Annotated in this window: 47 protein-coding genes and 2 pseudogenes (1 of these 49 running past the window's edge); 25 read left to right on the forward strand and 24 right to left on the reverse strand. The window is 64.5% G+C overall.

Going from position 1 to position 57,671, the window contains the following annotated elements:
• A protein-coding gene (locus BGRAMDRAFT_RS09860) for a LacI family DNA-binding transcriptional regulator (protein ID WP_044020760.1) crosses the window boundary here: on the reverse strand, nt 1–717 show its 5' portion. The gene continues 345 nt to the left of window position 1, outside the view; 717 of the gene's 1,062 nt are visible here — the first part of the coding sequence; it begins with the start codon at nt 715–717; its stop codon lies beyond the left edge, outside the window.
• 310 nt (nt 718–1,027) lie between these two features.
• Here BGRAMDRAFT_RS09860 and BGRAMDRAFT_RS09865 point away from each other — a divergent pair, with 310 nt between their 5' ends.
• Together BGRAMDRAFT_RS09865 and BGRAMDRAFT_RS09870 are read left to right on the forward strand one after the other, a co-directional pair.
• The gene (locus BGRAMDRAFT_RS09865; protein WP_006048573.1) at nt 1,028–1,681 is read left to right on the forward strand and encodes a protein-L-isoaspartate O-methyltransferase family protein; all 654 of its coding nucleotides are present in this window, start codon (nt 1,028–1,030) and stop codon (nt 1,679–1,681) included.
• Between the two features lie 61 nt (nt 1,682–1,742).
• Nucleotides 1,743–2,066 (forward strand): rhodanese-like domain-containing protein, encoded by a 324-nt coding sequence (locus tag BGRAMDRAFT_RS09870; RefSeq protein WP_006048574.1) that lies wholly within the window; start codon nt 1,743–1,745, stop codon nt 2,064–2,066.
• 82 nt (nt 2,067–2,148) lie between these two features.
• Here BGRAMDRAFT_RS09870 and BGRAMDRAFT_RS09875 read toward each other — a convergent pair whose 3' ends face one another.
• On the reverse strand, nt 2,149–2,985 hold the full coding sequence (locus BGRAMDRAFT_RS09875) for an alpha/beta fold hydrolase (protein WP_006048575.1): 837 nt from the start codon (nt 2,983–2,985) through the stop codon (nt 2,149–2,151).
• A 242-nt stretch (nt 2,986–3,227) separates the two neighbouring features.
• Between BGRAMDRAFT_RS09875 and BGRAMDRAFT_RS09880 the strand changes: the two genes are divergently transcribed.
• The 3 genes from BGRAMDRAFT_RS09880 to BGRAMDRAFT_RS09890 all read left to right on the forward strand — a co-directional run bounded on the left by BGRAMDRAFT_RS09880 (nt 3,228) and on the right by BGRAMDRAFT_RS09890 (nt 5,671).
• Nucleotides 3,228–3,731, forward strand: coding sequence for a DUF2844 domain-containing protein (locus BGRAMDRAFT_RS09880; RefSeq protein WP_006048576.1), 504 nt, complete (start codon nt 3,228–3,230; stop codon nt 3,729–3,731).
• Between the two features lie 28 nt (nt 3,732–3,759).
• The gene (locus BGRAMDRAFT_RS09885; RefSeq protein WP_006048577.1) at nt 3,760–5,067 is read left to right on the forward strand and encodes a DUF3443 domain-containing protein; all 1,308 of its coding nucleotides are present in this window, start codon (nt 3,760–3,762) and stop codon (nt 5,065–5,067) included.
• Between the two features lie 148 nt (nt 5,068–5,215).
• Entirely contained in the window at nt 5,216–5,671 is a 456-nt protein-coding gene (locus BGRAMDRAFT_RS09890; RefSeq protein ID WP_006048578.1) for a DUF2844 domain-containing protein, read from the forward strand.
• A gap of 281 nt (nt 5,672–5,952) precedes the next feature.
• Here the strand turns inward: BGRAMDRAFT_RS09890 and BGRAMDRAFT_RS35305 are convergent, their stop codons facing one another.
• Nucleotides 5,953–6,141: a hypothetical protein gene (locus tag BGRAMDRAFT_RS35305; protein ID WP_232292252.1), complete on the reverse strand. Its 189-nt coding sequence runs from the start codon at nt 6,139–6,141 to the stop codon at nt 5,953–5,955.
• A gap of 95 nt (nt 6,142–6,236) precedes the next feature.
• On the opposite strand from BGRAMDRAFT_RS35305, the pseudogene BGRAMDRAFT_RS33600 reads away from it, so the two are divergent.
• The 14 genes and pseudogenes from BGRAMDRAFT_RS33600 to ureG form a co-directional block, all read left to right on the forward strand.
• Nucleotides 6,237–7,343, forward strand: a pseudogene (locus tag BGRAMDRAFT_RS33600) (DUF3443 domain-containing protein); the annotation flags it as partial.
• Nucleotides 7,344–8,015: 672 nt separating this feature from the next.
• Nucleotides 8,016–9,320 carry an urea ABC transporter substrate-binding protein gene (urtA, locus tag BGRAMDRAFT_RS09910; RefSeq protein WP_006048581.1) on the forward strand — a complete coding sequence of 435 codons (1,305 nt, stop codon included), beginning with the start codon at nt 8,016–8,018 and terminating at the stop codon, nt 9,318–9,320.
• Nucleotides 9,321–9,722: 402 nt separating this feature from the next.
• Nucleotides 9,723–11,369, forward strand: coding sequence for an urea ABC transporter permease subunit UrtB (gene urtB / locus BGRAMDRAFT_RS09915; protein WP_006048582.1), 1,647 nt, complete (start codon nt 9,723–9,725; stop codon nt 11,367–11,369).
• 1 nt (nt 11,370) lies between these two features.
• Complete coding sequence (urtC, locus tag BGRAMDRAFT_RS09920; RefSeq protein WP_006048583.1) at nt 11,371–12,567, forward strand: urea ABC transporter permease subunit UrtC; 1,197 nt, start codon at nt 11,371–11,373, stop codon at nt 12,565–12,567.
• Nucleotides 12,564–13,427 (forward strand): urea ABC transporter ATP-binding protein UrtD, encoded by an 864-nt coding sequence (gene urtD / locus BGRAMDRAFT_RS09925; RefSeq protein WP_006048584.1) that lies wholly within the window; start codon nt 12,564–12,566, stop codon nt 13,425–13,427. The genes urtC and urtD overlap by 4 nt, the downstream gene beginning before the upstream one ends.
• 56 nt (nt 13,428–13,483) lie before the next feature.
• On the forward strand, nt 13,484–14,176 hold the full coding sequence (gene urtE / locus BGRAMDRAFT_RS09930) for an urea ABC transporter ATP-binding subunit UrtE (RefSeq protein WP_006048585.1): 693 nt from the start codon (nt 13,484–13,486) through the stop codon (nt 14,174–14,176).
• Between the two features lie 146 nt (nt 14,177–14,322).
• Nucleotides 14,323–15,216: an urease accessory protein UreD gene (locus BGRAMDRAFT_RS09935; protein ID WP_006048586.1), complete on the forward strand. Its 894-nt coding sequence runs from the start codon at nt 14,323–14,325 to the stop codon at nt 15,214–15,216.
• A gap of 252 nt (nt 15,217–15,468) precedes the next feature.
• Nucleotides 15,469–16,269: a transporter substrate-binding domain-containing protein gene (locus BGRAMDRAFT_RS09940; protein ID WP_029971092.1), complete on the forward strand. Its 801-nt coding sequence runs from the start codon at nt 15,469–15,471 to the stop codon at nt 16,267–16,269.
• A 133-nt stretch (nt 16,270–16,402) separates the two neighbouring features.
• The gene (gene ureA, locus BGRAMDRAFT_RS09945; RefSeq protein WP_006048588.1) at nt 16,403–16,705 is read left to right on the forward strand and encodes an urease subunit gamma; all 303 of its coding nucleotides are present in this window, start codon (nt 16,403–16,405) and stop codon (nt 16,703–16,705) included.
• A 25-nt stretch (nt 16,706–16,730) separates the two neighbouring features.
• Nucleotides 16,731–17,036, forward strand: coding sequence for an urease subunit beta (locus BGRAMDRAFT_RS09950; RefSeq protein WP_006048589.1), 306 nt, complete (start codon nt 16,731–16,733; stop codon nt 17,034–17,036).
• 52 nt (nt 17,037–17,088) lie between these two features.
• Nucleotides 17,089–18,795 carry an urease subunit alpha gene (gene ureC, locus BGRAMDRAFT_RS09955; protein WP_006048590.1) on the forward strand — a complete coding sequence of 569 codons (1,707 nt, stop codon included), beginning with the start codon at nt 17,089–17,091 and terminating at the stop codon, nt 18,793–18,795.
• 2 nt (nt 18,796–18,797) lie between these two features.
• Nucleotides 18,798–19,457, forward strand: coding sequence for an urease accessory protein UreE (ureE, locus tag BGRAMDRAFT_RS09960; RefSeq protein WP_006048591.1), 660 nt, complete (start codon nt 18,798–18,800; stop codon nt 19,455–19,457).
• Nucleotides 19,444–20,124, forward strand: coding sequence for an urease accessory protein UreF (locus BGRAMDRAFT_RS09965; protein ID WP_006048592.1), 681 nt, complete (start codon nt 19,444–19,446; stop codon nt 20,122–20,124). The genes ureE and BGRAMDRAFT_RS09965 overlap by 14 nt, the downstream gene beginning before the upstream one ends.
• A gap of 11 nt (nt 20,125–20,135) precedes the next feature.
• A complete protein-coding gene (gene ureG / locus BGRAMDRAFT_RS09970; RefSeq protein ID WP_006048593.1) occupies nt 20,136–20,789 on the forward strand; it encodes an urease accessory protein UreG in 654 nt (217 codons plus the stop codon).
• 110 nt (nt 20,790–20,899) lie between these two features.
• On the opposite strand, the gene waaA is transcribed toward ureG, so the two are convergent.
• The 4 genes from waaA to BGRAMDRAFT_RS09990 form a co-directional block, all read right to left on the reverse strand.
• Nucleotides 20,900–22,213 carry a lipid IV(A) 3-deoxy-D-manno-octulosonic acid transferase gene (gene waaA / locus BGRAMDRAFT_RS09975; RefSeq protein ID WP_006048594.1) on the reverse strand — a complete coding sequence of 438 codons (1,314 nt, stop codon included), beginning with the start codon at nt 22,211–22,213 and terminating at the stop codon, nt 20,900–20,902.
• 64 nt (nt 22,214–22,277) lie between these two features.
• Nucleotides 22,278–23,162, reverse strand: coding sequence for a Kdo hydroxylase family protein (locus tag BGRAMDRAFT_RS09980; RefSeq protein ID WP_006048595.1), 885 nt, complete (start codon nt 23,160–23,162; stop codon nt 22,278–22,280).
• A 49-nt stretch (nt 23,163–23,211) separates the two neighbouring features.
• A complete protein-coding gene (gene waaC, locus BGRAMDRAFT_RS09985; RefSeq protein WP_044020698.1) occupies nt 23,212–24,213 on the reverse strand; it encodes a lipopolysaccharide heptosyltransferase I in 1,002 nt (333 codons plus the stop codon).
• A 286-nt stretch (nt 24,214–24,499) separates the two neighbouring features.
• Entirely contained in the window at nt 24,500–25,894 is a 1,395-nt protein-coding gene (locus BGRAMDRAFT_RS09990; protein ID WP_006048597.1) for a phosphomannomutase/phosphoglucomutase, read from the reverse strand.
• Nucleotides 25,895–26,138: 244 nt separating this feature from the next.
• Between BGRAMDRAFT_RS09990 and BGRAMDRAFT_RS09995 the strand changes: the two genes are divergently transcribed.
• The 4 genes and pseudogenes from BGRAMDRAFT_RS09995 (at nt 26,139) to galE (ending at nt 30,509) form a co-directional block, all read left to right on the forward strand.
• Nucleotides 26,139–27,401, forward strand: a complete 1,263-nt coding sequence (locus BGRAMDRAFT_RS09995; protein ID WP_044020762.1) for an oligosaccharide flippase family protein — start codon at nt 26,139–26,141, stop codon at nt 27,399–27,401.
• Nucleotides 27,398–28,231: a glycosyltransferase gene (locus BGRAMDRAFT_RS10000; protein ID WP_006048600.1), complete on the forward strand. Its 834-nt coding sequence runs from the start codon at nt 27,398–27,400 to the stop codon at nt 28,229–28,231. The genes BGRAMDRAFT_RS09995 and BGRAMDRAFT_RS10000 overlap by 4 nt, the downstream gene beginning before the upstream one ends.
• 93 nt (nt 28,232–28,324) lie before the next feature.
• Nucleotides 28,325–29,473 (forward strand): glycosyltransferase family 4 protein, encoded by a 1,149-nt coding sequence (locus tag BGRAMDRAFT_RS10005; protein ID WP_006048601.1) that lies wholly within the window; start codon nt 28,325–28,327, stop codon nt 29,471–29,473.
• A gap of 12 nt (nt 29,474–29,485) precedes the next feature.
• Nucleotides 29,486–30,509, forward strand: a pseudogene (galE, locus tag BGRAMDRAFT_RS10010) (UDP-glucose 4-epimerase GalE).
• A gap of 85 nt (nt 30,510–30,594) precedes the next feature.
• Here galE and BGRAMDRAFT_RS10015 read toward each other — a convergent pair.
• Genes BGRAMDRAFT_RS10015 through bcsB form a run of 9 tightly spaced genes read right to left on the reverse strand, consistent with a single transcriptional unit; the run spans nt 30,595 to nt 46,034 of the window.
• The gene (locus BGRAMDRAFT_RS10015; protein WP_006048604.1) at nt 30,595–30,810 is read right to left on the reverse strand and encodes a hypothetical protein; all 216 of its coding nucleotides are present in this window, start codon (nt 30,808–30,810) and stop codon (nt 30,595–30,597) included.
• Nucleotides 30,807–32,369 (reverse strand): cellulose biosynthesis protein BcsG, encoded by a 1,563-nt coding sequence (gene bcsG, locus BGRAMDRAFT_RS10020; protein ID WP_006048605.1) that lies wholly within the window; start codon nt 32,367–32,369, stop codon nt 30,807–30,809. The genes BGRAMDRAFT_RS10015 and bcsG overlap by 4 nt, the downstream gene beginning before the upstream one ends.
• A 55-nt stretch (nt 32,370–32,424) precedes the next feature.
• Nucleotides 32,425–34,992, reverse strand: a complete 2,568-nt coding sequence (bcsA, locus tag BGRAMDRAFT_RS10025) for a UDP-forming cellulose synthase catalytic subunit (RefSeq protein ID WP_006048606.1) — start codon at nt 34,990–34,992, stop codon at nt 32,425–32,427.
• A 1-nt stretch (nt 34,993) separates the two neighbouring features.
• Nucleotides 34,994–35,773 (reverse strand): cellulose biosynthesis protein BcsQ, encoded by a 780-nt coding sequence (gene bcsQ / locus BGRAMDRAFT_RS10030; RefSeq protein WP_006048607.1) that lies wholly within the window; start codon nt 35,771–35,773, stop codon nt 34,994–34,996.
• Nucleotides 35,770–36,009, reverse strand: coding sequence for a hypothetical protein (locus BGRAMDRAFT_RS10035; RefSeq protein ID WP_006048608.1), 240 nt, complete (start codon nt 36,007–36,009; stop codon nt 35,770–35,772). Before BGRAMDRAFT_RS10035 ends, bcsQ begins: the two co-directional genes overlap by 4 nt.
• Nucleotides 36,006–37,994: a cellulose biosynthesis protein BcsE gene (gene bcsE, locus BGRAMDRAFT_RS10040; protein ID WP_006048609.1), complete on the reverse strand. Its 1,989-nt coding sequence runs from the start codon at nt 37,992–37,994 to the stop codon at nt 36,006–36,008. Before bcsE ends, BGRAMDRAFT_RS10035 begins: the two co-directional genes overlap by 4 nt.
• A gap of 11 nt (nt 37,995–38,005) precedes the next feature.
• Nucleotides 38,006–42,214: a cellulose synthase subunit BcsC-related outer membrane protein gene (locus BGRAMDRAFT_RS10045; protein ID WP_006048610.1), complete on the reverse strand. Its 4,209-nt coding sequence runs from the start codon at nt 42,212–42,214 to the stop codon at nt 38,006–38,008.
• On the reverse strand, nt 42,193–43,623 hold the full coding sequence (gene bcsZ, locus BGRAMDRAFT_RS10050) for a cellulose synthase complex periplasmic endoglucanase BcsZ (RefSeq protein ID WP_006048611.1): 1,431 nt from the start codon (nt 43,621–43,623) through the stop codon (nt 42,193–42,195). The genes BGRAMDRAFT_RS10045 and bcsZ overlap by 22 nt, the downstream gene beginning before the upstream one ends.
• Nucleotides 43,623–46,034: a cellulose biosynthesis cyclic di-GMP-binding regulatory protein BcsB gene (bcsB, locus tag BGRAMDRAFT_RS10055; protein ID WP_006048612.1), complete on the reverse strand. Its 2,412-nt coding sequence runs from the start codon at nt 46,032–46,034 to the stop codon at nt 43,623–43,625. Before bcsB ends, bcsZ begins: the two co-directional genes overlap by 1 nt.
• A gap of 276 nt (nt 46,035–46,310) precedes the next feature.
• Here bcsB and BGRAMDRAFT_RS10060 point away from each other — a divergent pair, with 276 nt between their 5' ends.
• On the forward strand, nt 46,311–46,745 hold the full coding sequence (locus tag BGRAMDRAFT_RS10060) for a diacylglycerol kinase (RefSeq protein ID WP_374709762.1): 435 nt from the start codon (nt 46,311–46,313) through the stop codon (nt 46,743–46,745).
• Nucleotides 46,746–46,820: 75 nt separating this feature from the next.
• Here BGRAMDRAFT_RS10060 and BGRAMDRAFT_RS10065 read toward each other — a convergent pair whose 3' ends face one another.
• A complete protein-coding gene (locus BGRAMDRAFT_RS10065; RefSeq protein ID WP_006048614.1) occupies nt 46,821–48,470 on the reverse strand; it encodes a methyl-accepting chemotaxis protein in 1,650 nt (549 codons plus the stop codon).
• Nucleotides 48,471–48,722: 252 nt separating this feature from the next.
• Here BGRAMDRAFT_RS10065 and BGRAMDRAFT_RS10070 point away from each other — a divergent pair, with 252 nt between their 5' ends.
• The gene (locus BGRAMDRAFT_RS10070; protein WP_006048615.1) at nt 48,723–49,823 is read left to right on the forward strand and encodes an MraY family glycosyltransferase; all 1,101 of its coding nucleotides are present in this window, start codon (nt 48,723–48,725) and stop codon (nt 49,821–49,823) included.
• 262 nt (nt 49,824–50,085) lie between these two features.
• Here BGRAMDRAFT_RS10070 and BGRAMDRAFT_RS36080 read toward each other — a convergent pair whose 3' ends face one another.
• The 7 genes from BGRAMDRAFT_RS36080 to istA all read right to left on the reverse strand — a co-directional run bounded on the left by BGRAMDRAFT_RS36080 (nt 50,086) and on the right by istA (nt 57,075).
• Nucleotides 50,086–50,232, reverse strand: a complete 147-nt coding sequence (locus BGRAMDRAFT_RS36080; RefSeq protein WP_409372887.1) for a FitA-like ribbon-helix-helix domain-containing protein — start codon at nt 50,230–50,232, stop codon at nt 50,086–50,088.
• A gap of 715 nt (nt 50,233–50,947) precedes the next feature.
• The gene (locus tag BGRAMDRAFT_RS10080; RefSeq protein ID WP_006048616.1) at nt 50,948–51,595 is read right to left on the reverse strand and encodes a hypothetical protein; all 648 of its coding nucleotides are present in this window, start codon (nt 51,593–51,595) and stop codon (nt 50,948–50,950) included.
• Between the two features lie 234 nt (nt 51,596–51,829).
• Complete coding sequence (locus BGRAMDRAFT_RS10085) at nt 51,830–52,213, reverse strand: hypothetical protein (RefSeq protein WP_006048617.1); 384 nt, start codon at nt 52,211–52,213, stop codon at nt 51,830–51,832.
• Between the two features lie 9 nt (nt 52,214–52,222).
• A complete protein-coding gene (locus tag BGRAMDRAFT_RS10090; RefSeq protein WP_006048618.1) occupies nt 52,223–53,320 on the reverse strand; it encodes an integrase domain-containing protein in 1,098 nt (365 codons plus the stop codon).
• A gap of 704 nt (nt 53,321–54,024) precedes the next feature.
• Nucleotides 54,025–54,495: a hypothetical protein gene (locus tag BGRAMDRAFT_RS34475; protein WP_153067608.1), complete on the reverse strand. Its 471-nt coding sequence runs from the start codon at nt 54,493–54,495 to the stop codon at nt 54,025–54,027.
• 287 nt (nt 54,496–54,782) lie between these two features.
• Nucleotides 54,783–55,559 (reverse strand): IS21-like element helper ATPase IstB, encoded by a 777-nt coding sequence (gene istB / locus BGRAMDRAFT_RS10095; protein ID WP_006046815.1) that lies wholly within the window; start codon nt 55,557–55,559, stop codon nt 54,783–54,785.
• A complete protein-coding gene (gene istA / locus BGRAMDRAFT_RS10100; protein WP_044020054.1) occupies nt 55,549–57,075 on the reverse strand; it encodes an IS21 family transposase in 1,527 nt (508 codons plus the stop codon). The genes istB and istA overlap by 11 nt, the downstream gene beginning before the upstream one ends.
• Between the last annotated feature and the right edge of the window lie 596 nt (nt 57,076–57,671).

The following is a 57,671-nucleotide window of genomic DNA, read 5'->3' on the forward strand; positions in this document are numbered from 1 at the left end:
CGCCTCGTAGTCGAGACTGTTCAGATTCATGCGCCAGCCGTCGAGCGGCTCGATGCCCGCCTCGGTCAGCGCATCGAGATAACCTTGCTGACGCTGCCGCGCGTACAGGTAGTCGACGTCCGAATTGATGAGGCCGATGCGCCGGTGGCCGCGCGCGAGCAGATGCCGCACGGCGTCGCCCGCGGCCCGATAGTTGTCGATGCCCACATACGGCACGCCCATCGCCGGATCGAACTCGCAGCACGCGACCCACGGCAGCGCGCTCGACGCTTCGCCGAGCGCCTGCTGGATCGTCGCGGGATCGAGGCAGATTGCGCCGTCCGCGCGGCGGCGGCGCAGCAGATCGAAGTAGCTGCGCTCGCGGCCGGGGTCGGCGCCGGTATCGCACAGAAGCATGAAGTAGCCGTGCTGACGCGCGATGCTGTCGATGCCGCGCACGATCTCCGCGTAAAACGGATTGCCGAAGTCGGGGACCATCGTCAGCAGCAGGCGGCTTTCCGCGGTTCGCAGATTGCGCGCGAGTTCGTTGACGCGGTAGCCGCTTGCGTCGATGGCGGCCAGCACCTTGTCGCGGGTCGCGGGCCGCACGTTCTCGTGCGCGTTCAGCACCCGCGACACCGTGGCGACGGAAACGCCCGCCTGCCGCGCGACGCCGGCGATCGACAAACCTTCGGGCGCGGGCGTGACTGCGGCTGCGCGTGTGGCAGCGCTTTCCACAGGCTTCGCTTTCGACGTCGGTCTCGACACGGACGCGGCTCCAGAATGTAATCGATTACATTTTTGAGCGATGATAGCCCGAAGTGCAAGGCCAGATTGCTAGGGATTAACACGGGGGCAACGGGGGGCAACGCGGACAAAAGCAGCCGCGCCGCGCTGCGCGCCCTGGCCCGGAACCCCGGCGCCATTTGGTACAATCCCGCAGTTACCCTGCCGTGCCTGCCTGCCGGCTTCAATGCCGAGGCTCATGCCCAGGCGCCCGCGCAGCGGATAAATCGCAAAACTCGCAAACCAGAACCGCCAATCCACCATGAACATCGAGCAAGCGCGTTTCAACATGATCGAACAGCAGATCCGCCCCTGGGAAGTGCTCGACCAGGACGTGCTGAATCTGCTGTCGATCGTCAAGCGTGAAAACTTCGTCCCCGCCGCGTACCACGAACTGGCCTTCGTCGACTTCGAAGTGCCGCTGCCGGCCGGCCAGCACATGCTGGCGCCGCGCGTCGAAGCGCGCACGCTGCAGGAACTGGCGGTGAAGAAGCACGAAAGCGTGCTGGAAATCGGCGCCGGCTCGGGTTATATGGCGGCACTGCTCGCGCATCGCGCGCAACATGTGCTGACGGTGGACATCGAACCTGAACTCGCCGAACTCGCGAGAACCAACCTGATCGCCAACGGCGTGCTCAACGCGGAAGTGGCGACCGGCGACGCCGCGCGCGGCTGGTCCGCCGCCGCGCCGTACGACGTGATCTGCGTGTCGGGCGGACTGCCCGTGCTGCCGCAGGAAATCCTCGAACAACTGAAGGTGGGCGGCCGTCTGGCGGCATTCGTCGGCACGGCGCCGGTCATGAAGGCGCAGATCATCACGCGCATCGACGAAAAGCAGTACCGCATTGCCGACGTGTTCGAGACGTATGTCGAGCCGCTCGTCAACGCCGTGCAGCCGCCGCGCTTCAAGTTCTGATTCGCCTGTTTTTCACGGACGGCCGGCGCGCGCCGCCGTCCTTTGAACGGAAGTCCCGCTGATGCAAAACCTGACCGCTCCCGCACTCGCCGAATGGCTCGCCGACACGTCGCGCCCCGCCCCCGTGTTGCTCGACGTGCGTGAACCGTGGGAAATTCAAACGGCGGCGATGCCGGGCATCGTGTCGATTCCGATGCGCGAGATTCCCGCGCGCAGCGAGGAACTCGACGACGACGCGCAGATCGTCTGCATCTGCCATCACGGCGCGCGCAGCGCCCAGGTCGCCATGTTCCTCGAATCGCGCGGCCACGCCAACGTCTTCAATCTGCAAGGCGGGATCGACGCCTGGTCGCGTCAGGTCGATCCGTCGGTTCCGACGTACTGATCGCGTACTGATCGTGTAGAGGCGGTTCGTTTCCGCCAGCTCGAGCGTGAGCCCGCGAAACGCGGACTCACGTCAATCGCTACTACGCCTGCACGAACGCCAGAAGATCCGCGTTCAACACATCCGCATTCACCGTCAACATGCCGTGCGGGAAGCCCGGATACGTTTTCAGCGTGCCGTTCTTCAGCAGCTTGATCGACTTCAGCGCCGCGTCCGCATACGGCACGATCTGATCGTCCTCACCGTGCAGCACGAGCGTGGGCACCGAGATCGCGCGCAGGTCCCCGCTCTGGTCCGTTTCCGAAAAAGCCTTGATGCCCTCATAGTGGGCCTTCGCGCTGCCCATCATCCCCTGACGCCACCAGTTCTGAATCACGCCTTGATGGACTGTCGCGCCCGCACGGTTGAAGCCGTAGAACGGGCCCGCCGGAACATCGACAAAGAATTGCGCGCGATTGGCTGCAAGCGCCGCGCGAAAGCCGTCGAAAACCTCGAGCGGCAAGCCTTCGGGATTCGCCTCGGTCTTGAGCATGAGCGGCGGCACGGCGCTCACCAGCACCGCCTTCGCCACGCGGCCGGAAGGCTCGCCATGCTTCGCCACGTAACGCGCCACCTCGCCGCCGCCCGTCGAATGGCCGATGTGCACCGCGTTGCGCAAGTCGAGCGCTTCGACCACCGCGAAAGCATCCGCGGCGTAGTGGTCCATGTCGTGTCCTTCCGACACTTGCGACGAGCGGCCGTGGCCGCGCCGGTCATGGGCGATCACGCGATAGCCCTTCTGGACGAAGAACAGCATCTGCGTATCCCAGTCGTCGGAAGACAATGGCCAGCCATGATGGAAGACGATCGGCTGCGCGTCTTTCGGGCCCCAGTCCTTGTAGAAAATTTCGACGTTGTCCTTCGTTGTCACATACGGCATGGTCGTTTCTCCGGTTGAGATTTTTGGCGATAGCCGGCTACATGATCCGGCTGCCGTGTTACGAAAGCCACCACGGTGGCGGCGACTGCACAAGCAACTGCAAACGCATCGAATGGAGAATACGGACGCGCTCCGCGTTATGGAAGAGATTTGCACCGCTTCGCCGCATTGATTGCGAAATTTCACAGGTTTTTCGGAATGCCACACAGGCACCATGCTCTGTTCATTCTGGGAGCCGTGTGATGAGACTAATAAAGATCGCGATGCTGGCCGCAACGTTGTTGCCGCTGTCGTCGTTTGCGGCGCTTGGCGGCGCCCCCGTCGCGAACGCCTCCGCGCCGCTCGTGCTGCGCGCCGCGGCGTCGCAGTCGGTTTTGGATTCCGCTTCGGGGTCCCCTGCCGCGGGCAGCCAGCCGGCCAGCGCCGTCACCGCCACGGCGCCCTACACGATGCGCCAGTCCGTCGACGCGAACGGCGTCACGATCCGCGAATACCTGCTGCCGGCCAACGTCGTGTTCGCCGTCACCTGGCAAGGGCCGATCCGCCCGAACATGCGCGCGCTGCTCGGCAGCTACTTCACGAACTACGTTGCCGCCGGACAGACCGGCGTGCGCGGCTCCGGCCCGCTGATAGAAGGCAACGACGATTTCCGCATCGAGTCCGCAGGCCGCCTGGGGAACTTCTCCGGCATGGCCTGGCTGCCGCGTCTGTTGCCCGCGGGCGTGCGTCCCGGCGACCTCGAATAACCGCCGCTCGGCACGAAGAGAACAAGACATGAATACATTGAAGAAGACGCTTTCGCTCGCGGCCGCCATTGGCGTGTTCGCGCTTTCGGCATGTGGAGGCGGCGGCAGCAGTGGCGGCAGCAACAATCAGGGCAGCAATTCGGTTGGCTGGAATGCGACGCCGGACTGGACGCCGCACGGCTCAGGCACGGACTCGGGGAATTCATCGCTGCCCGCAACCGGCGACAACACGGCGACGATCACCGTCGACAAGTCGATGGGCAGCATCAACATGCCGAAGGTGTCCATCAAGATCTGCGTGCCGGGCACGCAGAGCACGCCGCAATGCGTGACCGTGGACAACATGCTGGTCGACACCGGCTCCACGGGCGTGCGCATCGCCGCGCGCGCGATTCCCACGCTGGCCCCGTTGCTGCTCACGCAGGTCGGCGCTGCGGACGACACGAGCGGCTCGGCGCCTATTGTCGAATGCATGCCGTTCGCGTCGGGCTACACGTGGGGCTCGGTCAAGCGCGCCGACATCACGATCGGCAGCAAGACGGCGAGCAATCTTCCCATTCAGGTGTATTCGGACAACGCCTATCCGGTGCCGGACGACTGCTCGAACTCCGGTGCCGACATTGGCGGCGCCGACTTCTCGAACATGAACGGCATTGTCGGTGTGGACAGTTTCACAAGCGATTCGGCGGACGCACTGACCACCGCGGTTCCCGGCCTTTACTACTATTGCCCGTCGCAGAACTCGTGCGTCAGCACGCGCATGCTGGCCGGCAAGCAGGTCAGGAATCCGATCGCATCATTCGCCACCGACAACAACGGCGCGATCATCCGTCTGCCCGCCGTGCCGGCCGGCGGCAAGACGAGCGTGACGGGGCAACTGGTGTTCGGCATCGGTACGCAGCAGAACAACCAGATGCCGTCCACCGCGACGATTCTTGCCGTCGACAAATACGGCAGTTTCACCACGCAGTACAAAGGCCGGGCCTTCACCCACAGCCTGATAGACAGCGGCACGAATGCCTATGCCTTTCCGGACGACACCATTCCGACCGCGCTCGGCGACTGGTACACGCCCGCTGCGCCGCTCAGCGTGAGCGCAACAATGGAGTCGACCAACGGCTCCGGCAAGCCGCTCGATGTGCCGTTCTCGATCGCCAATCCGGGCGGCCGAAGCTCAGCGGGTTACTACGCGCTGAGCGACGCCGGCACCAACTTCTCGCAGCACAAGAACAGCATGTTCTTGTGGGGACTGCCGTTTTTCTATGGGCGCGACGTTTATACGGCCATGGGTAACGCGAAGGTAGGCACTCAGACCGGACCGTTCATCGCGTTCTAACCATTTCGCGCGGCACTGAAGGCGCGGCGTTACCGCTGTTACCGCTGCGCCTTCTTGCGCCATTTCCCAGGACACATTCAGCTTTGTCGGCATATTCCGGTACGGCTGCGCTGGCAACATGCTCCGACCTGTTTTCTGGAGCATTGCGATGAATCTTGTGAAGGCCGCGCTCGCCGCTGCGGTGATGTTACCGCTGGCTTCCTATGCGGCGTTGGGCGGCGCGCCGACGATCAGCGCAGCGTCGCAGTCACGGCTGCGGTCCGCCGCCGTTGCCGCGCCCACCGCTTTGGCTTCCGCCTCGTACACCGTGCGTGAAGCGCGCGACGCGGACGGCGTCACGATTCGCGAATACGTGCTGCCCAATAACGTCGTGTTTGCCGTCGCGTGGCAGGGGCCGGTGCGCCCCGACATGAATGCGCTGCTAGGCAATTATTTTCATCGCGCGGCGTCGGCGGGTGCGGGTAAGCCTCGCGGCACCGGTCCGTTAATCGACCGTAGCGACGACTTCCAGATCGAGTCGGTCGGCCGGCCTGGCAATTTCTTCGGCAAAGCGATTTTGCCGCGGCTGCTGCCGGCGAATGTCCGTGCAGAAGATGTCCGGTAACGGCCCGCGTCGATTTACGAAGAAGAAAATAATGAAGACTTTCAGCAAGACAGTTTGCTTCGCTTTGCTCACGGCTAGCGTCGGGCTTTCCGGTTGCGGCGGCGGTGGCGGCGACGATGCATCGGGCGCGGCGGTGCAGAATAACGATAAAGCGGACGGTGTGAGTCCGACTTCGAGTCCGCGTCCTTCGCCGGCTCCGGCACCTGCACCGACTCCGGCTCCGACGCCCGCTCCAGCTCCGACGCCTGTGCCGACTCCGACTCCGACACCTGTTCCGACGCCTACGCCCTCGCCAAGGCCGACACCGACACCATCCCCGGCTCCGACACCGACGCCAACTCCGACTCCGACTCCGGCACCGGCACCGGCACCGGCACCGGCACCGGCACCGACACCAACGCCGACGCCAACCCCGAAACCAACACCAACACCGACTCCGACACCGACTCCGACACCGACTCCGACACCAACTCCGACTCCGACTCCGACTCCGACTCCGACACCAACTCCGACTCCGACTCCAACTCCGACACCGACACCAACGCCCACACCAACGCAAAACACAGCCCCCATCACAATAGAACGATGGACAGGCGGCTACGCGAACACGCCCTACGTCGCGGTCACGATCTGCATTCCGGGCGTGCAAGGCGCGAATCAATGCGCGACCATCGATCACATGTTGCTCGATACCGGCTCGGCGGGCGTGCGTGTGATGGCAAGCGCGCTCGGGCCGGCGCTGGCGGGCAGCTTGCCGGCGCAGACAGGCGCGACCGACGACCCCACGCACAACGCGTCCATCTCCCAGTGCGCGATCTTTGCGTCGGGTTACACGTGGGGCTCGGTCAAGCGCGCGGACGTGAGCATCGGCGGAAAACTGGCGGGCAGTCTGCCGGTGCAGATCGTCAGCGACGGCGCGAATCCGACGCCGACCGATTGCGCGTCGCGCGGCGTCGTCGATATTGGTAGCGTCGCGCAGCTCGGCGCCAACGGCGTGGTCGGCATCGGCTCGGCGGTCCGCGACTTTCCGCTCGCCGCGCAATATGTGTTGCCGGCAACGTACTATTACTGTCCGTCGTCGGGTCCGTGCGCGAACACGCGCGTGCCGCTCGATACGCAGGTCATGAATCCGGTTGCGGACTTCACGACCGACAACAACGGCACGATCATCCGTCTTCCTTCGTTGCAGCCGGGCGGCCAGGCGAGCGCGACGGGCGAGCTCGTGTTCGGCATCGGCACGCAGCAGAACAACGCGCTGCCGTCGACCGCGAACATCATCCCGCTCGACAGCAACGGCTTTTTCACGACGACGTACAAAGGAAGCGCGTTCGGCAACGGCGTGATCGACAGCGGCTCGAACATCACCATCTTCGGCGACACGGCCATTCCGTTCGATGCATGGGGCCGCTATACGCCATCGACCACGTTGAGCCTGTCCGCCGTGCTCAAGCCGACGAGCGGCGCGCTCAAGTCCGCGACCGTGCCCTTCCAGGTCGCCAACACCGCGAGCCTCCTCGCCGGCACGTATGCCGCGTTCGACAACATCGCCGCGTACACGTCGGTCTCGGGCTATTTCATCTGGGGCTTGCCGTTCTTCTTCGGCCGCAGTGTTTATACGGCGCTTAGCGGCTCACAAGCCGGACCGCAGAGCGGGCCCTTCGTTGCGTTCTAAGAAAGCCGACGCATAACGCGGGTAATACGCGAGGCTGGCAAAGGCAACAGCCGGCCTCGTGCAAGACCATTCACACGCGTTCATTAGCTCACATTGGACACGCCGGCGGCGGCCGCGAATATCGCCGCGATCTTGCGGTTTCGATCACCTCGGAAAAGCCGCCGAGGCCGACGAACCACGCGGCGATAGCCGCGCTCGCACCCGATCGAGCGCGTGCGCTGTCTTCGCCAAGCCGGCGGTGAAACGCGAGCGCTATCGAACAGTACGCTGCCCCTCTCACGCCGGCCGTGAGAGGCGAGCGCAATCTCAGCGGCGCGTTGCGTTCACCACAACCACCGCCATACGCGAGCGCCACCCCAAGCGCCGCATCCCCATGCACAACGCCGCTGCGCATGTGCACCGTCAAAGCCCGCTTGCCGATTCTCACGCCTCGTCGCGGCGCGTCCCGCACCCGAACGAGGCGCATCCCATCTGCATGCACCACATTCGTACGCCAGCACGCATAAGCCCGCTTGCTCCGGGCCGCGCCACAGCGCGCGACGCTGCCATCCCGCGCGTTTCATCAACATGGCATATGCCTTGCAGTACAGGAGCGGCAAATCATGCAGGGCACGCCCCTGTGGCTGAGATCGACGCCCATAAACATTCATCATCAATGGCAAGGGGATACACATGAAACGTCGCAGTCTGTTGAAGTTCGGCTCCATGTCCGGCGCGCTCGCGCTTGCAGGCCGCGTGCCGTTCGCGCACGCGCAGTCCTCAAGCGGCCCGATCAAGGTAGGCATCCTGCATTCGCTGTCGGGCACGATGGCGATCTCCGAGACATCGCTGAAAGACACCGCGCTGATGACGATCGCGGACATCAACAAGAACGGTGGCGTGATGGGCCGTCAGCTTCAGCCGGTGGTCGTCGACCCGGCATCGAACTGGCCGCTCTTCGCAGAAAAAGCGCGTCAACTGATCACGCAGGAAAAATGCGCGGTGGTGTTCGGCTGCTGGACTTCCGTGTCGCGCAAGTCGGTGCTGCCGGTCTTCGAGGAACTCAACGGCCTGCTGTTCTACCCCGTGCAGTACGAAGGCGAAGAGATGTCGCGCAACGTGTTTTACACGGGCGCGGCGCCGAACCAGCAGGCGATTCCCGCAACCGAATATCTGATGAGCGCGGAAGGCGGCGGCGCGAAGCGCTTCTTCCTGCTCGGCACCGACTATGTGTATCCGCGCACGACGAACAAGATCCTGCGCGCGTTCCTGAAGTCGAAGGGCGTGCAGGACGCCGACATCCAGGAGGTCTACACGCCGTTCGGCCATAGCGACTACCAGACCATCGTCGCGAACATCAAGACCTTCTCGCAAGGCGGCAAGACGGCCGTGATCTCGACGGTGAACGGCGACTCGAATGTGCCCTTCTACAAGGAACTCGGCAACCAGGGGCTGAAGGCGTCGGACGTGCCGGTCGTCGCGTTCTCGGTCGGCGAGGAAGAACTGCGCGGCATCGACACGAAGCCGCTCGTCGGCAATCTCGCGGCATGGAACTACTTCATGTCGGTGCGCAATCCGGCCAACGAGAAGTTCAAGAAGCAATGGGCCGCGTGGGTCAAGGAAAACAACCTGCCGGGCGGCACGAAGCGCGTGACGAACGATCCGATGGAAGCGACTTTCGTCGGCATTCACATGTGGAAGCAGGCGGTCGAAAAGGCCAAGAGCACGGACGTCGACAAGGTACGCGTGGCGATGGTCGGCCAGCAGTTCGCGGCGCCGTCGGGCTTCACGCTCGAGATGGACGGCAACCACCATCTGCATAAGCCGGTGATGATCGGCGAAGTGCGCGCGGACGGTCAGTTCAATGTCGTATGGCGCACCAAGACCGCGGTTCGCGCGCAGCCGTGGAGTCCGTTTATCGCGGGCAATGCGGGCAAGCCGGATGTGGTGAGTTCGATTCCGGCGTTTCTGAAGCGCTCGCGGTCGCGGGTCGCCTGATTGGGTGGTGCGGCGTGTCGCGGCGGCTTGTGTTGCCGTTGCGATGCGTTGGTTTTGTGGTTGCGGCGCGCGTGCGGGGAGTCGCTTTGCGGCGCATGGCTTCGGGTTGAATTGCGTGGCCGTGCGTTGCTCGAATCGCGTGGATCGCGTAGTGCGTGGGTTGTACTGCGTCGCCGTGTTGCGTGGTCGTACTCCGTGGTCGCGTCGTGTGTCGTACTGCGCTGTCGCACTGCTGGTCGTCCTGCGCCGTCGTACTGCACCGCCGCACTACGCCGCATCGCGCCGCCAGCACCTCGCCACAACAAGCGGCCGGCCACAAGCATCCGCAGCGCTCCCGCAACCCATCGCGCGAAACGCTGCCTTGCATCGCGCCGCGTCGCTAGTCATTCTTCAAAGGCCATCATGGCGTTTTCATTTCTCACTTCTGCGCAGCGGTTCGCTCGACGCGGCACCGCATCTGCACTGCTCGCGTTAGCAACATTAGCCACGCTAACGCCACACGCCGCGTTCGCGCTGACCACCGCCGATGTCGCGCCGCTCGCCGCCGACGACTTCGACGCCAAGTCCGCAGCCATCGACAAACTCATCGCGAACCACGACAAGGAATCGCTGACGGTGTTAAAGGCGCTGTCCGAAGACACAGTGCTCGCCACCGACTCCGGCGCCGTCCTGCTACAAGACGGCGACACGCTGCACGATGCAGTCACCGGCAAGACAGTGGAAGCCAGCGACGCCCAGCCCGTCACGCTAAACAACCTGCTGCGCTCAAAAGTATCAGGCGCGCTCTCCGGCCTGCAACTCGACTCCGCCGACAAAACGACGCGCGAAGAAGCCATCAATGCGCTGCTGAAAAACCCGGACCCGTCGATCAAACCACTCGTCGACGCGGCCCGCGCAAAGGAAACCGACCCGGCGCTCAAGAAGCGCCTCGATACGCTTTGGGCCATGACCGCGCTGCATGACGCGGACGCGACGAAACGCCTCGAAGCGGTGCAACTCGTCGCCGCTCGCCACGACCTCGACATGAACGAACTGCTGCGTCCGCTCGTCGCGAAGAAGCCCGACGGCACGTTCGCCGAAACGGACGCTCGCGTGCGGGCCGCGGCACAAACGGGCATCGACGAACTCGATGCAATCCAGCGCCGCAGCGCGATTGCCGGCACGCTGTTCGCGGGTCTGTCGCTCGGCAGCGTGCTGCTGCTCGCCGCGCTCGGCCTCGCGATCACGTATGGCCTGATCGGCGTCATCAACATGGCGCACGGTGAATTTTTGATGATCGGCGCTTACGCCACCTATGTCGTGCAGAACCTCTTTCAACGCTTCGCGCCCGGCGCGTTCGACTGGTATCCGCTGCTCGCGGTGCCTGCGTCGTTCGTCGCGGCGGCGCTTGTCGGCATCGTCATCGAGCGGCTTGTGCTGAAGCATCTGTATGGCCGTCCGCTCGAAACGCTGCTGACCACGTTCGGCATCAGCCTGATTCTGATCCAGGCAACGCGCATGCTGTTCGGCGCGCAGAACGTGCAAGTCGTGAACCCTTCGTGGATGAGCGGCGGCGTAACCGTGTTGCCGAATCTGATCCTGCCGTATAACCGCCTCGTGATCCTCGCGTTTGCGCTCTTTGTCGTCGGCATTGCATGGGCCGTGTTGACGAAGACGCGCCTGGGTCTGTTCGTGCGCGCCGTCACGCAAAACCGTCGCATGGCCGCTTGCGTCGGCGTGAAAACCGCGCGCGTCGATTCGTATGCGTTCGCGTTCGGCGCGGGCATCGCGGGACTCGGCGGCTGCGCGCTCTCGCAGATCGGCAACGTCGGCCCTGACCTCGGTCAGAGCTACATCATCGATTCGTTCATGGCGGTCGTGCTGGGCGGCGTCGGTCAACTGGCGGGCACGGTGATCGGCGGCTTCGGGCTCGGACTCGTCAGCAAGGCGATCGAACCGTTCTGGGGCGCGGTGCTCGCGAAGATCGCGGTGCTCGTGCTGATCGTGCTGTTCATCCAGAAGCGTCCGCAGGGCATGTTCGCCCTCAAGGGCCGCAGCGCGGAGGCATGACATGACATCTGCGACTTCTTCTTCGAACGCGCCGGCTCACGTCGGCACGCACGGCACAAGCGGCGCCGAAACGCGCGCCGCGCAATCCGGCTTCGCGCTCGGCTTGCCGCCGCGTCCCGCGCTGCTGTCGCGGCGCGCGTGGCTCGCGCTGATCGCGTTGATCATCGTGTTCGGGCTCGGCGTGCCATTCGCCACGCTCGTCGTGCCGGAGACGAGCCCGCTGCATCTGTCCGCCTACGCGATGACGATCACCGGCAAGTTCATGTGCTACGCGATCGCCGCGCTGGCGCTCGATCTCGTGTGGGGCTACTGCGGCATTCTGAGCCTCGGTCATGCGCTGTTCTTCGCGCTCGGCGGCTACGCAATCGGCATGTACCTGATGCGCGCCATCGGTCACGACGGCAAGTACGGCAGCGACCTGCCCGACTTCATGGTGTTCCTCGACTGGCATCAACTGCCTTGGTACTGGGAAGGCACGCAACATCTCGGCTATGCGCTGCTGCTGGTCGTGCTGGTGCCGGCCGTGGTCGCGTGGGTGTTCGGCTTCTTCACGTTCCGCTCGCGCGTGAAAGGCGTGTATCTGTCGATCATCACGCAGGCCATGACCTTCGCCGCGATGCTGCTGTTCTATCGCAACGAAACGGGCTTCGGCGGCAATAACGGCTTTACGGATTTCAAGCGCATCGGCGGCTTCGCGATCACGCACCCGGGTACGCGCACCGCGTTGCTGCTGATTACGTTTGCCGTGCTGATTCTCGCGTTCATCGGCGCGCGCGCGATCGTCACGTCGAAGCTAGGCCGCGTCGTCACCGCCGTGCGCGACGGCGAGACGCGTCTCATGTTCCTCGGCTATAGCCCGCTCGCCTACAAGCTGTTCGTGTGGACCGTCTCCGCGGTGCTGTGCGGCATTGCCGGCGCGTTGTATGTGCCGCAAGTCGGCATCATCAATCCGGGCGAAATGTCGCCGGGCAATTCGATTGAAATGGCGATCTGGGTCGCCGTGGGCGGACGCGGCACGCTGATCGGGCCGATTGTCGGCGCATTCGCGGTGAACGGCGCGAAGAGCTTTTTCACGGCGAATTTCCCTGAATACTGGCTGTTCTTTCTCGGTCTGATTTTCGTGCTGGTCCCGCTGCTCTTGCCGAACGGCATCATGGGACTCATCGAACTCGTGACCCGCAAGAGGAACCGCTCATGAACGAAAATCCGATGGTTCCCGATCTCGCGTTGCCCGAACAACCTTCCGAGCATGCGCTAAGCGGCGTCGCCAGCATGGGGCACGCGGTCGTGCCGGGCGAGATCGACGTGTCGCACGGCACGATCCTGTATCTCGACGACGTGACCGTGAGCTTCGACGGCTTTCGCGCGTTGAACGCGCTGACGCTTTCCATCGACGCCGGCGAATTGCGCTGCATCATCGGCCCGAACGGCGCGGGCAAGACGACGATGATGGATGTGATCACCGGCAAGACCGCGCCCGATTCCGGCAAGGTGTTTCTCGGCCAGTCGATCGACCTGACGCGGATGAACGAGCCATCCATCGCGCGCGCCGGCATCGGACGCAAGTTTCAGAAGCCGACGGTTTTCGAGCAGCATCCCGTGTGGGAAAACCTCGAACTGGCGATGAAAACCGACAAGGGCTGGCTCGCTTCATTGCGTGCGCGGCTCGATCGCGAGGCGCAAGCGCGCATCGAAGAAACGCTGGCGTTGATCGGTCTCGAAAGCGAGGCGCGGCGTTTGGCCGGCGAGTTGTCGCATGGACAAAAGCAGCGGCTCGAGATCGGCATGTTGCTGATGCAACAACCCGCGCTGCTGCTGCTCGACGAACCCGCCGCCGGCATGACCGACGACGAAACCATGCAGCTCGCCGAACTGCTCAACCATCTGCGCGGCACCTGCTCGATGATGGTGGTCGAGCACGATATGGAGTTCGTCGCGGCACTGTCGGGCAAGACCGGCAAGGTCACGGTGATGGCCGAAGGACGCGTGCTCGCGCACGGCACGCTCGACGACGTCAAACGCGACGAGACCGTGATCGAATCGTATCTCGGCCGCTGAGTTAGCTCTATTAGTTAGCCCGATCAGCGCGCAGAGAATCACAGGACCGGACCACCATGCTAGAAGTACAAAACCTCAACCAGTACTACGGCGGCAGCCACATTCTTCGCGATGTGAAGCTGACCGTGCCCGACGGCAAGCTCACTGTGCTGCTGGGCCGCAACGGCGTCGGCAAGACCACGCTGCTGCGCTGCCTGATGGGCGTCGTGCAGACGAAGAGCGGCTCCATCGCGTGGCGCGGCGCGCCGATCACGAAGCTGCCCACGTATTCGCGCGTCGAGCATGGCCTCGCTTATGTGCCGCAAGGGCGCGATATTTTTCCGCGGCTCACCGTCGAAGAAAATCTGCTGGTGGGCGCGGCCAGCAAGAAAGCGCCGAAGAAAGTCCCCGAGCGCATCTACGAATTGTTTCCGGTGCTGAAGGACATGCGCGGGCGCCGCGGCGGCGATCTGTCGGGCGGTCAGCAGCAACAGCTCGCGATTGGCCGCGCGCTGATGAGCGAGCCGCAACTGCTGATTCTCGATGAACCGACGGAAGGCATTCAGCCGTCGATCATTCAGGATATTGGCCGCACGCTGCGTCAACTGGTCGAGGAAATGGGCATGACGGTGCTGCTTGTGGAGCAGTACTACGACTTCGCGAAGGAGATCGCCGACCGCTATTGGGTGATGAGCCGTGGCGAGATCGTCGCGGGCGGAGAAGGCGCGAATATGGATGCGGACGGCGTGCGTGCGCTGATCGCGGTGTGACTTGTGCGCGTTGGTTCGCGTGCTATGCTCGGCGCGTCTTGTTCGTGTTGCGCGGGCCTCGCGTTAGCTCCGGCTCGCGCCTGTAGGTCCTGTACTCACACATCGATCGCACGCTCATTAGCACGTTCATTAGCACGTCCACTTGCATGTCGCTTCACGAAAACCACCTCACGTTGGCCAATGCGCAAAGCGAAGCGCATGCGCAATGGCGCGCGCGTCTCGAACTCGGCTTCGTCAGGCGAGCTCAGCGCACGGCGCTTGAACACCGGCTCCACGATGGACCGTTGCGCGTGCAGCGGCCGCTTTATCCCGAGGGCGAGTCCATCTGTCATGCGGTGATCGTGCATCCGCCCGGCGGGATTGCGGGCGGCGATCAGCTCGACATCAGCGTGAATGTCGGCGCCGCCGCGCATGCCGTTATCACGACGCCAGGCGCGACCAAGTGGTACAAATCCAATGGACGCGCCGCGCGGCAAAACATCGCCGTGCACGTCGGCGAGAACGCGAAGCTCGACTGGCTGCCGCAGAACAACATCGTGTTCGATCATGCGAATGCGGCGCTGGATTTTTCGCTGACACTCGACGAAGGCGCGACGGCGATCGGCTGGGACGCGACGCAGTTGGGCCGGCAAGCGGCCGGCGAGCGGTGGTCGGAGGGAAGTCTGCGGGCGGTGTCGCGGATCGTGCGGGCAAAGAACGACATGAACGGCGACTTGCTGTGGTTCGAGCGCGCGAGCCTCGTCGCCGACGATCCGTTGCGCGATGCGGCTCAAGGACTCGGCGGCTTTCCCGCGTACGGTACGCTGTGGGCGATCGGCGCTGCTTGCGACGACGCGCTCGCCGAGGCGCTGACCGCTCAGCTTCCATTCGACAGCACGATACGCGCAGCGGCCACTTGCGTGACGAGCGGCGTGTTGCTGGTTCGAGTCGTCTCGCGTTCAATGGAGACCTTGCAACGCGCGTTGACGCAATGCTGGATGCAGTTGCGCCCCATCGTGCACGGCGTCGATGCCATGCCGCTAAGAATCTGGACCACCTGATCTGGGCCACCTAATCTGGACCACCTAGCGCGCCGCCGCGCTTTCACCGCCGTAAGACAGCCCCGCACCACACTGGCGCAACGGCGAGCCCCCACATGGTGCGCCGCGCTGAAAACTCCCCGCTCGCGCCCGCCGCACCACGATGGCACACACCTTGCGTTGTTAGCGCGCGATGCTGCCGCGCCTCGCGCGTCGACATCGCGCCCGAACGCGCACACCGACCACACCACGCCTGGACCACGCCTACATCACATGAACCGACCCACGCTTCGTTCCATGCGCCGCACGCTGCTCGCCGCACTGCTCGCCTCGCCTGTCCTCGCCGTCACCGTGCCCGCCCACGCGGACACGCTCGACAACATCGCCAAGGCGGGCGTGCTGAAAGTCGCCGTGCCCGAGGACTATCCGCCATTCGGCTCGGTCGGCCCGGACATGAAGCCGCAAGGCTACGACATCGAGACGGCCGCGCTGCTCGCGAAGTCGATGAACGTGAAGCTCGAACTCGTGCCCGTCAACAGCGCGAACCGCATTCCGTATCTGCAAACGAACAAGGTCGACCTCGTGATCTCGTCGCTCGGCAAGACGCCGGATCGCGAGAAAGTGATCGACTTCTCGACCGCGTACGCGCCGTACTACCAGGGCGTGTTCGGTCCCGCCGACGTCAAGGTGAGCGGCCCCGCCGACCTCACCGGCAAGACGGTCGGCGCGACGCGCGGCGCGCTCGAGGAACTCGGCCTCACGCAAATGGCGCCGAACGCGACGATCAAGCGCTTCGAGGACAACAACGCGACCATCGCCGCATTTCTGTCGGGCCAGGTTCAACTGATCGCGGCGGGCAACATCGTCGCGGCCGCGATCCTCGCGAAGAATCCGCCGCGCCGTCCGGAGCCGAAGTTCGTCATCAAGAACTCGCCGTGCTTCGTCGGCATGAACAAGAACGAGCCGCGCCTGCAGCAGAAGGTCAACGCCGCGATCGCGCAGGCGAAGCAGGACGGCACGTTCAACACGATGTCGAAGAAGTGGTTCGGCGCGGCGCTGCCTGCCGATCTGTAAGCGCGCCGTTAGCCGGACTTGATAGCGTCGCTGTTTGGTCCGGCATTGCACGGGTCGCATCCGCGACCCGCAACGCATATCATTGTCGCGACCCGATCCACTTGGACCGGGCGCCACTCACCGCACTCATTCGATGAAGCTGACACCTCGCGAGAAGGACAAGCTGCTGATTTTCACCGCTGCGCTGCTTGCCGAACGGCGCCGCGCGCGCGGCCTCAAACTGAACTATCCGGAAGCGGTCGCCTTCATCACCGCCGCGCTGATGGAAGCGGCGCGCGACGGCAAGACCGTCGCCGAGGTCATGCACTACGGCACGACGCTGCTCACACGCGACGACGTGATGGAAGGCGTGCCCGAGATGATCCCCGACATTCAGGTCGAGGCGACCTTCCCTGACGGCACGAAGCTCGTCACCGTTCATCATCCGATCCCTTGATCCGCTGAACCACAAAGGCACGCCCATGATTCCCGGCGAACTCCTCACCGACGACGGCGAGCACGAACTCAACGCGGGCCGCGCCACCGTCACGGTCGTCGTGTCGAATACCGGCGACCGGCCGGTGCAGATCGGCTCGCACTACCATTTCTACGAAGTGAACGACGCGCTCGCGTTCGACCGCGAAGCCGCGCGCGGCTTTCGCCTGAACATCGCGGCGGGCACGGCCGTGCGCTTCGAGCCAGGCCAGGAGCGCACCGTCGAACTCGTCGAACTGGCGGGCGAGCGCATCGTCTACGGCTTTAACGGCAAGGTGATGGGCAAGCTGTGATGCCCTTGCGGGCACTCGCCCCGAACGACCTGCTCATTTCCGGACCCACACCATGACCTTACGCATTGGCCGCCGCGCATACGCGGAAATGTTCGGCCCCACCACCGGCGACCGCGTGCGTCTCGCCGACACCGAGTTGCTGATCGAAGTCGAGCGCGACTTCACGACTTATGGCGAGGAAGTGAAATTCGGCGGCGGCAAAGTGATTCGCGACGGCATGGGCCAGTCGCAGCGCGTGCATGCCGAGGTTGTCGATACTGTCGTGACGAATGCGGTGATTCTCGATCACTGGGGCATCGTGAAGGCCGACATCGGCATCAAGGACGGCCGCATTGCCGCGATCGGCAAAGCGGGCAATCCCGACATTCAGCCGAACGTGACGATTGCGATTGGCGCATCCACCGAAGTGATCGCCGGCGAAGGACTGATCGTGACGGCGGGCGGCATCGACACGCATATTCACTTCATCAGCCCGCAGCAGATTGAAGAAGCGCTCGCAAGCGGCGTGACGACGATGCTCGGCGGCGGCACTGGCCCCGCAACGGGCACGAATGCGACCACTTGCACGCCGGGTCCGTGGCATCTCGAACGCATGCTGCAAGCCGCCGACGGTTATCCGATGAACCTCGGCTTTCTCGGCAAGGGCAACGTGAGCCAGCCGCAGCCCGCGCTCGAACAGATCGCGGCGGGCGCGATCGGTCTGAAGCTGCACGAGGACTGGGGCACGACGCCGGCCGCGATCGACAACTGTCTCTCCGTTGCCGATGACACCGACACGCAGGTCGCGATTCACACGGACACGCTGAACGAAGCGGGTTTCGTCGAAGCGACCGTGGCCGCGTTCAAGGGCCGCACGATCCACACGTACCACACTGAAGGCGCGGGCGGCGGCCACGCGCCGGACATCATCAAGGTATGCGGCGAGGCGAACGTGCTGCCTTCGTCGACGAATCCGACGCGCCCTTACACCGTCAACACGCTCGAAGAGCATCTCGACATGCTGATGGTGTGCCATCACCTGGACCCGTCGATTGCGGAAGATATTGCGTTTGCCGAGTCGCGCATACGCCGCGAGACGATTGCCGCCGAAGACATCCTGCATGATCTCGGCGCGCTCTCGATGCTGTCGTCCGATTCGCAGGCGATGGGCCGCGTGGGCGAAGTGATCATCCGCACATGGCAGACCGCGCACAAGATGAAGGTGCAGCGCGGCGCGCTGCCCGAAGACGGCGCGCGTCACGACAACTTTCGCGCGAAGCGTTACGTCGCCAAGTACACGATCAACCCCGCGATCACGCACGGCATCGCGCATGAAGTCGGGTCCATCGAGCCGGGCAAATGGGCCGACCTCGTGTTCTGGGAGCCGGCGTTCTTCGGCATCAAGCCTTCGCTGATTCTTAAGGGCGGCATGATCGCGATGGCGCAGATGGGCGACCCCAACGCGTCGATTCCCACGCCGCAGCCGGTGCATTATCGTGAGATGTTCGCGACGCGCGGCGGTGCGTTGGGGCGCACGTCGCTGACTTTCGTTTCGCAACTCGCCGCCGAGGCTGGCGTTGCCGAGCGTTATGGTTTGAACAAGCGTATCGTGGCCGTGAAGAACTGCCGCAACATCACGAAGGCCGACATGATTCACAACGCGTGGCGTCCGTCGATCAGCGTCGATCCCGAAACCTATCAGGTGATCGCCGATGGTCAACTGCTCACGTGCGAACCGGCCACCGTCTTGCCGATGGCGCAACGCTATTTCCTGTTCTGATCATGCGCACACTCGACAAACTGCTTGCACCTCATCTGAAGCTCGCGCCCGTGCTGGTCAAGCGCGCGCCGACCTTGACACTCGCTTTCGATGACCGTCGCAAGAGCCGCCTCGCGGCCACGCTCGATAACGGCGAGGAAGTGGCGATGCTGCTGCCGCGCGGCACTGTTCTGCGCGACGGCGATGTGCTGGTCGCCGACGACGGCGGCCTCGTGCGCGTGGTCGCCGCGGCGGAAACCGTGCTCGTGGTCCGCGCGAAAGATACGCTGACGCTCACGCGCGCCGCGTATCACCTCGGCAATCGTCATACGCCGGTTGAAGTCGGCGCGGATTATCTGAAGCTCGAGTACGATCCCGTTCTCGCCGATATGTTGAAGCGCATCGGAGCAACCGTCGATCAGGTGTCGATGCCGTTTCAGCCCGAGTCGGGCGCGTATGGCGGCGGTCACAAGCATGGCCACGACGAGACTTTCGCCGAAGACTATGCGTTGGCGCAGCAGGTGTTCGGCGAGCATCATGGGCATGGGCATTCGCACGATCATGATCACGGCCACGAAGGTCACGGCCACTCGCACGAGCACGGCCATTCGCACGATCACGAAGGCCACGTACACGACGAATCCTGCGGCCACGCGCATCACGCTCACCATGCGCATCGCTGAACTCACCGCGCTATTGCATCTCGCGTCGCCGGCATTGCCGATCGGCGCATTCAGTTATTCGCAGGGTCTCGAAGCGGCGATCGAAGCGCAACTGATCACCGACGCCGACTCGGCCCGCGACTGGATTGCGAGCGGACTGACCGACGTCCTCGCGCATGGCGAACTGCCGTTCCTCGCGCATCAAATGGAACGCTGGCGCACGCACGACGCCGACGGCCTCGCGCAAGCGAATCGCGAATTCCTCGCGAGCCGCGAGTCGGCCGAGTTGCGTCGCGAGACCGAGCAAATGGGGTGGTCGCTGCGGCAATTGTGCGTGTCGCTCGAATGGAGCGATGCAGCGCGGCGCGCGACGCTTACTGCGATCACGCCGCTCGCTCAGCCCACGGCATTCGCTTTCGCCGCCTATGCGCACGATGCAGCGGTCGATGCCGCTCTCGCCGCGTACGCATTCAGTTGGGTGGAGAACCAGGCCGCTGCCGCATTGAAGGCGGTGCCGCTCGGGCAACTCGCGGGGCAGCGCATTATCGTCGCGTTGCGCGGACCGATCGACGCAGCGGTGACGCGCGCGCTCGCGACATCGCCGGAACATATCAACACTTTCGCGCCGCAGCTCGGCATTCTGTCGGCGCGTCACGAGTCGCAGTATTCGCGGCTCTTTCGCTCATAAATCGATCCATCATGAACGCACCTCAACATTCCGCTCACTCGTCCGTTCGCACGAAGAAACTGCCGCCGCTGCGCGTGGGCGTCGGCGGTCCGGTCGGCTCGGGCAAGACCACGCTGCTCGAAATGCTCTGCAAGGCGATGCGCGAACAATACGATCTTGTCGCGATCACCAACGACATCTATACGAAAGAAGATCAGCGCCTGCTGACGGTGGCGGGCGCGTTGCCGGCCGAGCGCATCATGGGCGTCGAGACGGGCGGCTGCCCGCATACGGCGATTCGCGAGGACGCGTCGATCAACCTCGAAGCCGTCGACCGCATGCTCACGCGCTTCCCGGACGCGGACATCGTTTTCATCGAATCGGGCGGCGATAACCTCGCGGCAACCTTCAGCCCGGAACTGTCGGACCTGACGATCTACGTGATCGACGTGGCGGGTGGCGAGAAGATTCCGCGCAAGGGCGGCCCCGGCATAACAAAGTCGGACCTGCTTGTGATCAACAAGACGGACCTCGCGCCGATGGTCGGCGCGAACCTCGACGTGATGGCTTCGGACGCGAAGAAAATGCGCGGCGAGCGGCCTTTCGTGATGACCAATCTGAAGGCGCTCGACGGGTTGGATCAGGTGGTGCGGTTTATCGAGCGGAAGGGGTTGTTGAGGGTTTGAGGGCGGAGCGTGATGCTCGGCGTCTCACTCGCCCGGATGAGGGTGATCGGTGCGAAACGCAGTTGTCTTCAGGATATACGAGTTAATTAGCAAGAAGCGCCGAGCCCCCCTCACTCCGGCAACACCGCCATCAACACATCCACCGTGCGCGCGGTCGCGCCGCGATGGCGCGCGGCGAAGGCCGATGCCGCGCCGCCCATCGCGAGGCGCCGCGCCTTGTCGTTGAATAGATCGCGCAGTGCGCGGGCGAGGTCGGCCGGGTCTTGCACTTGCACCGCCGCGCCCGCGGCGACCGCATCGGCCGTGGCCTGCGTGAAGTTGAACACGTGCGGGCCGATCAGCACCGGCACGCCGACCGCGCATGCCTCGATCAGATTCTGTCCGCCGAGCGGCAACAGACTGCCGCCGATAAACGCCAAGTCGGAGGCCGCATAATAAGCGCCCAGTTCGCCCATCGAATCGCCGAGCAGCACATTCACGTCCGCCGGCAACGCAGGCACGCCGCCGCTCGCAGCCACCGCGGCCGATGCCACCTTCGCATCCGGCGCCCATTGCGAACGCCTCGCGAGCCGCAAGCCCGCTTTCTCGACGAGCGCCGCCACTTCGTTAAAGCGTTGCGGATGACGCGGCACGAGAATCAGCAGCGCGCCTTCCACGCCAAGCTCGGAGAACGCCTGCAGCACGAGTTCCTCTTCGCCCTCGCGCGTGCTTGCCGCGACCCACACGGGACGCGCGCCGATCGCCGCGCGCCACGCATGACCGCGCGCCGCCAGTTCAGGCGGCGTGCTCATGTCGAACTTCAGATTGCCGAGCACCGCGACGTTGCGCGCACCGAGCGCGGTGAGCCGCTCGGCATCCGACGGACTTTGCGCCAGCACGCGCGCAAAGCCGCCGAACACGTCCTTCGTCGCACCGCCGAACTTCGCCGCGCGCTTGAATGAGCGCGCCGACATGCGCGCATTGGTCAGCACGAGTTGCACATCCGCGCGACGGCATTCGTCGATCAGCGTGGGCCACACCTCGGTCTCCATCACGAGACCGACCGACGGCCGCCACGCGCGCAGAAAACGCCGCACCGCGTGAGGCATGTCGTACGGCAGATAGCTGCGCAACACACGGTCGCCGAAAATCTGCTCGCCGGTTGCGCGGCCGCTCGGCGTCATGTGCGTCAACAGAATGCGCGCATCGGGACGCGCCTTCATGAGCGCGTCGATCAGCGGCTGCGCGGCGCGCGTCTCGCCGACCGACACGGCGTGCACCCAGATCAACGGCGCGTTGTCCTCAGGCAAACGTCCGCGCGAATAACCAAAGCGCTCGCCGATATGCTCACGATAACCGCGCTCCTTGCGCGAGCGGATCAGCAAACGCAGCACGGCGACGGGCGCGATGATCCACCACAGCGCGTTATAGATCACCCTCAGCATGCGCGCTCCGCATCACGCAGCATGCGACGGGCTGGCGAAGCCGGCGACTTGCAATAAGCGGCGCTCAAACCAGCGCCCTGCCCTTCAGGCGTTCGAGTATGCCGAGCGGCGCGCACTCGGGTTGCGCCATCGCCTTGACCGGCAGGAAGAAGGTCTGTTCGAGCATGAACTGACCGGACATCACCGCGTGCGAAGTCTGGTCGGAGAAACACACCCACACGCTGCCCGGCGGAAACGGCATGGTCTCCTGCGGGCTCGTCTTCTGATACTCGAGATCGGCCTTCATGCCGTCGTGCAGATTCAGCATCAGGTGGTCGTATTCGCTGCGCGGCGACTTCGTCACATGCAGCAGATTCAGCAGCCACGCGGCGCCCGGCATTTGCGGCTTGATGCGCGGCAGGAAGCGTTTGGCCATGTCCTCGAACGGTTCGCCGACTCGCCACACGCGCGGCACGCCATGCGGATTGACGTTCGTGAACACGCGCAGAATGCGCTCGCCGTAATTCGGCCGCGACGGGAATGCGTCGACGTGCAGACGGCTATCGTCCTTGCGCCACGAAGTCTGGCGCGTTTCCACCTGATGCAGCCGCAGGCTCGTGGGCGCGACCCGCAGCCGGCCGTTGTATTCGGGAAAGAGCCCGTCGACCAGCGTGCGTGCATTCGCCTGATAACGCGCGATCAACGCACGCACCGCGGACTGCGTGACGGCGTCGCCGGCCACACCGTGCAGCGCGCCGCCATTCGGTTCGAGGCTGATGTTCTTGCGGTTCGGATCGGCGAGCGCGGGATCGAGCAGCGCCTGCTCGCCGCCTTCGATAGCAAAGCGCAGATTCGGAAAATACAGCACTTTGCCGCGTTCGACGCCGGCCAGCAGCGTCTCGCGCGGCACGGACAGATTGCGTGCGTGCCAGTCGGCGTTCGCGACTTCGATGATCTGTGTTTCGTTCATGATCGCCCTTGAAAACGGATGATGCGTAAGGCGAAGCGCGCCGGACGAATTACAGCAGGCCGAAGCCGGCAAGCGCGGACTTCACTTGTTGCAGCGTGGGCGGTTGCCCGGCCGTGCCGAGATTGACGACGTTCGGCGACCAGTAGCCGCCGGTACGCCACGCGGTGGCGAAATTGTACAACTCGACCGTGGGCCGCTTCAGCGCAGCCGCAATGTGAACTAGACCTGTGTCAACGCCGACTGTCGCAGCCGCGCCTTCGATCAATCCGACGACCGCGGGCAACGACAATTTCGGCGGCACGATGGCCGCCGCGCCGAATTCCTTCGCGAGACGCTCGCTCGTCGCGCGTTCGGCCTCGCTGCCCCACGGCAGGACGATCGACGCGCCGCGCCGCACGAGCGCCTGGCCCAATTCGATCCACGCGGTATCGGGCCATTGCTTGTCGGCGCGCGAGGTCGCGTGCACGAACACCACGTAAGGCACCGGAAGATTCAGATTGGCCGCCGACAACGCCAGCGCAGCGCGACCCGTGTCGATGCCGAAGTCGATCTCGTCGGTCGGTTGCGGCTCGGGCTCGTTCAGCGCCGCGGCCACCAGTTGCCGCGTGCGTTCGACGACATGCGTGCGCGGCGCGATCGGCACGCGCTTGTCGTAGAAGAAACGCACCGGCCATTCGTAGCCGGCGCCATCCGTGCGATTGCCGAGCCCGACGAGCGGTCCGCGCGCCATGCTCGCGACCCATGCGGTCTTGATGAGCCCCTGGCAGTCGATCACGAGATCGTAGTGCTCGGCGGCGAGCGCGCGGCGAAACGCGCCGATCTCGCGCCAGTTGTCGAGCGAAAGAATGCGCTTGCGCCAGCGCCGCAGCGACACAGGAATCGCACGCCGCACGCCGCTAACGAGTTCGACCAGCCCCACGAAGCTTTCCTCGACGAGCCAGTCGATCTGCGCGTCGGGATGGCGGCGCCGGATGTCGGCGATCACCGGCATGTTATGGACGACGTCGCCCAGCGACGACACCCTCACGATCAATATCTTTTGCACGCTCAAGAGAGGAAAACCGGCCAGGCGGTCCTAAGATGCATTGAAAGAGGCGCGGCGAAAAACCTGCCGCTTCGCTTCACGCGATATACCTCCAGCGAGCGGCGACACGACCTTGATGCGCTTATGCGCTGATGTCGCGTCGCCAGGACGGCAATTCTAGCGCGACATAGCTGATCGGCATGAAAAAACGCGGCGCGGTAAGTGAGACCCGCGCCGCGTTATAACGCAAACTGCGAAAGACCACTGCGGCTCATTGCAAACCGCAGCGCCTTCGCTGCCGCCGTTCAAGCTTTTAGAACGGCAGCTTTGCGTCCGCCTTCTCCGCCATTATCACGCGGCGGAAATCTTCCTGGATGCGCTTGAGCGCCGCGTCGTTATCCGCTTCGAAACGCATGACCACGACCGGCGTGGTGTTCGACGAACGCGCAAGGCCGAAGCCGTCCGGATATTCGACGCGCAGGCCGTCGATCGTCACCACGTCGTCCGCGCCGGTGAATTGCGCGTTCTTCTGCAGGCGCGCGATCAGTTCGAAGTTCTCGCCTTCCTCAAGCTTGAGTTGCAGTTCCGGCGTGGAATGCGAGTTCGGCAGCGAGTTCAGCAGCTTGCTCGGGTCCTGCACACGCGTGAGGATTTCGAGCAGACGTGCGCCCGTGTACAGGCCGTCGTCGAAACCGTACCAGCGGTCTTTGAAGAACACGTGGCCGCTCATTTCGCCCGCGAGCGGTGCGCCCGTTTCGCGCAGCTTGGCTTTCACGAGCGAGTGACCCGTCTTCCACATGAGCGGCTCGCCGCCCTTGTCTTTCACCCACTTCGCGAGATTGCGCGTGCACTTCACGTCGTAAATGATCTGCGCGCCCTTGTTGCGCGACAGGACTTCTTCGGCGAACAGCATCAGTTGGCGGTCCGGATAAATGATCTGGCCGTCTTTGGTGACGACGCCCAGGCGGTCGCCGTCGCCGTCGAACGCGAAGCCGATTTCCGCGTCGGTTTCCTTCAGCGCGCGAATCACGTCTTGAAGATTTTCCGGATGAGCCGGGTCCGGGTGATGGTTCGGGAAGTTGCCGTCGATCTCGGTGAAGAGTTCAACGAGTTCGCAACCGAGCTTCTTGAAAAGCTTCGGCGCGAGACCGCCCGCGACGCCGTTGCCGGTATCGACCACGATCTTGATCGGACGCGCGAGCTTGACGTCGCTCGCAATGCGTTCGAGATACGCGTCGGCGATGTCGTAGTCGGTGTAGGTGCCGCTGCCTTCGGAAAAGTTTTCGTCGACGATGCGCTGATGCAGCGCGAGAATCTGCTCGCCATAAATCGCCGAGCCGCGCAGCACCATCTTGAAGCCGTTGTAATCCGGCGGATTATGACTACCCGTCACGACGATGCACGAATCGACACGGCGTTCGCCGCCTTCGAGTTGCAACGGCACGCTTGCCGCGAAGTAGCCGACCGGCGTGGGCACCATGCCGACATTGACCACGTCGACGCCGGCCGCACGCAGGCCGTCCGACAATGCCTGGATCAATTCCGGACCCGACAGGCGACCGTCGCGCGCGACGACTACAGCGTCGCCGCCCTGCGCACGCACTTCGCTGCCGAATGCGCGGCCGATCGAACGCGCCGTGTCGGCGTCGAGCGTCTTGCCGATCACACCGCGAATGTCATACGCCTTGAAAATAGATTTGGAGATCATGTTGGCTCACTTGCGTGCAATGGAAAATTTTGACCGGCGCGGTCATGCGGATCGGTAAATCATGGTGATCGGACATGGTGCCGCGCCCTTGCCGGAAGCGATCCGGTTCCAACTTATAATTGCGCTTTTCGGACCAGCCTGGTAACGCCATTCTAATGCTTAGACGCCCTCCATTTGTAAAGTTGCCGGGATGGCCTGTCAGGTGCGCGCACTCGCGCACGATGCATTGGCGGGCGCCTGCCGGATGCTGACGCTCAAACGCTTCGCCAATCCGGACGTCACGCGCGCGTTCACGAATATCGTCTGGCTCGGGCTCGAACGGCTCACGCAAATCGGCGTGGCGATTGCGATCAGCGGCATCCTCGCGCGTTACTTCGGACCCGATACGTTCGGCAAATGGCAATACGCGAACACGCTGCTGCTGGTGCTCTCGCCAATCACATGGGTATGCGGCGCGGAGATTCTGGTGCCCACCATCGTCGCGCGGCCGCCCGCGCAACTCGGCACGGTGCTCGGCAGCGCCTTCACGCTGCGCTTTGCCGTTTCGGTCGCGGCGTTGCTGCTCACGTGGCTCGCCATTGCACTCGGCCTCTTCGATCCGCTCGTCGGCGCCATGCTCGCGGGCCTTGCCGTCACGATGCTGTTTCGCGAACCGTTCGTCGGCGTGATCAATGCGTGGCTGCAAAGCATGACGTACAGCAAGCCGCAGTTGCTCACGAGCATGAGCACCGCGGTCATCAAGGCGGGCTTCGTCTATCTGCTCGTGCGCGCGGCTGCCGAGCCCTCGCGCTTCGGCTGGCTGTGGGCGCTCGAATCGGCGGCCATCGGCGGCGTGCTGGTCGTCTATTACATTCGACGTCATGGCGGCAAGCTGGGCTGGCACTTCGACCGCTCGCTGTTCAGGCATTTTGCGAGCGCGGGCACCGTGTTCTGGCTCGGCCTGATCTGTATGTACCTGTTCCTGAAACTGGACCGGCTCATGCTCGAACGCGCCGTTTCATTCGCCGATCTTGGGCGTTATTCGGCCGCGCAGCAACTGAACGAAAACTGGATCACGCTTGCGTTAATGCTCGCACAGACTATCGCCCCCGCATTCGTCTACCGTGTGCAGCAGGCCGCGCAATTGCGCCGGAACATCTGGCGCCTCACCGCGATGACCGCCGCGTTGATGATCGGCGGCGCGCTCGTGCTCGACCTGCTCGCGGGCTTTATCATTCGCCGCGTGTTCGGGCCGGGCTTCGAAGGCGCCATCGAGATTTTCCGCTGGGCCGTGTGGCTTTCCGTGCCCGCGGGCATCGAGGCGATCGGCAATCTCGTCGTGCTGAAGTATCAGGCGAAGTTCGTGTTGCTGTTCAAATGGCTGCTCGCGCTTGCCGTGGCGTTCGTCGTCAATCTGCTGGCGATTCCACGGCTCGGCGCCTATGGCGCGTTGGCCGGACTCGCGTGCGGCTATCTGGCGGCGGCGGCAGTTAATCTTTATTACATTCGTTTCAAATTGCGCCCATGACGCTTCCCGCCACCGACACGCCGCCGCACTGCCTCGACGACGTCGCGGTGCTGATGCCCGCCTATAACGGCCAGGCCGACGTCGATCTGACGCTCGCGTCGTTCGATGAACGTCCGCTGGTGCACGTTCTGATCGTCGATGACGGCAGCACGCCGCCCATCGTCGCGCCCGAGCTTGCCAACATGCACATTGAAGTGCTGCGCATGCCGGTGAACGGCGGCATCGAGCGCGCACTGGAAGCCGGCATCGACGCGCTCGCGCAGCGCGGCTATCGTTACGCGGCGCGCATCGACGCGGGCGACCGCAGCGTGCCGCAGCGTCTTGCGAAGCAGCGCGCGTTCATGGAAGCGCATCCGCACGTCGCCGGCCTCGGCATGTGGACGCAGGTCGTCACGCGCGCGGGCGAGCCGCTCTTCATGCTGACGCCGCCGAGCGACCCGGCGGACATCCGCCGCCTGCGCTTTTTCCGCTCATGCCTCGCGCATCCTTCGATGATGCTGCGAATCGACGCGGTGCGCGCCGTCGGCAACTATCGCGCGATGTATCGCTCGGCCGAGGATCTCGATCTGTTCGTACGCCTGATGGAGCGCTACGACTGCGCGAATCTGCCGGAGCTGGGCCTGTACTACGAGCTGAACGAAGGCGGCATCAGCGCGACCAGGCGGCGCCGCCAGGTGCTGTCGACGCTGCGGCTGCAACTGCGCTACTTCAACGTCGCGAATCCGTACGACTGGTTGGGCCTCGGCAAAAATCTGCTGCATCTCGTGACGCCTTACCGCGCGTTGCAGCGGGTCAAACGCGGCCTTCTGGCTGCGCGCGCGAGCCATTGAGCCGCGGCCTCGCGCGGTTTTGCGCAGTTTGGTTATCGTCGTCCGCCTGTTCTCACAGCTTGTCTTTTCACTCACCGCCGAGTTCGTTCCCGCATGAAGCCAGCCCTGAAGTCGACGCCCGCGTTGCGCATTACACTCGTGTGTAACACCGCCTGGGCAATCTATACGTATCGGCAAGGCCTGATCCGCATGCTGGTGGGACGCGGCGTCGACGTGACGGTGCTCGCGCCGCGCGACCGCACCTTCGAACTGCTCACCGCAATGGGTTGCCGCTGCATCGAATTGCCGGTCGCGTCGAAAGGCACCAATCCGCGCGACGATCTGCGCACGCTGTGGTCGCTCTACCGCCGTTACTGCGCAATTCGCCCGCACGTCGTGTTTCACTACACGATCAAGCCGAATATTTACGGCTCGATTGCGGCGAAGCTCGCGGGCGTGCAATCGGTTGCGGTCACAACGGGTCTCGGCTATGTGTTCATCCAGCGGAGCCGCGCCGCGCAGGTCGCCAAAAAACTGTATCGTTTTGCGTTCCGTTTTCCGCGCGAAATATGGTTTTTGAATCGCGACGATCAGACAGCGTTTGTCGAACAGAATTTGTTGGTGCATCCTGAACGCGCGCGGCTTCTGCATGGCGAAGGCGTCGACCTCGAACAATTCGGCTTCACGCCCTTGCCCGAGCGCGCGGAATTCAGGTTCGTGCTGATCGGCCGTTTGTTGTGGGACAAGGGCGTGGGCGAATACGTCGAAGCGGCGCGGCGTGTGCGCGAACGCTATCCGCATGCGCGCTTCCAGTTGCTCGGGCCGGTCGGCGTCGACAATCCGAGTGCGATCACGCGCGACGAAGTCGCGGCGTGGGAACGCGAAGGCATCGTCGAGTATCGCGGCGAGGCGCACGACGTGCGGCCCTTTATCGCCGATGCGGATTGCGTCGTTTTGCCTTCGTATCGCGAAGGCGTGCCGCGCACGCTGATGGAAGCGTCGGCGATGGGACGGCCGATTGTCGCGACCGACGTGCCCGGCTGCCGCGAAGTGGTCGCGCACGGCGTCAACGGATTGCTTTGCGAAGCGCGCAACGCGGACAGCCTCGCGGACGCGCTCGCGCAGATGCTCGACATGAGCGGCGCAGAGCGCCGCGCGATGGCGGAACGCGGCCGGCAGAAAGTCGCGCAGGAATTCGACGAACGCGTCGTCGTCGAAACGTATAAAGACCTGGTGCAAAAAATGACGGGCGTTTTACTTTAACGGAGCAACAGCATGACCACGAAGGGCACGATTCTGGTAACAGGCGGCGCGGGCTTCATCGGCTCGCATACCTGCGTCGAACTGCTGAACGGTGGCTACGACGTCGTGGTAATCGACAATCTCGTGAACAGCAAGCGCGAATCGCTGCGGCGTGTCGAACAGATCACCGGCCGCACGGTCGCGTTTCATGAAGCCGACGCACGCGACGAAGCCGCACTCAACCGGATTTTCGACGCGCATCCGATCACCGGCGCGATTCACTTTGCGGCGCTGAAAGCGGTGGGCGAATCGGTCGCGAAGCCTGTCGAGTACTACAGCAACAACGTCGGCAGCCTGCTCGCGCTGCTCGGCGTGATGCGCGATCGCAACGTGAAGCAGTTCGTGTTCAGTTCGTCGGCCACGGTGTACGGCGTGCCGAAAAGCTCGCCCATCGACGAATCGTTTCCGCTGTCGGCCACCAATCCGTATGGCCAGTCGAAGCTGATCGCCGAACAGGTGCTCCGCGATCTGCAGGTCGCGGACCCGTCGTGGCGCGTCGCCACGCTGCGCTATTTCAATCCGGTCGGCGCGCACGAGAGCGGCCTGATCGGCGAAGATCCCGCAGGCATTCCGAATAACCCTGATGCCTTATGTCGCGCAGGTCGCGGTCGGCAAGCTCGGCAAGCTGCGCGTGTTCGGCGGCGATTATGAAACGCCGGACGGCACGGGCGTGCGCGATTACATTCACGTGGTCGATCTGGCGCGCGGGCACCTGGCCGCGCTGGATGCACTCGTGAAGCGCGACGCGAGCTTCGTGGTCAATCTCGGGACTGGCCAGGGCTATAGCGTGATCGACGTCGTGAAGGCATTCGAAAAGGCGTCGGGCCGGCCCGTGCCGTATGAAATCGTCGCGCGCCGTCCGGGCGACGTGGCGTCGTGCTTTGCCGATCCGCGCGCGGCGCTGGAGGTGCTCGGCTGGCGTGCGGAGTTCGGTATCGAAAGAATGTGTGCGGACCATTGGCGGTGGCAGTCCGCGAATCCGAACGGCTTTAATTGATGCTTGAATTGCTTCGCTTACCGAGGTAATTGCGCGCGCCGGCTCGACCGGCGCGCTTCTTTTAGCGCCTGTTTTAGCGCGGCTCTTACCGCGGCTCTTTCACGAGCCCCATCAATCGCGCCATCACCGGCCACTTCACCAGCGCATGCGCATATGCATGCTCGGCCTGCTCGTCGACGTATTTCGACGGATCGATCTCGGGCAGCGATCGCGCGAGGCCGGCAATGTCGTTGACCGACCACCTGCGCTGCTTCGGCTCCTGCTTCGGCTCTTGCGCCGATTGCAATTCAGGCTTGTTCACTTCTCGTCCACCCACACGCCGTCCGGCGTTTTCACCACGTAACCGGTTGCCGTCTTCATCGTGACGGTGCCTTCGTTTTCGCCGACCATCTCCGTTTTCGGCAGATCGGCTGCGTACTGCGACAGCGTCACGCCCGGCTTGAACGGACTGTTCGACACCAGATTCGACAGCAGTTGCGACACCGCCAGAAAGCTCGTGGGCTGGTCGATGACCGTGGTCGGCCCGTGGCTGCCAGGAAGATTGACGAGCCGCACGCCGACCGGTCCGTGCACGATCCGCGGCGTCGGAATCTCGCGCAGGCCCGCCACCTGGTTGGCGTCGCCGCGCAGCGCAGCGCCATGCTCAGGCACGAACACGATCACCGCACGCCGGCCCGACGCGGCGATCAGATCGGCGAGCCGGTCGAAGTCGTTCATCAGCTTGTTGACTCGCGCCGGATACGACTCGATGCTGGTCTGTCTCACGCCCGGCAACTGGTTGCCGTCGTGCAGGCTGATCGTGTTGTAGTACAGCGCGACCGGCCCTGCCGTCTGCTGCCGTTGCGCGAACCACTTCGCGAGCACGCCGTAGTCGTCGTGAATCGCGGAGCCGTCGAACGCATGCATCGCAACCGGCACGTCGGCGCTCGAGATCATCGGCACATTCGGCACGCCGACGTTGTCCTTGATGATCTGCAGGAAGTTGTCGAAGTGTCCGTCGTGATTCAGGATGGTCTGCGGCGCGAAGCCGGCCTGCGCCAGTTGCGAGAACAGATAGCACTGCTGCGCCGCGGGCTTGTACAGGTCGGCATGCGCCTCCTGCCCGCAGCTTGCGCGCAACACGCGGATCGCCGCCGGGCCGCTATAACTTGCCGCGGTGCTGAAGTTCGTGAACAGATAGTCGAAGTGGCTCAACATCGGGTTGTTGCGCGCCTTCGATACATCGAGGTCATCCCATGAAAGCGAGCACACGTGCAGCACGATCACGTCGAACTGCTGGTTCGGATCGCTCGTGAGATGGGCCATGCTCACCTGACGTTGCGATTCGCCGGCACGGAACGCGGCCAGCGCCGCCGTATGGTCAAGCGGCGCGCCGGGCTGCGCGACGCCGCCATCCTTTGCACCCGTGCGCAGCGTGGCGGCCGCCTGAATCGTGGCGAGCGCATTGGTGCTCGCCTGCCAGACCGGCAATGCCACGAGCGCGATGATGACGAAGCTCGTCACGCGCAACCAGCGGTTCACCACCACATACGCGACTATCGCGCAGCAGGCGGCGAACAAAGCCGCGGGCGGAACGAAGCGTTGCGCGAGCTCCATCCAGTAACCGAAGCTGAACGACTCGAGATTGCCGAACTCCTCCACGAGCCGCGCGAACGGCGGAATCGCGGCTTCGTGATACATCAGTACGATGCCGACGGCCAGCGCGATCACCGCGCGCAACACGCGCAGCAGACGGTTGCGCAATGCGCCCGTCGCGGCGAGCGCCAGCGCGAAAGCGATGTTCGCGAGCCACAGCGGATGCAGATGGCCTGTGCTGAACAGATACAGCTTCAGCAGGAAATACAGGTTCCAGACACTCATTCGATCCAACCTCAGATTCCGGCGCCTCGCGCCGGCGGTTCAATAGCTCAATGCTTCAATAGCGGCTTTCGTCCAGCGCAAACACCGCGCGCAGTTTCTGCGACAGGCCTTGCAGCAGGCGCGAATAACCTTCGGCGCCCATCAGCACCACTTCGGCGAGCCCGCGCAACGGCGCATCTTCCTCGGTGCGCGCTTCGTCGGCGGCGGCGATCCATGCGTCCGCGCGGCCGAACGTGCATTGCACGAGCTGGCGTTCCTGCTCGAGCGTCAACTCGTCGAACTGCACGCCGAGATGCTGGCCGGCCGCCCGCACCACGTGGACCGGAAAGGCAAACTGCCGGTCGCCGCGGCTCACGCACACCTGCAGCCAGTCGCCTTCAGCGAGCGGCAGGCCGGGCGCGACGTGAAGCCCGAGGCCGCCCGTCGAGTAGTCGCTCGTCATGCACGCGACCGTGGTGCCGTCGCTGAGCAAGAGCGTGGCCGGCATGCTCATCGGCACGCGGTGGCTGCCGCGAATCTGCTTCGCCTCACGCGCGACGCTCACGGCCGCGCCGAGCATCACGAGGTTGTAGGCGGTCCAGAACACGTTCATGAGTACAGTGGCGAACTCCTCGCCGACACCGAACACGATGCGGTACACGCCCGCGAGCATCGCCACCACGTTCAGCACCAGCAGCACGATGTAGGGCTTCGACACGGACCAGTCGAGATAGCCCTCGTCCATGCGGCCGCCCTTGTCCGTCACGTTGAACTTGCCGTGCTTCGGGCTGAAGAACGCGAGCGTGGTCGGCACCGCGATGTACCACGCGAGCACCGATTCGTAGACTTCCGCCCAGAACGAGCGTCGATAGCGGCCTTGCAGCCGCGAGTTCGCGATGCTCGACAACATGATGTACGGCAACACGAATCCGGCGATCGTCGTCGCCGATGCGTTGATCACGTACATGCCGAAGAACAGGAACGCCATCGGCATCGTCAGGAAGATGAGACGCGGCACGCCATAGAAGAAGTGCAGCATCGCGTTGCCGTAGCAGATGCGCTGGAACAGGTTCAGGCCGCGCCCGAAAAACGGATTGTCGATGCGGAAAATCTGCGCCATGCCGCGAGCCCAACGGGTGCGCTGCTTGATATGGCCGGCGAGGCTTTCGGTGGCGAGACCCGCGGCCTGCACGTATGGCAGATACGCTGTCGTATAGCCGCGCCGATGCAGCTTGAGCGCCGTATGCGCATCTTCGGTGACGGTCTCGACGGCGACGCCACCCACTTCTTCCAGCGGCGCACGCTTGATGACGGCGCACGAGCCGCAGAAGAACGTCGCGTTCCACAGATCGTTGCCCGACTGCACGAGCCCGTAAAACAGCTCGCCTTCGTTCGGCACGCGGCGGAACGTATTGAGGTTGCGTTCGAACGGATCGGGCGAAAAGAAGTGATGCGGCGTTTGCACCATCGCGCACAGCGGATCGCGCAGGAAGGTGCCCATCGTCGTTTGCAGAAACGACCGGCTCGGCACGTGGTCGCAATCGAAAATGGCGATGTAGTCGCCGCTCGTCTTCGCAAGCGCACGGTTGATATTGCCCGCCTTCGCATGCAGATTGTCGGTGCGCGTCAGATAGCGAATGCCCGCCTCGCGCGCGAATGCTTCGAACTCGGGACGCTTGCCGTCGTCGAGCAGATAGATGTGCAGGCGGTCTTCGGGCCAGTCGATACCCTGCGCCGCGAGAATGGTCGGCTTCACGACCGCGAGCGGCTCGTTATAAGTCGGAATGTAGACGTCGACGCTGGGCCAGCGCGAACGGTCGTCGGGCAGCGGCGACACTTTCCGTTCGAGCGGCCAGGCCGTCTGCACGAAACCGAGCAGCAGCACGAGCCACGTGTACGCCTCGGCACCGAACAACGCGTAACCGACGATCGCTTCGCTCGGGCCGTGAAAGTCGAGCGTCTGCGTCGCGCGCCACCAGACGTAGCGCAGCATCGCGAGCAACGACAACGACGCGAGCAGCAGCACCGGAAGACGGCCCGGCAGACGGCGGATCAGCAAAGCGAGCGCGATGGTCAGGCCGAAAAACACGTACTGGTTCACGCCGGCCAGCGGCGATGTGCCGACCAGCGCCCACAGCACGGCGCCGAGCGCCGCCAGCATCAACATCAGCCAGCGGATGCGGCCCGCGCGCGTCGCGCCCGCTTCCAGCGAAGTGCCCCAGCGCTGCCACGGCAGTCTCGCCAGTTGGCGGTCGAGCGCGCCGACTGCGCCGCGCCATAAGCGGTAGATGGGCAGCACGCCATAGCGTCCGAGCCAGACCAGGCCGCGCCCGATCTTCGGGGCAATGGAGAGCCGCAGCGGCCGCGGCCGCACGAACACGCGCCACAGCCAGGCGCGCAACGGCGCGGGACGCACGACATCGAAGCGAGCCGCGAGGAACGCCACCGACACGCGCGCGAGCCACAACGGCAGATCGCGCCGGCCCTCGGCGGGCGGCCGGAAAAAGAGCCGCACCCACCATTCGAGCCGGCCGCCGCCGCTCACGCCGAGACGGCGCGCGAGCCAGTCGCCCGCACGCAAGCGCAACGGCCGCGCCGCAGGACGGGCGTCGCCGAAGGACCGGTTTGGCTGTGGCGTCGTCATGTCAACGAGGCTCCGAAGCCCGCGATGGCTCGGCGAGCGGCGCGAGCCATTCGTCGACCGCGCTTGCGAGTCCTTGCAGGTCGTGCGAGGTCTGCGAATACGGCGCATCGTCGAAAAGCCATGAACCGCGCGCGAATGCTTCGGGCAGCGCGGCGTCGGCATGCAGACGGATGACCGGCGCGGCGCCGGGACCGAGCGCGGCGGACAGCATGGAGAGCGCGTCGCGCTGCATCTCGCGCGCCGGATTCAGGCGGTTCAGCACAAAGAGCGACTCGTTACGCGCCGCCCGCAATTGCGGCAGATGGCGTGCGAGCGTCGCGAGCGGACCGGGCTCGGGCGGTGTCACGCAGACGATCAGATCGGCGCAGTAGAGCGCCTGCGCCGCCTGCACCGACGGATAACGCGGCGTGTCGATCAGCACGACGCCTTGCGCGGGCAGGTCGATGCCCGCGAGCGAGGTCGCGAGCCACGCGGGTTCGTCGGCGAGCAGTTGGCTGATCGACACGAGGCTGGAAAGCGGCACGTCGCCGTGCGGGACAAACAGCACGCCGTCGTCATTGCGCCATGTATGCGCGTGCCAGGGCGCGCCGCTCGCGATGGCCGCGCCGATTCCGTCGGCGGGCAACTCGTCGAGCCCGAGGTGCGGACCAAGCAGGTTTTGCGGATCGAAATCGACGGCGACGACGGGGCGGCCGCGGCGCGCGAGCAGCACCGCGAGCGCCGCGGTTAGCGTGGTTCGTCCGGCGCCGCCCGCCGTGGAAAGAATCGCGATGGTTTTCATGAGGCGGACGACGCTCCAGACGCGCGTTCTTCTTCAGCGGCCGGCGCGGCGACGGCTTGCGGCACGAGACGGCCCTTCAGCACGAGCGCGGCGGCATCGAACGGAACTTCATGCCGCGGATCGAAGCGGCGCGTGGCGCGCATGCCGGAACGTCGGCGAAAGTGCTGCCAGACGATCCACAGCGGAATCCCGCCGATCATGCCGATGCCGAAGCAGGTGAGGAAAAACAATGTCATAAGGCCTCCTGCTTGCGCAGTGGCATGGCGGCCGGCTCGGCGCGGCGGCGACGTGGGAGTTGCGCGGCGGCGTGTTCCGTGGCGGCGTCGGGTTGCGGCGCGTGGTTGGCTTCGTCGGAAGGCAGGCTGTGTGAGTTGACGGCGCTGGCGGACGGGGCTTGCGCGATGTGTTCAGTCACGCCCGGTGTCGTGGCTTCTGCCGCGGTTTCTTGCCGGCTTTCTGTCGGGGTTTCCACCGGGCGTTGCGATGCATCCTGCGCAACAGCAACAGCCACAGCACCAAACAGATCGCTAAAGTCGACATTCGGCACGCGGCGCTCCTCGATGCGCAGCCGCTCGATCTCCGGCAACAACTGCTCGCCGGCGATCAGTTGCCTGCTTTGCGCGAGCGACTCGACCGGCACCTGAAAAATGCGCGCCAGCGATCCCTGCGCATCAGCCAGCCGGCAAGCGAACAGGAACACATAGAGATACGCGCCGTCGGCGGTGAATACATCGCCATTGCGCACCGGCCGACACTGCCGCAGCGCGTCCGCATGCGCGACTTCCGGCTTCAGCAGCAGCTTGACCAGCACATGCGGCAGGTTCAACGACAAGCCACGCCCGAGCACATTGCTCACATGATCGGTGAAGCGCGCCACGGGCAAATAGCCGCAGACGGCATCGCTCAGCGCAGCGGCGAGCGCGGCGCGGTAATCGGCGGCGACCGGGCGCGCGTTGAGCTGCCCTCTTAACGACTGCATCAGCGACTGCATCCGCGAAAACGGCACGTCGCGTCCGATCACGAGGTTCGCGCCGAGATTCAGCACGAGCAACTCGAACTGATGACGCAGCACCTGGCCGCGTTCGACCAGCACGATCTTTAGCGCGCGCCCGCACGTCCGGCGCAGCGTGTGGATGGTCTCGCACAGCGTCTCGAGCTGATCGCCGCCGCTGTAGTCGAGCACGACGCTCGCCGCGCGCGCGCCAAGGCTCGCCTTGAGCGCCGCCTGCAAACCGTCGACGATCTCCCACTCGGCAGGCACCCACGGTTCATCGCCGACGGCTTTGCGCGTCGCGATCACGCGCATTTCGTCACGTGCGATGCGTGCGTCGGCACGGCGGCAGGCTTCGGTTTCCTCGGGCGCGACCATCAGGCGGCCGGCGTTCGTGAAGCGCAACGCACGCACTTCGCCCGCGGCGAGCGCCGCGCGGCTGCGCCAGAAATCGACATGCCACAACAGTTCGCCGTGAGTCGGCTGCAATCGCGCGACGCCCTGGCAACTGGTGTGGAACGCGTCGCGCTCGGGATCGCGCGCCTCCTGTTCGAGCTGCTCTTCGATCGCTTCGGAATCGAGCGGCAGATCGTTCGTGGACGCCGCCGCGCGCCCGGCCAGCAGCACGAGCGTGATGTTGCGCGTCTCGCACCAGTCGGCGAGCACGCGGCCTTCGTAGGCGAGATCGTCGGGACGGTCCCAACTAAACCAATGCTCCGCGCCTTCGACGAAGAAAACGCTGCCTCGCCTGAAGCCAAACGGCTTGAGCGCGCGCAACGCGCCGTAGAGACGCGCCAGCGGCCGTGCCGCGGCATCCGTCTGCGCGCTGCCCACAGCGGCGTCGCTCGCGGACTCGCGCGGTCTTAGCGTCACGACGTTCAGGCGCGCCGGCAGATCGCCGCCGCCTTTCGCGTGCAAGCGCGCGAGCGGCGCGCCGCGTGTGGCGGACAGCACAAGCGTGACGGAGCGCGCGGCGCAGTCGCGGGCGCTTTCGAACAGCAGCGCGTCGGCTGCCGGGGTGCCCGCGATGCCGTACACGAGGTACACGCTGCCGGGCGCCAGTGTCGCCCAGCTTTCGGGCAGGCCGTCGAGCGCGAGCCGGTCGGGCGCCTTGCTCGGCGCAACCAGGCGCCTGAAGCCGGCGCCGAGCGCGCGCAGCGTCGACACCGACGAAGCCGCGTTGCCCGGCCGTTGGCCGGAATGTCGTGGATCTGACGTTGCGGGTCGCATGCCGTGCCTCCTCAATAGCTCGAATACAGACGCGTCGGCGTCGGCGACAGGCTCGTATCCGGCTTGCGAGCATCCAGGTTGTAGCGCACATAGACCATCGCGGAGCTCGGTGCGTAATCGTGCGAGCGGTCGATGTCGAACAGCAGCCCGGCCACCAGATGCGGACTGAAACGGTGTTCGACGACGCCGGTCAGGCCGTAAAGGAACGACACGCCGCGCGTCGAGCTGGCCCCATACACGTTGTTGCTGTTGCTCAGCGCCGCCGGGTTCAGCGCCGCCGACGCCGGCAGACCGTTCGGATAAAACGGCGAACTGCGCTCATACGAGTTCGACACGCCGACCGTCGCCGTCAGATCCCAGCGCCACGCGCCGCGGCGGCCCTGCCATTCGACCGGGAAACCGAGCGACAGATAGCGCTGCGGGCTGTAGTAGCCGCCCTGGCCGAAAGTGTAGAACCGCAGATTGTTCGCATAGTGCCATGCATTGCCGACTACGCCGGTGCTGACCTTCATGTCGGCGCGCTCGAAGACCGGCACGGTCGCTCCCGTGCGCAGCGTGACGCCGGTATTGGAAGCGACATTGCGGCCGGTGAACATCCCGGCGCCGACGTCGGCGAACAGGTTCACGCGGCCGACGTCGACGGAAGAATGCACATCCAGCCCGTCGCGGCGCACGCCGCCCCAGACCGCGCCCGTCCACGGATCGCGCAGGCCCGCGTACGACAGTTCACTGCTGGTTTGCGGCCGCCGCGACAGATTGACGGTGAAGCTGCTGTCGTCGCCGGCCATGCGGTAGCGCACGCCGCCCACGAGGTAATGCACGGGGAAGCCGATCGGCGTCGTGCCGAGATCGAACCGCAGATTGTCCGACCGGTAGCCGATGCCGCCGCCCGCACCGGTCGCATGCTGATGGAAGCTCGCCACCGCGGCAGTGCTGCTGTCCGTCAGCGCCGCGTGCGTACCGAGCGTGTCGAGCAGACTCGAGTCGGAGCTGCTCAGCGTGCCAGCATCGAGATTGACGACGTCGACATGCGCGAACACATGTCCGTCGTAACCGACCGGCAACTGCGCATAGACCGGCACCTGCTGCGCGTGATAGTTCGAGATGCCCTCGTCGCCGGACTTGTAGGCCGGATACCACGCTGCTTCAATCGACGGATCGCGGCGCTGCTCGAGATCGCTCAACGCCACTTGCGCAGGCGTGCCGTTCGGGCCGGGGCTCACGCCGGCGCTGCGCTCCTGCACCTCGGACTTGCGATACAGCGCCGCCGCGTCGTCGTAGCGGCCGAGGTCCTCGCTGATGCGCCCCCGCTGCGCAGTCACGTCGTAACGGTCGGGAAACGCGCTCGCCAGTTCGTCGGTCAGCGTCTGTGCTTCATACGGCCGACGCAACGCGGCCAGCCGGCGCGCCGCCGAGAGCCGCGTATCGATGTCGTCGGGCGCGCTTTGCTCGACAACGCCGTGCACGAGATCGAGCGCCTCGCGACGCTTGCCGCTTTCCTGAAGCACGCGGGCCAACGCAAGCTGCGCATCGGGATCGTCGGGATGCTCGGCGAGCAGCTTGTCGAGCGTCGCGCGGGCGCCGGCGAATTGGCCCTGCGCGCGCTGCAGATCGGCGACCTCGAGCGTGTAGCGCGGATCGCGCTGGCCTTCTTCGTCGACGGCCGCGAGAACCGCCGCCGCGCGCCGGTAGTCGCCGGCGTCGATCGCGGCGTCCGTCCGGCGCAGCGCAAGCCGCACCGACTGGTCCTGCAGCCGCGCGCGCTGTGCCGCGGTCAACGCGGCGTCGTTGCGCAGATCGCGCAGCCACGCGTCGAGTTCGTCGTCGCGATGCGCGGAGCCGAGCAGATCGCCGTAGCGCAGCCTGACGTCGTCGTCGGTCTGTTGCGGGTGCGCCTTCATCCAGTCGGCGAGGCGCGCGAGACCGCGATCCGGCTCGCCCATGTCGATTTCGAGCGAGCCCACCGACGCGGTCAGGTTCGCGTCGTCCGCGCCGAGCGCCGCGGCTTGATCGAGCGCGGCTTTGCCCGCCTGCGCGTCGCCCGCGGCATACGCGGCGCGCGCCGTGACGAGCGCCTGCTGCGCATCCAGATTGCGGCTGAACGCGCGCATCGCATCGGTCTGATTCGCGGCCGGCACGCTCGCGAGCAACGCGCGCGCGCCGGCCAGGTCGTCCGTGGAATTCCGGTAGAGCGCGGCGGCGTAATGCATTTCCGGCGAGTCGGAAGCCTTGAGCCCTTCGTCCATCACCGTGCGGCCGAGTTGCGGCAGGCCGAGATCGCGATAGATGCGAGCGAGCGCGAAACGCGGCCATGGCGAATCCGGTGCTGCGCGCAGCGCCGCTTCGTAACGGTCGATTGCCTGCGCGCGCAGACCCTGCTGCGACAGCCGCTCGGCCTGCGCCACCAGATTGTCCGCGCGAATCTGCGCCAGCTCCGCGCGATCCGCCGGCGCGCGGAAGCGGTTTTGCACGGCATCCAGCAGCGGCCCGATGCGTTCGTCGCGGCCGGTGTTGTCGAACAGCGTCGCGGTGCTGCGCACCGTCGCGAGGCTCGGATCGCGGGCGCTCAGCAATTCCTTCAGCAAGGGCTCGGCGTTCGCCCAATCTTTTTGCGCAAGCAGCGAGTCGGCGAGCACCAGCTTGGCGTCGGTATTCGATACGTTCATGGCGAGCGCCTCGCGCGCCAACCGCGCGGCTTCGCCCGGCCGGCCGGCCGCCGCGGCTTGCCGCGCGCGGGTGAGCGTGGCCCAGAACTGCGCGGTGCGGGCTAGGCCCGTCCACTTCGCGCGATTGTCGGGCGCGAGTTGCGCGGCGCGCTGAAAGAGCTTTTGCGCCTCGTCCTGGCGGCCCTCGCGCATGCGCAGCAGGCCGAGGCCGCCGACCGCCTCGGCGTCATCGGATCGCGCCTGCGCGGCGCGTGTCAGCAGCGGATCGGCGGCGGCCAGATCGTTGCGCGAGAGCAGCGCGAGGCCGCGCTTCTGCGCGATGTAATCGGGATTGCTTTCGAGCCGGCGTTGGGCGTCGACTTTGTCTTTGACCACGGCGAGGCGGTCGTGGAACTCTGTGTCGTCCGGCGCGAGCGCGACGTAGGCGCTCAAGCCCTGCACATAGGCCGGGTCGGGCCCCGCGGACTGCAACACGCGATGCCACAGGTCCATCGCCGCGCCGTGGTCCACATCGTTGCGGGTAGCGAGCGAACGGGCGATGCGCTCGGCCTCGGGCCGCGTGTCGCTGCTGCGATTGAGCAGGCCGGCGAGCGCCATCGCGGCTTGCGCGTCGGCGGGATCGGCGGCGAGCCGCGCGCGCAGCGCGGCGACCGCACGCACCCGGCCGTCCGGCGTGCCGGCGACGATGCTGTAGTACTCCGCACCGAGCGGCCCGGACGGCGCGCCGTGCGGGAACAGCGCCTCGAGGCGCCGCGCGGCTTCTTCGGACTGACCGCTGCGCGCGAGCAGGCGGATCGTGGCGAGCTCGCCGCGGCCGCTCGTGGCCACGCGGAATTCGTCGTCCGACTGTTGCGCGAGTTTGCTGCCGGGCGCCGCGCGGTGCAGCTTCGTCAACGCGGCCTGGGCGGCCTGCGCCTGTCCGAGGCGCAAATTGATGCTCACCAGTTCAGCGAGCAGGACGGGCGATTGCGGAGCGATGAGCAACGCTTTGTCGATTGCCTGCTTGGCGAGGTCGTCGCGACGCTTGGCGCTCCACAGCCGCGCGGTTGCGTACAGCCGGGAGATGTTGGCGGAATCGGCGGCTGAGGCGGCGGGGGTGGGGTTTGCGGTGCTCGGGGTGGCGGTGGTGGTGATGCTGGCTGCGGCGTTACCGCTGGCCGCGGCGCTGGCTACGGCTACGGCTCTGGCGCTGGCGTGCGCTGCGGCGCGGGCGCTGGAATCGGCGCTGGCGCGAGCGTGGGCTGCGCCGCTCTTGCTGACCTCGGCACTCATGCTGGCTGCGACGCTCGTGCTGGCTGCGGCGCTTGCGCTGGCCGCTGCCGCGCCGCCATTGCGCGTGCCCTTGCCCGCTGACCGCGCGGCGCGTGCTTGTGCCGGCTCGGCCGGCGCCGCCGGCGCCGTCGACGCGGAACCGGAAGCCTGCGCTGCCGCCTCCTGCGCGGCAACAGCATGCGCGAGCGGCGGCATGCCGCACGTGAGACCGGCCAGCCACAGCGCGCGCGCAATTCGCGAGCGCGCGCGAACAGCGACGGTTAGCGTTTCGCGGGACGGCAAACAGAACTCCAGGGCAAGTCGAGCGACCCATCGGCCGCAAAGCGATAGCGGCCATCGCGCCAGCCGAGGCCGAACAGCGTCAGCACGCTCGTGTAATAGCCGGGCGCGGTCTGCGCATCGAGCTGGTCGACCCGCGCGGACTGCCGGTCGGCAATCGACGTCTCGCCGCGCGCGATCAGGAACGGAATCGCCGCAGCCGAAAAGCCCGCGTTGCCGTCGTTCGCTCCGGGTTTCGCGTCGGTCGTATCGATGCGCTCGGGCGGCGCTCCGTGTTCCGCGATATAGCGCGCGAACGGCGTGAAATGATTGAGCAGGCGGCTTTTCAACGGATCGCTGCCGTTGAGCATGCCGATCCACAAGTAGACGCGAATCGCGTTGTACGCGCTCTCGGCATGCGTCGCTGGATCGGGCAAAAAGCCCTTGCCCGCGCGATAGAGCGACCAGTCGGGCGAAAAACCCTGCGGCGCCGAGTCGACGAGCATGCGCGCCGACGAATCGACGAGCGCCTGCCAGCGCCTGTCCGAAGGCAGCGCGCTAGCCAGGCCGCGCAGCACCTGAACCGGCGCGTAGCTCGGATTGACGCGCCACAAATCGGCCTCGGGATGAAAACCCGTCGGCCCCGGCAAGAGCGTGAGGCCGAGCGTCGGCACGCGCGCGGTCTCCTCGTCAAGCACGCGCCTGGCAAGCGCCGCGCCGCGCGCCGTGTAGCTGCGCTCGTTCCAGACGCGCCCCGCTTCGAGCAGCGCATAGGCGATCCACAAGTCGGCGTCGGACGCCGCGTTGCTGTCGAGCACGCCCCATTTGCCGTCCGGCCCTCGTCCCCACAGCCAGGCGGGCAGATGGGCCGTGAGATCGCCCGCGGCCAGATTGTTCTCGGTCCAGTGCAACAGACGGTCGAACGACGCACGGTCGTTGGCGACGAGCGCAAAGAACAGTCCGTACGATTGGCCTTCGGAGACGGTGCGGTCGTCGTCGGAACCGACGTCGATCACGCGGCCGTCCGGTGAGACGAACTTGCGCCTGAACTGTTCCCACGCGGGCCAATCGGCGGAAACGGCGAGTGCGGTGGATTGCGCGCCGCCGGCATTGTCGAAGGCGCGGAAAGCCTGGGCGGGACATGCGGCGGTGCCGGTCGCGCCGGTCGCCGACGTAGCAGCGGAAGAAGTAGCCGAAGTACCAGCCGAAGCAGCAGCGGAAGAAGCGGCCGAATTAGCAGCCGAAGAAGCAGCCGAAGCCGCGGCCGCAACACTCGCCGGCGCCAGCGCCACACCCGCGGCAAGCCACGCCAGCACCGCGCCGCACACACCCGACGCGACGCGACGCGCGTTGCGTGCGCATGCCGCGCGCGCAACGCCGACAGACGGCGACTGCACGCCGTTCGCGCGAACCTGAACTGTGCGCTTCACCATCAGAGACCCCGGCGACGCGCCGCAAGCTCCTGGAGTGCGACAAAGGCGCCGATCGCCAGCAGCAGACCGCCGAGCGCGCCCAGCAAGCCGAGCACGACCGGATGCCTGATCGCGCTGCTCCAGATGCGCGCGTACCACGGCACGTAGCCGACCAGATAAGTGTCGCCGACGCGCAGGCTGTCGATCTGTCCGTCGCGGACCAGCGCGAGATCGCCTTGCAGCCGCGACACGCTGTCGCCGCGTTCGAACACATCGAGCATGTCGGTCAGATGCGCCGGGCTCGTCGCCTGCATGACGACCACGCTGCGCCCCTTGGTGCCCGGCTGCTGGAAGCCGAACAGCGCGGCGAGCGCGCCGTCCTGCTCGAGCTGTGCGCTGCCGCCGGCGACGGGCGCGCCGTTACGCCAGTGCTCCTTGACCGAGAACGACGCGCGCACGGTGCCACTCGGTGCGCCTGAGCCGCCCGCGCCGCCGGCCGCGCCTTGCAGCGCGCCGAGCGTGAGCGGCAGCGCCGCTTGCCACGGCGTTTGCGCAAGCACGCCGGGCGAGCCGCCGACGAACAGCATGTCCTTCGTTTGCGCGAGCGACGCAACCGCCGCGGGTCGAATCACTTGCACGCGCAACGACGGGTAGCCGGTCCATTGACCCATGTGGCCCATCATCGTGAGGAATGCTTCGAGTTCCTCGGCGCCGGCATGCGGCGGAATCACCACCGCCGTCTGCGAAAGATCGGCATAGCGCGTGAACGGAAAGCCGCTGTTGGCGAAGAACGCAAGGTTCGGCATCTGCGCGTAGTGGACGAAATGCGAGAAGTCGATCGTCGAATCGGGGTCGACTGCGGCCTGCACCGGATTCGCCGCGACGCCCTGGCACAGGCCGGTCTTTTGCGAATCGAGGTTAAAGCGCAATTGCAACTGGTTCGAACTGCCGACGCGAAACGCCGGAATGTCGATCGAGTTGGTCGAGTGGCTCGGCTGGTCGGAGAGCACCGGCAACTGCATGCGCCCTTGCCCGTCCTCGGCGCTCGCTTTCGGCAGACGCAGCGACTTGACGAGCTGATCGTTGATGTTGACGGCCAGCGCGGAATTATTGACCACCGTCGGCGCGGTGTAGCGGTAATGCAGGTCGAGCGGAACGCCCGTGCCGCTCCACGAAAACAGGTCCGCGGGCACGCGCAGATTCACGCGGATCGCATCGGGATTGCTGCCGCTGACCTGCAACTGCGCCGGGTCGTCGACGAGTTCCTTGAACGTGACGGGACGGTCGACCGGCACCCAGCGCGGCGCATCGTAAGGCTTGCGCGGCTCGCCGATGTCGATATGCGCGACCGTCGTCGCCGGGCCGGACAACGCGGCACGGCCGAGCACGAGCGCATCGACGGCGCGCTCGACTTCGGCCGCGTCGCGGCCCGTGACGACGAGCAGCTTCTTGTCCTGCGCGGCGGGGTTGTCGACGACCATCAAGGTCGGGCCGGCGGGCGCGGGCAGCTTCAGTTGCGCAGGCAACGAAGACGCGACGCCGACCACGACGCCGTGGCTGTCGGCGGGAAGCCCCGACACCACCGGAAAGCGCGCCTGACGGTAATCGGCCAGCATGCCGAACCAGGACGCCAGGACGCCGGCGCTGCGCACCGTCTCGTTGTCGGGATTGGCGGGCAACAGGAACGGCAAACGCAGGCGCGACACGTCGCGGCGGTCGAAAAACGGCGCGGGCAGCAGCGCCAGATCGTTCGGCAGACGGACCGCCGACGTTTGCAGAATCAGTTCGCTCGTCGGGCTGATATCGGCCCACAGCGCGGAGTTTTGCGGGTCTTCGCAATGATCGAGCGTGTAGTGCGCGATCAGGTTCAGGTTGAGCTGGTTGTAATCGGTGAAAAAACGCGGGTCGAGCACGATGTCGCGCGTGACGGCCTGCCCCGCCTGCTCGCGCTCCAGCGGCACCGTGGCGACCGACTCGCCGTTCACCGACACCTTGATGTGCGACATCGGAAACACGAGCGACGGCGAATACGTGTAGCGCAGGCGCAGCGTCGCGGCCGTCACCACACGGTCGAGCCGCACGCCGACGTTGACCGTGCGGGTGTCGTCGAGACCGCGCAGCGCCAACGTCTGATAGGCGCCGAGCATGGAGAATGGCAAACGCAGCGCGCCAGCGCTCGTTGCGGCGGACGATCCGCCCACGGCGGCAGAAGACGCAGATGCCAGCGGCGCGGCAGCGAGCTTGCCGGCGATTCCAGCGGAAGCAGCCGACGCAGCAGCGGAAACCGAGGACGCGTCGGTTGCGGGCGCAACCGTTGTGCGCGCCGGCGTTTCGCCAGCACGCGCGGCCACCGACATCGACGGATAGATAGCCGCTGCGAGCGCGCATGCGCCGGCCACCAGTGACACACAGAACGAGACAGCAGGCTTCATGAACTGATCAGACTCTCGCGCCCCCGCAGCACAATTGCTGGCAATGCTGTGGCAAAGCCAATTCCCTGGCCGGGATGCTGATGGGATAGAAGGAAGGGGCAATAATAAGACAACAGAAGGTAAGGTCACACTGCTTTACGTCACGGCAGCCGAAAACTGGAGCGCAAATCTCAAAATGATGCCGCACGATGTCGCGTGCGCGAGACAGTAGCAGCGCGAACACCCGGCGGCCACACAGACAGAGGCCCGTGTGGCATGCTTCTGCGGATGTCCAGAATGAACCGATCGATGCGCCGCCCGAACGATCCGCCGCCGTCTCCCGTCGCTCCCAAACGCAGCGGAATCTTGCGCGGACTGTTCGCGCTGCGGCACTCTTATGACGGATTCCTTACGACCCTGCGTGAGGAAAGCGCATTCCGTCAGGAAACCGCGCTCGCCGCGGTGTTGATGCCGTTTGCCTTGCTGCTGCCCGTCACGCCGGTCGAACGCGTGCTGCTGATTTCGTCGCTGCTGCTGGTGCTGCTCGTCGAGTTGCTGAATTCGAGTATCGAAGCGGCAATCGACCGCATTTCGCTGGAGCGGCACGAGCTTTCAAAGCGGGCCAAGGATTGCGGCAGCGCGGCGGTCACGTTGTCGCTGTTGATCTGCGCGACGGTCTGGCTGCTGCTCGCCGGGCCGGTGGTCGTCAGGCTGGCTGAGGCTTATCTTTAGTTTTCTTTGAGCTGGCTTCAGAAGCCGCGCGCAAGGCGGGCCTTCGGAAGCCCGCCCACCATTCGACATTCGACGTCAAGCCACTTGCAGCGGCGAAGCGTCGCGCGCCGGCAATACGGGACGGCGCGTGTCGGCACGCGACAGCGAGCGGCCATCCGCGGCTCCGGCCGACTGAGCGCCATCCACGCGAAACACCGCGACCGCGTCGCGCAAAACCGCCGCCTGTTCTTCCAGCGATTTCGCCGCCGCCGCGGCCTCCTCGACGAGCGCCGCGTTGTGCTGCGTGACTTCGTCGATCTGCGAGACGGCCTTGTTGACCTGCTCGATGCCGTCGCTCTGCTCGAGCGCAGCCGCTTCGATCTCTCCCATGATGCCGGTCACGCGCTCCACCGACTGCATCGCCTCGTGCATCGTGCGGCTTGCCTCGGCGACGAGCGATGCGCCCTGCTCGACCTGAGCGGCCGAATCGCCGATCAGCTCCTTGATCTCCTTGGCCGCCGCGCCCGAGCGCTGCGCGAGGCTGCGCACTTCCGAGGCCACGACTGCAAATCCGCGCCCCTGCTCGCCGGCGCGCGCCGCTTCGACGGCCGCGTTCAGCGCGAGAATATTGGTCTGAAACGCAATGCCCTCGATCATGCCGATGATCTCCGTCACCTTGCGCGACGACTCCGTAATGCCGTCCATCGTTTCGGTCACGCGCGACACGACCTTGCCGCCGCGCGTGACGGTATCGAGCGCGCCATGCGCCAGCCGGTTGGCCTGCTTCGCGTTGTCCGCGTTCTGCTTCACCGTCGCGGAAAGCTGCTCCATGCTGGCCGCCGTCTGCTGAAGCGCCGCGGCCTGCTGCTCGGTGCGCGCCGACAGATCGGTGTTGCCCGACGCGATTTCGTTTGCGCCCTGCGTGATGGCCGTGGTGCTGCCGCGCACTTGCGAGACCGTTTCGACGAGACCGTCGCGCATCTTCGTCAACGCGCTCAGCAACTGGCCCATTTCATTGCGCGACTGGCTCTTGATCGCCACCGTCAGATCGCCTGCGGCCATGCGCTCGAAGTGCTTGACGGTCGCGTTGACCGGCTTGATCAGCGCCGCCGACAACGCGATGCGCGCCGCCACGCCCACCGCGATGGCAAGCGCGCCGATCGCGGCAAACAGCAGCGTCGCCATCTGGAAGCGTTGTTCCGCGGTCGCGGCCTGGCGATGCTGATTCTCGATCTGCGCGTGTTCGAGTGCGTCGATGGCCTTCGAATACGTGGCGTAAAACGCGTTCGCCGTCTCGCCCTGAATGTTGCGGAACGTGTTGAAGTCGAAGTCGGTGAGCGCCTTGAACTCGAGTTCGATCGCCTTATCGACGAGCGCGCCGCGCGCCTGTTCGACGTTCTGCGCGAGCTTCTGCTCGGCGTCGCTCGCAAACGGGCCGGCCATGTAATTGCGGAAGTCGTTGTTGGACTCGACCAGCACCTTGTGCGCGGCGGGCAGCAGATCGTCGGTCTGCTTGCCGATGCTAAAGAGCGTTTGATACGAGCCCAGCGCCAGTTGCACTTGCAGGAGCTTCTCCGAGCTTGCCTTCAGATGCGAGAGCGCCGACGCGCTGCGCTGCGTGTCGGCGAGGCTGCTGTTGGCGAGCTTCAGCGCGCCATAGCCGACGCCGATCACCGTCAGCAGAAAGGCAACGAATACGCTGATGACCAGCGTCAGGCCGCCACGAATTGTGATGTTGTTTAGCATGGATTCTCCGGAACGGTCTTGTCGATCCGCGGCGAGTGCGTGTTGCCCCGCGTTGTCCGCACTTCGCCGCATCCAGTCTTAACGGCTCGCGGCAAGCCTCGCTGAATAGGTGAAATCCATGACTGGCGCGGCTTTCCGGGCCATTCTCGCCTCACTATCTGGGATAGTCGGCGGCATCGGCGAGCCCGGCGCTTTTCCGGGCGCGCAAGGTTTCGTTTGTATAATTCGGCGTCTTCGCTCAGGCCCACTTTCATGCTTAGTTTTGCGCTCGGCTTTCTCGTTTCACTGCTGATCACGCTGTTGATCGTGCGCTACGCGCATCTGCATGAAAAATTTTCGACGGACACCGATCTCGCCGGCGTGCAGAAATTCCATGTGCGTCCGGTGCCGCGCATCGGCGGAACGGGCATTCTGCTCGGGCTGATCGCGTCGGCGGTGCAATTGCACGGCGCGTACCCTGCGGTGTCGGGCGGCATCCTCGGACTCATTGCGTGCGGCATGCCGGCCTTCGGCTCGGGTCTCGTCGAAGACCTGACCAAGCGCGTGTCGCCGCTCGCGCGTCTCGTCTGCACGATGGCCGCCGCCGCGCTCGCGTACTTTCTGCTCGACATCGCGGTGACGCGCATCAGCGTGCCGCCGCTCGACTTTCTGCTCTCGTACGCGGTGATTTCGTGCGCGGTGACGGTGCTCGCGGTCGCGGCACTGGCGAACGCGATCAATATCATCGACGGCTTCAACGGCCTGGCTTCGATGGTCGCGTTCATGATGTTCGCGTCGCTCGCCTACGTGGCGTTCCAGGTGCACGATCCGATCGTGCTGTCGGCATCGTTCATGATGATGGGCGCGGTGCTCGGCTTCTTCATCTGGAACTTCCCGGCGGGTCTGATTTTTCTCGGCGACGGCGGCGCGTATTTCATCGGCTTCATGCTCGCCGAACTGTCGATCATGCTGGTGATGCGCAATCGCGATGTGTCAGCGTGGTATCCGGTGCTGCTCTTCATGTATCCGATCTTCGAGACGTGCTTCTCGATTTACCGGAAGAAGTTTATTCGCGGCATGTCGCCCGGCATTCCCGATGGCGTGCATCTGCATATGCTCGTGTATAAGCGGCTGATGCGCTGGGCAGTCGGTACGCGCACCGCACGCGAACTCACGCGGCGCAATTCGCTGACGTCGCCTTATTTGTGGCTGCTGTGTCTGATTGCAGTGGTGCCGGCTACGCTGTTCTGGCGGCATACGCTGCATCTGTTCTGCTTCGTGGTGGTGTTCGCGGCGACTTATGTGTGGCTCTATGTGAGCATCGTGCGGTTCAAGTCGCCGCGGTGGATGGTGGTGAGGAAGGGCAAGCGGTAAGTCGAGTTGCGCCGCACTGCATCGGCGGTGCAGGCCGACGACAGATTGCAGTGCGCTCCAAACCGGCTCGATCGGCCCCATCTTCCAGTTCGCCGCGCTTTTCTTTGCGTCGCGACGCCCTTCTCCGCGCGGGCACGCTTCCGGACTGCGCTGCTGATCTTGACGTCGAGCCGATACCCCCGCGCCGCCCGTTTCGCCGGCACGCAGGAAATCAGCATCGAAGCCGACGTCAGGGATGTTCGTCAGCGCTTCGGCGAAGCTCTCACGCTAAGACGCCCGATCTCTTTGCCACGATATTGCGGTGCTCGGCTTCAGCGCTGCGCCCCTGCGCTGCGGCCAACTCCCGCAGGCTCTGGACGGGTTTACCATCCAGAGCTCTCAACAGCGGACTTGCCACAAATGATTCCACGCGTTGATAGCGTCAGCGATAGAGTCAGGCGCGTGAAGTGCACGCATCCACTCCGCGGCCGACGTGAAACGATTTGCAACCCGAATGCCGAGCGCCTGTCTCGCGGCTGTGCTTAGAGCGACGAGCACGCCACCACTGCTCTTGATGAAGTTGCGCCGCTCACGGTCATCGCGAAAGTGACACGCGTGCGTCAATCGCGAGCCAAATCCTTGTGCCACTGACCGAACTCACACTTTACTTAGACGACCGAGAGCAGATGATGCCTGGACCGCTGCGATGCGAATATCATCCGAGACATCCCGCTAAATTCGGGAGTCTCGGTCAGCCTCGTTCGTGTCTGCTGCATTGCCTGCTCCGGTTCACGGCGATACTTGTACAGGAAGCCCGCGTCGTCGCACTCGATGACAAGTCGCTTTCTGACATGTCCCCGCGCGAGACGAATGCCACTAAGGTCAGCCGGTCGCACTTTCGCACCGACGAGCGCGCGAAGCAGATGGTCGCTCGAGGCCCCTCGCAGATGTGAGATGAGGAGCGCCAGGCGTCGCCCGAGCGTTTCCCGCACCAGCGCTGTTCGAGCGCCAAAAACTTTCGGCCGCTCATGAAGCGGAGCTCATCCGGGAACGCGTAAGGCGTTTCAAGCAGAAGTGCTCCGATGCAAACTGCGTCGCGAATGGCCCTCCGGGAAATAGCGAGCTCCCGGGCGCAGCTGCTGTACCTAGTCCGCTGTCAGCACTGAGCCTGCAGTTAAGATGGTAAGCCCGGGGGGGAGCTGCTTTTCCGGCGGCTGCCCCTCACCCAGCACCTCATAGATGAAACGTGTGGATGTCCGTAAAGCGCACGCCGCCCTTGTCAGACTCCCGCGCTGGTCGTCCAGAACCTCCATGATCTTCTCGCGCGTGAGGATAGGGATGACGGGCCGCGCATAGGCAACCGCATGCATACCCGGACGACTGCCGTTCGTGCCCGTCGAGTTCAATGTCCTCATTAAATCGTTTAGCAGACTAATCAGCTGCTGCTTGCGGATCCACAGCAGGAACTGGCACCAATGTTCATACTGCTCGGCGCGTTCTTCGCGGGTCATCTGCTGTGTTGACCAGCGATCGATCAGAAAGCGCAGATGCTTGGTCTTGAAGTTCCATGGACTTTGCAGGGCAAAGCCGCTTGAGCGCAGCGCCTCGAAACCCTCGAGCAGTTCAGCAATCCGTCGGCATTGCCCTTCCGCCGACACGGGCGTCACTGTCTGGGTGCGGCGGTCGCATGTTACGCGCACCTTCCCCCTGACAAGGTTGCGAAATTCCCGGCGCATCTCCCTGCCCATAGTGCTGCAGGCAATGACATAACGGTAGTCATAGTGAACGTACATGGTTTTCCTTGTATCTAGTTAGTCATCTGGACAGCGCCGAATGCGATCGCCGCCGTACGACGCCGCGACGAGCACGCTACCGTCCATCTTCTCCGCCGAACGGCGCGCGCATGCGGGCGGCAAAAAACGACTCGTTTAGTTCCAGTGGGTAAATCAACTTCAAGAGCGCAACGGGAGGCAGCGATCGTAGCTTCGCCGCGGGGAACAGTCCGGCGTCGCCTGCTGGCTAGCAAGTCAGGAAACAGACGAAGCCGGCCTGCACAACGTCTTTGCGAACCGGTACTTGCCATTTGCGTCGTTGCGCAGTCGCTCGCGCTTGACCCGCACCCTCAGCGCATCCAGCTTCCTGTGACCAAAACCGGACGCTAATAACGTCAACCTGATGCAGGTGATCTCCAGCAGGAGAATTTCGACATCGGTGCATTCCTCAGCGCGTGACGCGATGAAGCGCTCAACAAGCTGAACATCGATGTCTTCCAGCTGCGCCGGGCACGTCGAGCCCGGCAGAGAATGTTCAAATGCGGTCCACACGGCACTCGTGATCGATCGCATGTATTCGTTAAGTCCGATCTCTTCGGCGCAACGTGTCGCCTCCCGAACCAGCAGGATTCCAGACATGCAAACACCTCAGGGTTGTGATTTCCGCTTGTCGGTCGACGGCCAACCGGGTGCAGCTACCGGACCGCGTGACATGTCCCGCCGCCCGATCGGATGGCCGCTCAATTCTTGGTGCCGATATTTCGCCAGTAGACGTGCCCGTGCACGCGGCAAGGGCGATGGCTTGCGCCGACGTACCGCCGCGATGTGTTGCTCGGAGACGTGGTTTTGGAACCTGCCTTTGATGGGCTGACAGTAGTGCGCCAGAATCATCTGCACCCGTGTTGGCCCATGCCCGAGTGATTCGCTCAGTTCAATGAGCACCTCATACGGGGCCATCCCCGCTTCCAGCATCTCCAACGCGCTCTGGAGCGCATAGGTGTAGCGAAGCGAATGGAAGCTGAGCGTTCCCGTCATGCCCGCACGACGAAGCAAGGCTTTCAGTCGGTTCATCGACGACTTGAGCGTTTTCTGTTGCCCCGTGACCAGTTGAAGGTCATGCTCGCGGCTGTAGGCAAGAGCAGCGCGGACGGCCTCGGTCGTCCGTTCACGCTCGCTCGCGATGATGCGCACCTGCCGTGGCCTTGCGTTTTTCGAGCCGCGCATCAGTGCAAGCGTCGCGTCACCGCGCGCAAGGCCATCAAGCCACATCTGCAGATCGGGTGCGCACATCAGCGCCTCCTTTCTTCGGAGCCCGAGATGAAGTGCCAGCGAGATCATGTGGACGAGTCCCGTGTCCACCCTGCTCGCCCGCGCGAGCAGTGCGTCAACTTCTGCAGCCGTCATTGCCCGCTTCGCTCCCATCCTGACGCGTCGGCCGAGTTCGAGGCTTTCATTGCTGCAGACCTCGTTTATGTCGTGACCGGCGTGGCGAGACGTCACACGGATAGCCGAGAACATATTCGCGAGCGTGCCTGCTGCTTTGCCTTGCGCGACGTTGTATTGCGCATAGGCGCGAATTACCCATGCAGGGATCTCCGTGATGGATGCGCGCATCTCACCTACCTGCCGGGCGAAGCGCAGGAGCCCTGTTGTATCCAGCCGTCTGTTCTGCTGTGTTGCGAAGCTGCCGCCCGCTCTTTTGCTGCTTACCGCTGCATCGTGTACCGCTTTTGACATCATGCTCATCGTCGGAACCTCCGGTGTGCGCGCGTACTAACCCGTGATTCGCGCGCGCGTGACGCGAACAGGTCCCCGGAATAACGGCTTTTGCAAGGCATGTCATGTTCGACGGCGCTGCCTGCAGTGCCTGTATTGAAAGCGCTGGACCGGGGCGAGCCAGGCGCATAGGTTGGTTCGTGCTTCGCAAGGAGGGCCGGTACTGCGTTGAGCTGTGGGATCCGTGACGGATAGGCCTTCTGGGTGAAGTAATGGGAGAGGACGGCGAATGCCGCCAAGTGGCGCGATTTGCCGGAGGTACCAGGTGGCCCGTGGTCCGGTGCTGCCTGAGTCACGTGTCCAGTGACGAAACTGACCGCAATCGCATCAGGAGCGCTTACGCCGCAATAACTGTTGCGGGCGACAAGGCATTTTCGAGAGGAAGCCGGTTAAGGCGATGCCGTACGCTGCAGATGATCCGCCATCATGCAGAACATCGCAGCCACCGACTGCCAGATCGCTTGCTCGCGTAGCTGAGCTTCGTCTGGCGTTGCATGTGACGTACATAGCGCGTGAGACTGGCGAGATCGGCCGGAATCACACCTTTGCGCCGAACATTGTCTGGTGGTATCGCTCTCGAAGGAGCCGGCACCACTGACTCTCCTCCACCAGTTACCGCTTGCTGGCATCGGACATAAGGTGTTGCACCGCCTCGGCGGCGGTGCAACACATCCTCAAAGACAACGGGCTGCGAAACAGCGATGCCCGACGACAAAGAGCGCGATCGACGATACACCAAGACAAAGAGGTTCAAGCAGGGAATGCCAGCTGAAACCATGCATCGTGGCTACTTCAAAGCACGCTCCAATGAGCGCCATCGCGCTAAGCATATGAGCGAAGCGCCCGTTGAGCCGTCGCTGCGCAGGAGAAGATGAAAAGAGGTGCATAGCGCCTGCAGCGAACCCACGACGGCAAGGCGCACTGAAGTCAACAAAGTACCCTCGCCCTGTTTCATGCTTCACCAGGTATCGGGTGCCGCCGCAATCTGCGACAAACGATTTCAGCTGATCACACCGATTCAGCACTTCCATCAGGGAAGCAAGGCGCGGCGGCAGAGTGACATGTGCTGACTTGAGGTCAAGCAGCACGCGGTCTCCCAATACGGTGCCGCCCTCGTAAGAAACTTCAACGTTTACAAATTTCACGATTGCTCCATTGTTCACGACTGCTCCACTAGGAAAAAAGTAATAAAGGCGAATCTCCGGCAAGACATCGACCGCCCCACGGACACAAGTCCGTAGGCAGCCTTGTCAAGGAAAGGAGGTGAGGTTCACTGCCCGGTGACCACACATGCCGGGTTGATGGTCCAGACGGAACACCAGAATTGGCAGCCGGGCTGCCGCGAATGGAGTCGTTGGATGTTGATTTGCACTGAATCCTGACCCACGATTTGCATTGAATTCTGACCCACCCGTTGGACCAGCTTTGCGGGTTATTCGGTGGGTATCTGGGTCTTCTTTCTCTCCTTTTTGGGCTGTGTCGTGCTGTTTCTGAAACGATAGCTATCGTTGCCTGTTTCTACAATGTGGCAGTGGTGCGTAAGCCGGTCGAGCAGCGCGGTCGTCATCTTGGCATCGCCAAACACACTGGCCCACTCGGCGAAGCTCAGATTGGTGGTGATGATGATGCTGGTTCGTTCGTAGAGCTTGCTAAGCAGGTGGAACAGCAACGCACCGCCGGTCTGGCTGAAGGGCAGATAGCCGAGCTCGTCCAGCACCACAAGATCGGCATACATAAGTCGTGTGGCGAGCTGTCCGGGCTTGCCCACGAGCTTCTCCTGTTCGAGTGCGTTGACCAGCTCGATGGTGGAGAAGAAGCGCACCCGGCGGCGATGATGTTCGAGAGCCTGCACACCGATCGCGGTTGCCAGATGCGTCTTTCCCGTACCGGGTCCGCCCACCAGGACGATGTTGTGCGCCGAGTCGATAAACTCGCACTCGTACAACTGCCGCACCAGCGCCTCGTTGGCATCGCTGCAGCTGAAGTCGAAGCCGCCGATATCGCGATACGCCGGGAAGCGCGCCACCTTCATCTGGTAAGCGAGTGAGCGCACTTCCCGTTCTGCAATTTCTGCCTTGAGCAATCCGGCAAGCACCAGTGAAGCCGCCTTGTAGGCCGGCGAGTCCTGAGCGGCGAGCTCGCCCAGTGCCTGAGCCATACCGTGCAGCTTGAGTGACTTGAGCATCTGCATCATCACGTCAGGCTGCATGATTGTCCTCGCGGTCTCTTAGCCGATCATACCGGCCGACATTGGCCTGCGGCTCGACGGTCAGCGTGAACGCCTGTGGCGTCTGCAGCGGTGGCACAGGCGGGCTGTCAAGCAGGCGGCTCAGGATGTTCAGCACCGTCTGCTTGTTCGGCGCGCCAGCCTCGAATGCCAGCTCGACGGCAGCGAGCACCATCTGTTCGTCGTGCAGCAGCACGAGCGCCAGAATCTCGACCATCTCCCGGTCGCCCCCCGGGCGCTTGAGCAGCACGCCCTGCAGCTTGCGGAAGCCAGCTGGAAACTCGGTGAAGGGTGCACCGTTGCGAAGCGCTCCCGGTTTGCGCTGCAGGACTGCCAGGTAGTGACGCCAGTCGTAGATGGTCTCGCCGTGGTTGTGGCTGCGGTTGATACGCCGTTCGTGCTCGGCGATCACCTGACCTCCGGCGACGAAGACAAGCTTTGCGGCATACACGCGCAGGCTGATGGGCCGGTTGGCAAACGACGCCGGTACGCTATAGCGGTTGCGCTCGAAGTTCACCAGGCAGGTGGGCGAAACGCGCTTGGTATGTTCGACGAAACCATCGAATGGCTGGCCCACCGGCATCAGGTGTGGACGCTCGGCCGCCCACGCATCCCAAATGGTCGTGTCGTGCTCCGGGTGCCGCGTCTGTTGCCACAGCAGCACGCACTGGTCGGCCAGCCAGTCGTTAAGCGCGGCGAGCGAGCCGAACGCCGGCGCTTTCTGCCAAAGCCGGTGACGGCTGTCCTGGACGTTCTTCTCTATCTGCCCCTTCTCCCAGCCCGAGGCGACATTGCAGAACTCGGCGTCAAACAGGTAGTGACTAACCATCGCGCTGAAGCGCGCGTTGACCTCGCGCACCTTGCCGGGTCGCACTCTGTCAACGGCGGTCTTCATGTTGTCATAGATGCCGCGGCGTGGAATGCCGCCCCAGGCGACGAACGCGTGATAGTGCGCGTCGAACAGCATCTCGTGAGTCTGAAGCAGGTAGGCGCGCAGGAAGAAGGCGCGGCTATGGCTGAGCTTGAGCTGTGCGACCTGCAGCTTGGTGCGCTCGCCATTGATAACGGCCCAGTCCTCGCTCCAGTCAAACTGGAACGCTTCGCCAGCGGCAAACCGCAGCGGCACGAACGTTCCCCGTCCCGTTGTCTTTGCCTGCTCGTGCTGCTCCTGCCGCCAGCGCCGAGCGAACGCCGCCACCCGGTCGTAAGAGCCGGTGAAGCCGAGCGCGCACAGATCTGCGTGGATCTGCTTCAGGGTTCTTCGCTGCTTGCGGGGCCGGTTCGCTTCGGTCTTCAGCCAGCTCGAGAGCTTCGCAGCGAACCCGTCGAGCTTGCTGGGACTGTGTCGTTCCGGATAGGCGGGCAGGACCGTACCGGCCCGAATGTAACGCCGGACCGTGTTTCTCGACACGCCCAGTCGTTTGGCAATCTCGCGCAACGAGACATGATCGCGAAAGTGCCAGCGTCGGATGATGCTCAATATAGCCACGTCGATCACTCCGTTCCCCTGCCCGTTCCCGAGCAGGTCAGTGTTCTACGTGGGTCAATATTCGATGCAAATTACTGCGTAGGGTGGGTCAGGATTCAGTGCAAATCAACAATCAGAGGACACTTGCCTCTCCCCTTCTGCTCCAGCTCCGACTGCGGGCCTTAACCCACCTGAACCCGGCTCCTCCGGGGAAGGCTCGTCGGTTAGGCTCATGTACGCCCAAAGAAACGCGGCGCCAAGCAAGAGCAGTTTTATAAGCATGCTTTTTCTCCTTTCATTAGTTAGGTATCTTAATCATATCTGCCATCATCGAAAGTCAAGGAAAGCGTTGGCGCAACTAGTCAACGGCGGTCGGCGGGTCACCGCACGCCTATGTGAAATGTTGGTTCAGTGCCTGACTTGCCGTACCCGGTCCAGGTTCAGATCGGTGTGGCCAGGGTGAGCAGCAAGTATCAACTCATCCTCACCCAGCTCCTGTACAACCGGCCCTCTCCAACTTCACCGCCTGGCAACTGCTAATGCCAACGCTGTGCCGCGGCGTTAGCGTGCAGTCGCTTGCGCGTCAATACAATGCCGACGCGCACATGTCACCGAGTAACGACATT

Origin of the sequence: Paraburkholderia graminis C4D1M (assembly GCF_000172415.1) — a bacterium.
GTDB classification, from domain to species: domain Bacteria; phylum Pseudomonadota; class Gammaproteobacteria; order Burkholderiales; family Burkholderiaceae; genus Paraburkholderia; species Paraburkholderia graminis.

Bases quoted from the DNA above. Each gene is read 5' to 3' on its own strand.
- BGRAMDRAFT_RS09865 (WP_006048573.1), top strand. From the start codon at position 1,028: ATGAACATCGAGCAAGCGCGTTTCAACATGATCGAACAGCAGATCCGC.
- BGRAMDRAFT_RS09870 (WP_006048574.1), top strand. From the start codon at position 1,743: ATGCAAAACCTGACCGCTCCCGCACTCGCCGAATGGCTCGCCGACACG.
- BGRAMDRAFT_RS09875 (WP_006048575.1), bottom strand. From the start codon at position 2,985: ATGCCGTATGTGACAACGAAGGACAACGTCGAAATTTTCTACAAGGAC.
- BGRAMDRAFT_RS09880 (WP_006048576.1), top strand. From the start codon at position 3,228: ATGAGACTAATAAAGATCGCGATGCTGGCCGCAACGTTGTTGCCGCTG.
- BGRAMDRAFT_RS09885 (WP_006048577.1), top strand. From the start codon at position 3,760: ATGAATACATTGAAGAAGACGCTTTCGCTCGCGGCCGCCATTGGCGTG.
- BGRAMDRAFT_RS09890 (WP_006048578.1), top strand. From the start codon at position 5,216: ATGAATCTTGTGAAGGCCGCGCTCGCCGCTGCGGTGATGTTACCGCTG.
- urtA (WP_006048581.1), top strand. From the start codon at position 8,016: ATGAAACGTCGCAGTCTGTTGAAGTTCGGCTCCATGTCCGGCGCGCTC.
- urtB (WP_006048582.1), top strand. From the start codon at position 9,723: ATGGCGTTTTCATTTCTCACTTCTGCGCAGCGGTTCGCTCGACGCGGC.
- urtC (WP_006048583.1), top strand. From the start codon at position 11,371: ATGACATCTGCGACTTCTTCTTCGAACGCGCCGGCTCACGTCGGCACG.
- urtD (WP_006048584.1), top strand. From the start codon at position 12,564: ATGAACGAAAATCCGATGGTTCCCGATCTCGCGTTGCCCGAACAACCT.
- urtE (WP_006048585.1), top strand. From the start codon at position 13,484: ATGCTAGAAGTACAAAACCTCAACCAGTACTACGGCGGCAGCCACATT.
- BGRAMDRAFT_RS09935 (WP_006048586.1), top strand. From the start codon at position 14,323: ATGTCGCTTCACGAAAACCACCTCACGTTGGCCAATGCGCAAAGCGAA.
- BGRAMDRAFT_RS09940 (WP_029971092.1), top strand. From the start codon at position 15,469: ATGAACCGACCCACGCTTCGTTCCATGCGCCGCACGCTGCTCGCCGCA.
- ureA (WP_006048588.1), top strand. From the start codon at position 16,403: ATGAAGCTGACACCTCGCGAGAAGGACAAGCTGCTGATTTTCACCGCT.
- BGRAMDRAFT_RS09950 (WP_006048589.1), top strand. From the start codon at position 16,731: ATGATTCCCGGCGAACTCCTCACCGACGACGGCGAGCACGAACTCAAC.
- ureC (WP_006048590.1), top strand. From the start codon at position 17,089: ATGACCTTACGCATTGGCCGCCGCGCATACGCGGAAATGTTCGGCCCC.
- ureE (WP_006048591.1), top strand. From the start codon at position 18,798: ATGCGCACACTCGACAAACTGCTTGCACCTCATCTGAAGCTCGCGCCC.
- BGRAMDRAFT_RS09965 (WP_006048592.1), top strand. From the start codon at position 19,444: ATGCGCATCGCTGAACTCACCGCGCTATTGCATCTCGCGTCGCCGGCA.
- ureG (WP_006048593.1), top strand. From the start codon at position 20,136: ATGAACGCACCTCAACATTCCGCTCACTCGTCCGTTCGCACGAAGAAA.
- waaA (WP_006048594.1), bottom strand. From the start codon at position 22,213: ATGCTGAGGGTGATCTATAACGCGCTGTGGTGGATCATCGCGCCCGTC.
- BGRAMDRAFT_RS09980 (WP_006048595.1), bottom strand. From the start codon at position 23,162: ATGAACGAAACACAGATCATCGAAGTCGCGAACGCCGACTGGCACGCA.
- BGRAMDRAFT_RS09990 (WP_006048597.1), bottom strand. From the start codon at position 25,894: ATGATCTCCAAATCTATTTTCAAGGCGTATGACATTCGCGGTGTGATC.
- BGRAMDRAFT_RS09995 (WP_044020762.1), top strand. From the start codon at position 26,139: ATGCTGACGCTCAAACGCTTCGCCAATCCGGACGTCACGCGCGCGTTC.
- BGRAMDRAFT_RS10000 (WP_006048600.1), top strand. From the start codon at position 27,398: ATGACGCTTCCCGCCACCGACACGCCGCCGCACTGCCTCGACGACGTC.
- BGRAMDRAFT_RS10005 (WP_006048601.1), top strand. From the start codon at position 28,325: ATGAAGCCAGCCCTGAAGTCGACGCCCGCGTTGCGCATTACACTCGTG.
- bcsG (WP_006048605.1), bottom strand. From the start codon at position 32,369: ATGAGTGTCTGGAACCTGTATTTCCTGCTGAAGCTGTATCTGTTCAGC.
- bcsA (WP_006048606.1), bottom strand. From the start codon at position 34,992: ATGACGACGCCACAGCCAAACCGGTCCTTCGGCGACGCCCGTCCTGCG.
- bcsQ (WP_006048607.1), bottom strand. From the start codon at position 35,773: ATGAAAACCATCGCGATTCTTTCCACGGCGGGCGGCGCCGGACGAACC.
- BGRAMDRAFT_RS10035 (WP_006048608.1), bottom strand. From the start codon at position 36,009: ATGACATTGTTTTTCCTCACCTGCTTCGGCATCGGCATGATCGGCGGG.
- bcsE (WP_006048609.1), bottom strand. From the start codon at position 37,994: ATGCGACCCGCAACGTCAGATCCACGACATTCCGGCCAACGGCCGGGC.
- bcsZ (WP_006048611.1), bottom strand. From the start codon at position 43,623: ATGGTGAAGCGCACAGTTCAGGTTCGCGCGAACGGCGTGCAGTCGCCG.
- bcsB (WP_006048612.1), bottom strand. From the start codon at position 46,034: ATGAAGCCTGCTGTCTCGTTCTGTGTGTCACTGGTGGCCGGCGCATGC.
- BGRAMDRAFT_RS10060 (WP_374709762.1), top strand. From the start codon at position 46,311: ATGAACCGATCGATGCGCCGCCCGAACGATCCGCCGCCGTCTCCCGTC.
- BGRAMDRAFT_RS10065 (WP_006048614.1), bottom strand. From the start codon at position 48,470: ATGCTAAACAACATCACAATTCGTGGCGGCCTGACGCTGGTCATCAGC.
- BGRAMDRAFT_RS10070 (WP_006048615.1), top strand. From the start codon at position 48,723: ATGCTTAGTTTTGCGCTCGGCTTTCTCGTTTCACTGCTGATCACGCTG.
- BGRAMDRAFT_RS10080 (WP_006048616.1), bottom strand. From the start codon at position 51,595: ATGTACGTTCACTATGACTACCGTTATGTCATTGCCTGCAGCACTATG.
- BGRAMDRAFT_RS10085 (WP_006048617.1), bottom strand. From the start codon at position 52,213: ATGTCTGGAATCCTGCTGGTTCGGGAGGCGACACGTTGCGCCGAAGAG.
- BGRAMDRAFT_RS10090 (WP_006048618.1), bottom strand. From the start codon at position 53,320: ATGAGCATGATGTCAAAAGCGGTACACGATGCAGCGGTAAGCAGCAAA.
- istB (WP_006046815.1), bottom strand. From the start codon at position 55,559: ATGCAGCCTGACGTGATGATGCAGATGCTCAAGTCACTCAAGCTGCAC.